At 68.4% G+C, this 56,737-nt stretch carries 50 protein-coding genes (2 of these 50 cut by a window edge); 31 read left to right on the top strand and 19 right to left on the bottom strand.

Annotated elements, in window-relative coordinates; translation table 11 throughout:
• Positions 1-1,861, bottom strand: the 5' portion of a protein-coding gene (locus CFB89_RS28250) for a phosphocholine-specific phospholipase C (protein ID WP_089470815.1). Its footprint begins 467 nt before the window's first position; only the first 1,861 of its 2,328 coding nucleotides appear in the window; its start codon is at positions 1,859-1,861; its stop codon lies beyond the left edge, outside the window.
• A gap of 583 nt (positions 1,862-2,444) precedes the next feature.
• On the opposite strand from CFB89_RS28250, the gene CFB89_RS28240 reads away from it, so the two are divergent.
• Together CFB89_RS28240 and CFB89_RS28235 are read left to right on the top strand one after the other, a co-directional pair.
• The gene (locus tag CFB89_RS28240) at positions 2,445-2,945 is read left to right on the top strand and encodes a GNAT family N-acetyltransferase (RefSeq protein ID WP_089470813.1); all 501 of its coding nucleotides are present in this window, start codon (positions 2,445-2,447) and stop codon (positions 2,943-2,945) included.
• A 250-nt stretch (positions 2,946-3,195) separates the two neighbouring features.
• The gene (locus tag CFB89_RS28235; protein ID WP_089470812.1) at positions 3,196-4,791 is read left to right on the top strand and encodes a thioredoxin family protein; all 1,596 of its coding nucleotides are present in this window, start codon (positions 3,196-3,198) and stop codon (positions 4,789-4,791) included.
• A gap of 39 nt (positions 4,792-4,830) precedes the next feature.
• On the opposite strand, the gene CFB89_RS28230 is transcribed toward CFB89_RS28235, so the two are convergent.
• Both CFB89_RS28230 and CFB89_RS28225 read right to left on the bottom strand, forming a co-directional pair.
• Positions 4,831-5,082 (bottom strand): DUF4148 domain-containing protein, encoded by a 252-nt coding sequence (locus tag CFB89_RS28230; RefSeq protein ID WP_089470933.1) that lies wholly within the window; start codon positions 5,080-5,082, stop codon positions 4,831-4,833.
• A 315-nt stretch (positions 5,083-5,397) separates the two neighbouring features.
• Positions 5,398-6,801, bottom strand: a complete 1,404-nt coding sequence (locus tag CFB89_RS28225) for a GntP family permease (RefSeq protein ID WP_089470811.1) — start codon at positions 6,799-6,801, stop codon at positions 5,398-5,400.
• A 325-nt stretch (positions 6,802-7,126) separates the two neighbouring features.
• On the opposite strand from CFB89_RS28225, the gene CFB89_RS28220 reads away from it, so the two are divergent.
• From CFB89_RS28220 to CFB89_RS28200, 5 genes are all read left to right on the top strand, one after another.
• The gene (locus tag CFB89_RS28220; RefSeq protein ID WP_089470810.1) at positions 7,127-8,614 is read left to right on the top strand and encodes a sigma-54-dependent Fis family transcriptional regulator; all 1,488 of its coding nucleotides are present in this window, start codon (positions 7,127-7,129) and stop codon (positions 8,612-8,614) included.
• A 54-nt stretch (positions 8,615-8,668) separates the two neighbouring features.
• The gene (locus CFB89_RS28215) at positions 8,669-9,205 is read left to right on the top strand and encodes a BON domain-containing protein (RefSeq protein ID WP_089470809.1); all 537 of its coding nucleotides are present in this window, start codon (positions 8,669-8,671) and stop codon (positions 9,203-9,205) included.
• Between the two features lie 61 nt (positions 9,206-9,266).
• Positions 9,267-9,539: a hypothetical protein gene (locus CFB89_RS28210; protein ID WP_082741903.1), complete on the top strand. Its 273-nt coding sequence runs from the start codon at positions 9,267-9,269 to the stop codon at positions 9,537-9,539.
• 103 nt (positions 9,540-9,642) lie between these two features.
• Positions 9,643-9,948, top strand: coding sequence for an H-NS family nucleoid-associated regulatory protein (locus tag CFB89_RS28205; protein WP_089470808.1), 306 nt, complete (start codon positions 9,643-9,645; stop codon positions 9,946-9,948).
• Positions 9,949-10,529: 581 nt separating this feature from the next.
• A complete protein-coding gene (locus CFB89_RS28200; RefSeq protein ID WP_089470807.1) occupies positions 10,530-12,887 on the top strand; it encodes a GNAT family N-acetyltransferase in 2,358 nt (785 codons plus the stop codon).
• Between the two features lie 653 nt (positions 12,888-13,540).
• On the opposite strand, the gene CFB89_RS28195 is transcribed toward CFB89_RS28200, so the two are convergent.
• Positions 13,541-14,092, bottom strand: coding sequence for a hypothetical protein (locus tag CFB89_RS28195; RefSeq protein ID WP_006480314.1), 552 nt, complete (start codon positions 14,090-14,092; stop codon positions 13,541-13,543).
• A 177-nt stretch (positions 14,093-14,269) separates the two neighbouring features.
• Complete coding sequence (locus CFB89_RS28190; RefSeq protein WP_089470806.1) at positions 14,270-15,091, bottom strand: IclR family transcriptional regulator; 822 nt, start codon at positions 15,089-15,091, stop codon at positions 14,270-14,272.
• Positions 15,092-15,737: 646 nt separating this feature from the next.
• Here CFB89_RS28190 and CFB89_RS28180 point away from each other — a divergent pair.
• On the top strand, positions 15,738-16,586 hold the full coding sequence (locus CFB89_RS28180; RefSeq protein ID WP_089470805.1) for an ureidoglycolate lyase: 849 nt from the start codon (positions 15,738-15,740) through the stop codon (positions 16,584-16,586).
• A 189-nt stretch (positions 16,587-16,775) separates the two neighbouring features.
• On the opposite strand, the gene CFB89_RS28175 is transcribed toward CFB89_RS28180, so the two are convergent.
• On the bottom strand, positions 16,776-17,159 hold the full coding sequence (locus tag CFB89_RS28175; protein WP_089470804.1) for a VOC family protein: 384 nt from the start codon (positions 17,157-17,159) through the stop codon (positions 16,776-16,778).
• Positions 17,160-17,186: 27 nt separating this feature from the next.
• A complete protein-coding gene (locus tag CFB89_RS35535) occupies positions 17,187-17,312 on the bottom strand; it encodes a hypothetical protein (RefSeq protein ID WP_256979781.1) in 126 nt (41 codons plus the stop codon).
• 101 nt (positions 17,313-17,413) lie between these two features.
• Here CFB89_RS35535 and CFB89_RS28170 point away from each other — a divergent pair, with 101 nt between their 5' ends.
• Entirely contained in the window at positions 17,414-18,073 is a 660-nt protein-coding gene (locus CFB89_RS28170; RefSeq protein ID WP_089470803.1) for an ABATE domain-containing protein, read from the top strand.
• A gap of 15 nt (positions 18,074-18,088) precedes the next feature.
• Here CFB89_RS28170 and prpR read toward each other — a convergent pair whose 3' ends face one another.
• Entirely contained in the window at positions 18,089-20,077 is a 1,989-nt protein-coding gene (gene prpR, locus CFB89_RS28165) for a propionate catabolism operon regulatory protein PrpR (RefSeq protein ID WP_089470802.1), read from the bottom strand.
• 169 nt (positions 20,078-20,246) lie between these two features.
• Between prpR and prpB the strand changes: the two genes are divergently transcribed.
• From prpB to CFB89_RS28140, 5 genes are all read left to right on the top strand, one after another.
• On the top strand, positions 20,247-21,140 hold the full coding sequence (gene prpB / locus CFB89_RS28160; RefSeq protein ID WP_006480320.1) for a methylisocitrate lyase: 894 nt from the start codon (positions 20,247-20,249) through the stop codon (positions 21,138-21,140).
• 39 nt (positions 21,141-21,179) lie between these two features.
• Entirely contained in the window at positions 21,180-22,352 is a 1,173-nt protein-coding gene (gene prpC / locus CFB89_RS28155; protein ID WP_089470801.1) for a 2-methylcitrate synthase, read from the top strand.
• 82 nt (positions 22,353-22,434) lie between these two features.
• Complete coding sequence (acnD, locus tag CFB89_RS28150; RefSeq protein WP_089470800.1) at positions 22,435-25,029, top strand: Fe/S-dependent 2-methylisocitrate dehydratase AcnD; 2,595 nt, start codon at positions 22,435-22,437, stop codon at positions 25,027-25,029.
• A 26-nt stretch (positions 25,030-25,055) separates the two neighbouring features.
• On the top strand, positions 25,056-26,246 hold the full coding sequence (prpF, locus tag CFB89_RS28145; RefSeq protein WP_089470799.1) for a 2-methylaconitate cis-trans isomerase PrpF: 1,191 nt from the start codon (positions 25,056-25,058) through the stop codon (positions 26,244-26,246).
• A gap of 277 nt (positions 26,247-26,523) precedes the next feature.
• On the top strand, positions 26,524-27,576 hold the full coding sequence (locus tag CFB89_RS28140) for a CaiB/BaiF CoA-transferase family protein (protein ID WP_089470798.1): 1,053 nt from the start codon (positions 26,524-26,526) through the stop codon (positions 27,574-27,576).
• 58 nt (positions 27,577-27,634) lie between these two features.
• Here CFB89_RS28140 and CFB89_RS28135 read toward each other — a convergent pair whose 3' ends face one another.
• A complete protein-coding gene (locus CFB89_RS28135) occupies positions 27,635-28,078 on the bottom strand; it encodes a PaaI family thioesterase (protein WP_089470797.1) in 444 nt (147 codons plus the stop codon).
• 281 nt (positions 28,079-28,359) lie between these two features.
• Here CFB89_RS28135 and CFB89_RS28130 point away from each other — a divergent pair, with 281 nt between their 5' ends.
• The gene (locus tag CFB89_RS28130) at positions 28,360-29,979 is read left to right on the top strand and encodes a methyl-accepting chemotaxis protein (protein ID WP_089470796.1); all 1,620 of its coding nucleotides are present in this window, start codon (positions 28,360-28,362) and stop codon (positions 29,977-29,979) included.
• On the opposite strand, the gene CFB89_RS28125 is transcribed toward CFB89_RS28130, so the two are convergent.
• The gene (locus CFB89_RS28125) at positions 29,952-31,061 is read right to left on the bottom strand and encodes an AGE family epimerase/isomerase (protein ID WP_089470795.1); all 1,110 of its coding nucleotides are present in this window, start codon (positions 31,059-31,061) and stop codon (positions 29,952-29,954) included. The genes CFB89_RS28130 and CFB89_RS28125 overlap by 28 nt on opposite strands.
• 115 nt (positions 31,062-31,176) lie before the next feature.
• Here CFB89_RS28125 and CFB89_RS28120 point away from each other — a divergent pair, with 115 nt between their 5' ends.
• Complete coding sequence (locus CFB89_RS28120; protein ID WP_089470794.1) at positions 31,177-31,875, top strand: MgtC/SapB family protein; 699 nt, start codon at positions 31,177-31,179, stop codon at positions 31,873-31,875.
• 92 nt (positions 31,876-31,967) lie between these two features.
• On the opposite strand, the gene CFB89_RS35530 is transcribed toward CFB89_RS28120, so the two are convergent.
• A complete protein-coding gene (locus tag CFB89_RS35530) occupies positions 31,968-32,216 on the bottom strand; it encodes a hypothetical protein (protein WP_256979780.1) in 249 nt (82 codons plus the stop codon).
• Here CFB89_RS35530 and CFB89_RS28115 point away from each other — a divergent pair.
• The 3 genes from CFB89_RS28115 to CFB89_RS28110 all read left to right on the top strand — a co-directional run bounded on the left by CFB89_RS28115 (position 32,215) and on the right by CFB89_RS28110 (position 34,305).
• A complete protein-coding gene (locus CFB89_RS28115) occupies positions 32,215-33,351 on the top strand; it encodes a flagellar hook-length control protein FliK (RefSeq protein ID WP_256979779.1) in 1,137 nt (378 codons plus the stop codon). The two genes, CFB89_RS35530 and CFB89_RS28115, sit on opposite strands and share 2 nt — an antisense overlap.
• A 175-nt stretch (positions 33,352-33,526) precedes the next feature.
• Positions 33,527-33,682: a hypothetical protein gene (locus CFB89_RS35110; RefSeq protein WP_164725512.1), complete on the top strand. Its 156-nt coding sequence runs from the start codon at positions 33,527-33,529 to the stop codon at positions 33,680-33,682.
• A gap of 143 nt (positions 33,683-33,825) precedes the next feature.
• The gene (locus tag CFB89_RS28110; protein ID WP_089470792.1) at positions 33,826-34,305 is read left to right on the top strand and encodes a GNAT family N-acetyltransferase; all 480 of its coding nucleotides are present in this window, start codon (positions 33,826-33,828) and stop codon (positions 34,303-34,305) included.
• 278 nt (positions 34,306-34,583) lie between these two features.
• Here CFB89_RS28110 and CFB89_RS28100 read toward each other — a convergent pair whose 3' ends face one another.
• The 3 genes from CFB89_RS28100 to CFB89_RS28090 form a co-directional block, all read right to left on the bottom strand.
• Positions 34,584-37,652, bottom strand: a complete 3,069-nt coding sequence (locus tag CFB89_RS28100; protein ID WP_089470791.1) for a heavy metal translocating P-type ATPase — start codon at positions 37,650-37,652, stop codon at positions 34,584-34,586.
• A gap of 191 nt (positions 37,653-37,843) precedes the next feature.
• The gene (locus tag CFB89_RS28095) at positions 37,844-38,167 is read right to left on the bottom strand and encodes a type II toxin-antitoxin system HicB family antitoxin (RefSeq protein ID WP_089470790.1); all 324 of its coding nucleotides are present in this window, start codon (positions 38,165-38,167) and stop codon (positions 37,844-37,846) included.
• The gene (locus tag CFB89_RS28090; RefSeq protein WP_144030171.1) at positions 38,164-38,415 is read right to left on the bottom strand and encodes a toxin HicA; all 252 of its coding nucleotides are present in this window, start codon (positions 38,413-38,415) and stop codon (positions 38,164-38,166) included. The genes CFB89_RS28095 and CFB89_RS28090 overlap by 4 nt, the downstream gene beginning before the upstream one ends.
• Before the next feature lie 325 nt (positions 38,416-38,740).
• On the opposite strand from CFB89_RS28090, the gene CFB89_RS28085 reads away from it, so the two are divergent.
• Both CFB89_RS28085 and CFB89_RS28080 read left to right on the top strand, forming a co-directional pair.
• A complete protein-coding gene (locus tag CFB89_RS28085; protein ID WP_089470789.1) occupies positions 38,741-40,177 on the top strand; it encodes a DUF1254 domain-containing protein in 1,437 nt (478 codons plus the stop codon).
• A 151-nt stretch (positions 40,178-40,328) separates the two neighbouring features.
• Positions 40,329-44,162: a DUF748 domain-containing protein gene (locus CFB89_RS28080; RefSeq protein ID WP_089470788.1), complete on the top strand. Its 3,834-nt coding sequence runs from the start codon at positions 40,329-40,331 to the stop codon at positions 44,160-44,162.
• A 60-nt stretch (positions 44,163-44,222) separates the two neighbouring features.
• Here CFB89_RS28080 and CFB89_RS28075 read toward each other — a convergent pair whose 3' ends face one another.
• The gene (locus tag CFB89_RS28075) at positions 44,223-44,444 is read right to left on the bottom strand and encodes a hypothetical protein (RefSeq protein WP_089470787.1); all 222 of its coding nucleotides are present in this window, start codon (positions 44,442-44,444) and stop codon (positions 44,223-44,225) included.
• 251 nt (positions 44,445-44,695) lie between these two features.
• On the opposite strand from CFB89_RS28075, the gene CFB89_RS28070 reads away from it, so the two are divergent.
• Positions 44,696-46,354: an alkaline phosphatase family protein gene (locus tag CFB89_RS28070; protein ID WP_089470786.1), complete on the top strand. Its 1,659-nt coding sequence runs from the start codon at positions 44,696-44,698 to the stop codon at positions 46,352-46,354.
• A 100-nt stretch (positions 46,355-46,454) separates the two neighbouring features.
• Here CFB89_RS28070 and CFB89_RS28065 read toward each other — a convergent pair whose 3' ends face one another.
• Positions 46,455-47,351: a LysR substrate-binding domain-containing protein gene (locus CFB89_RS28065; RefSeq protein ID WP_089470785.1), complete on the bottom strand. Its 897-nt coding sequence runs from the start codon at positions 47,349-47,351 to the stop codon at positions 46,455-46,457.
• Positions 47,352-47,512: 161 nt separating this feature from the next.
• On the opposite strand from CFB89_RS28065, the gene CFB89_RS28060 reads away from it, so the two are divergent.
• From CFB89_RS28060 to CFB89_RS28035, 6 genes are all read left to right on the top strand, one after another.
• Entirely contained in the window at positions 47,513-48,364 is an 852-nt protein-coding gene (locus tag CFB89_RS28060; RefSeq protein WP_089470784.1) for an ABC transporter permease, read from the top strand.
• 7 nt (positions 48,365-48,371) lie between these two features.
• On the top strand, positions 48,372-49,415 hold the full coding sequence (locus CFB89_RS28055; protein WP_089470783.1) for an ABC transporter ATP-binding protein: 1,044 nt from the start codon (positions 48,372-48,374) through the stop codon (positions 49,413-49,415).
• Positions 49,416-49,441: 26 nt separating this feature from the next.
• A complete protein-coding gene (locus CFB89_RS28050; protein ID WP_089470782.1) occupies positions 49,442-50,530 on the top strand; it encodes an extracellular solute-binding protein in 1,089 nt (362 codons plus the stop codon).
• 10 nt (positions 50,531-50,540) lie between these two features.
• Positions 50,541-51,371: an ABC transporter permease gene (locus CFB89_RS28045; protein WP_089470781.1), complete on the top strand. Its 831-nt coding sequence runs from the start codon at positions 50,541-50,543 to the stop codon at positions 51,369-51,371.
• Between the two features lie 76 nt (positions 51,372-51,447).
• Positions 51,448-51,903, top strand: a complete 456-nt coding sequence (locus CFB89_RS28040) for a TIGR00725 family protein (RefSeq protein WP_089470932.1) — start codon at positions 51,448-51,450, stop codon at positions 51,901-51,903.
• A gap of 117 nt (positions 51,904-52,020) precedes the next feature.
• Positions 52,021-52,215 (top strand): YqaE/Pmp3 family membrane protein, encoded by a 195-nt coding sequence (locus tag CFB89_RS28035; RefSeq protein WP_058902411.1) that lies wholly within the window; start codon positions 52,021-52,023, stop codon positions 52,213-52,215.
• A 208-nt stretch (positions 52,216-52,423) separates the two neighbouring features.
• On the opposite strand, the gene CFB89_RS28030 is transcribed toward CFB89_RS28035, so the two are convergent.
• The 3 genes from CFB89_RS28030 to CFB89_RS28020 are packed head-to-tail and all read right to left on the bottom strand — an operon-like array spanning position 52,424 to position 55,024.
• On the bottom strand, positions 52,424-52,603 hold the full coding sequence (locus CFB89_RS28030; RefSeq protein WP_050012191.1) for a hypothetical protein: 180 nt from the start codon (positions 52,601-52,603) through the stop codon (positions 52,424-52,426).
• Positions 52,575-53,582 carry a cytochrome d ubiquinol oxidase subunit II gene (gene cydB, locus CFB89_RS28025; protein WP_089470780.1) on the bottom strand — a complete coding sequence of 336 codons (1,008 nt, stop codon included), beginning with the start codon at positions 53,580-53,582 and terminating at the stop codon, positions 52,575-52,577. Before cydB ends, CFB89_RS28030 begins: the two co-directional genes overlap by 29 nt.
• A 29-nt stretch (positions 53,583-53,611) precedes the next feature.
• Complete coding sequence (locus CFB89_RS28020) at positions 53,612-55,024, bottom strand: cytochrome ubiquinol oxidase subunit I (RefSeq protein WP_089470779.1); 1,413 nt, start codon at positions 55,022-55,024, stop codon at positions 53,612-53,614.
• Between the two features lie 469 nt (positions 55,025-55,493).
• On the opposite strand from CFB89_RS28020, the gene CFB89_RS28015 reads away from it, so the two are divergent.
• From CFB89_RS28015 to ltaE, 3 genes are all read left to right on the top strand, one after another.
• A complete protein-coding gene (locus CFB89_RS28015) occupies positions 55,494-55,820 on the top strand; it encodes a hypothetical protein (protein WP_027810181.1) in 327 nt (108 codons plus the stop codon).
• A gap of 13 nt (positions 55,821-55,833) precedes the next feature.
• A complete protein-coding gene (locus CFB89_RS28010; protein ID WP_089470931.1) occupies positions 55,834-56,370 on the top strand; it encodes a hypothetical protein in 537 nt (178 codons plus the stop codon).
• A 118-nt stretch (positions 56,371-56,488) separates the two neighbouring features.
• A protein-coding gene (gene ltaE, locus CFB89_RS28005) for a low-specificity L-threonine aldolase (protein ID WP_089470778.1) crosses the window boundary here: on the top strand, positions 56,489-56,737 show its start. Its footprint extends 765 nt past the window's final position; 249 of the gene's 1,014 nt are visible here — the first part of the coding sequence; its start codon is at positions 56,489-56,491; the stop codon falls past the right edge of the window.

Raw genomic sequence — 56,737 nt, 5'->3', positions numbered from 1 at the left:
TACCGCCATCGTCGGCGCGCGCGGCCCAGTCGCCGTGCAGCTTCTTGCTCGGCTCGACGACGTAGCGCCGCGGCAGCCGGTCGAGGTGCAGCTTGTCATAGACGTGGAACACGGCGGCGGCGCGGCCGGTGTTCGCGAACTTGAGCGTGACCGTGCCGGCGCCGGCATCGGTGCGCGCGCTCGCGTGCAGCTCGTACGGCAGCGCGCGCGACGGACGCACGCCGGTGGCCTGCGCGGGCGGCGCGGGTGTGGCGGGCGGCACGATCTTCGGCGCGGTTTGCTGCGCGGCGCTCAGTGCGTCGACCTGGCTTTTCGTCGCTCGGCCCGCGAGCGTCGGCAGCGGCTCGTCGTTCGGCGTGCGGAAATTGAATGCGCTCGTCAGATCGCCGCACACCGCGCGGCGATACGCGCCGATCTGCGGCTCCGCGACGCCGAAGCGTGTCTCGAGGAAGCGCAGCGTCGACGTATGGTCGAACACCTGCGAATTGACCCAGCCGCCTCGGCTCCACGGCGACACGATCCACATCGGCACGCGCGGGCCCGGCCCGTACGGACGGCCGTCGGCCGCCGGCTGGCTCGACGTGGCCGGCGCGAAGTCGTGGTATTCGGCCGCGACGTCGGCGGCCGACAGCGTATGGCCGCCCGCGAGCGTGCCGTCGGCGTTGCGCGACGGCACGGCCGGCGACGGCATGTGATCGAAGAAGCCGTCGTTCTCGTCGTAGTTGACCAGCAGCACGGTCTTGCTCCAGACCTCCGGGTTCGCCGTCAGCGCGTCGAGCACGGCCTGCACGTACCAGCCGCCTTGCGCGGGACTCGACGGCCCCGGGTGTTCGCTGTACGCGGAAGGCGGAATGATCCACGACACTTCCGGCAGCTTGCCGTTGCGGATGTCGTCGCGAAACGTTTCGAGAAAGCCGTACGGCATCGTGTTGCCGAAGCCCTTCGCGAGCGGGCTCAGCGGATCGTCGATCGCCGGGTCGTAGAACGCGCCGGCCGCCGTCACCGGCTGCGTGATGTCGGTCGCCGCGACGTACGCGGGCCGGCGCGCGGCCGGCATCTGCTCGATCGCCGCGCGCCAGTGGCGGAAGCTCATCATTTCGTTGCAGCCGAAGTTGTCGATCAGGCTCTGGTAGACCTTCCAGTTCACGCCGGCCTGTTGCAGCCGGTCGGCATAGGTCGTCCAGGTCCAGCCCTGGCTCGACGGGCCGATGTCGTTGCCGCCGTTGAACTGGTTGTTCAGCGCGGCGATCTTCACGCGGCTGCCGTCGGCCGGGCTGATGCCGTTCGGGCCGTTGGTGCCGCTCCAGTAGAACAGGCGGTTCGCGATCGTGCCCGTGTGCATCCCGCAGTGGTAGTGGTCGCACAGCGTGAACGCATCGGCGAGCGCGCGCTGGAACGGCACTTCGGCCGCGTCGTAATAGCCCATCGACAGCGGCGTCTTCGCGTCGGGCCAGCGGTTCATCCGGCCGTGATCCCACGCGGCCTGCGCATCGGCCCACGTGTGCGGCGTGCCGCCCGCGCGCTGCGCGTTGCCCTGCCGCGCGTCGAGGTGATACGGCGTCACGGTCGCGGCGGGCGTCCCCTTCGTGTACGCCTGATAGAACACGTCGCGGCCGTTCGGCGACGGCACCGCGAAGCGGTCGCCATAGCCGCGCACGCCCTTGAACGTGCCGAAGTAGCTGTCGAACGCCCGGTTCTCCATCATCAGCAGCACGACGTGCTTGACGTCCTGGATGGTCCCCGTTTCGTGGAAGGCGGGAATGGCGAGCGCGCGGCGGATGCTCGGCGGAAACGCGGACAGCGCGGCGGCGGCGAGGCCGGAACCGGCGGTCTGCTGAAGGAATTTGCGGCGTGACGTCATGGCGTTCGGATCCTGTGAGGGTGGAAGCGTTCGTGAGTGCGTCTGGTGGTGCCCGGGCGTTTTCCCGCCCCGGGGCGAGCGCCGATGCTTGCGCGTTCGGGGCGTCGGCCGCGTGTCGCGGCGCTGCGGGCATCGCACGCGATGCCCGACGCCCGACGTCGCGCGGATGCCGCGGCCTCGTCGTCGCGATCCCGTGCGCCGCGCGCTCGTGATGCGCGGCGCAGGTGTCGGCACACACCGGCCCGGCGCATGCCGGACTGGGGCGGCGCCCAGTCTAGGGAGGCGACATGACGTCGACGTGATGAAGAAATGACATCGCATGCCGCGCACGTGACGTTGCGTATGCAACGATGCGGCGCAGCGCGATGCGAAGTGGAAAGCGGTCGGAAATTACCGATCGCCGCAGGTGTGACCGGTCAGAATTTTCCGGATTTTCCGGGATGGCGGGAACGCGTTTCGTTGCGGATGCAACCTGACGTGCGACCGCGTGACCCCCGTGTTTCAAATGCGTGAAATCGGCTAAGCTCGATGCGCGCCTGCGCAGTCCGCGCTTTCGGCGCGACTTTTCGGAACCGGCCCACCCATGACCGATATCAGGATCCGGCACAGCGAGACGCACGACGTCGACGCGATCCGGCAAATCGCCGCGCATCCCGCGGTGTACATGAATACGTTGCAGCAGCCGTTTCCGTCGCTCGAAAAATGGCAGAAGCGGCTCGACACCATACGCGAGCACGGCGTGAGCCTCGTCGCCGAAATCGACGGTACGGTGGTTGGCCATCTCGGCCTGCATCCCGAGCCGAATCCGCGCCGGCGCCACGCGGCGGCGCTCGGCATGATGGTCGACGCGGCCCGTCACGGGCGCGGCATCGGCGGCCGGCTGCTCGCGGCCGCGATCGATCTCGCGGAGAACTGGCTGAACGTCACGCGTCTCGAGCTGACCGTGTTCACCGACAACCGCGCGGCGATCGCGCTCTACGAGAAACACGGTTTCCGCATCGAAGGCGAATCGCCGGATTACGCGTTGCGCGACGGCGTGCACGCGTCCGTGTATCACATGGCCCGGATCAAGGCGCGGCAATGAAAGGCCGGCCGTCGCGGACGTGACGGCATACGCTGGCGCGCGTCATATCCAATCGAGAATTCGTTCGTTTTCCTTCGGCTGTACCCGTCGTATCGTCGAACGATTTTCCGGTCGCCGCGGCCGGCTTCGCTTTTCCGTATCGATGCATGCGCGGCGCTGCATGTCGGCTGGCCTCATCGTCATCGCTTCACGGCCCTCGTTGCGTGCGCGGCATCGCCCTGAAACCGTCTTTTCAACGGAACCTGCTTCGATGAAAACCGTTCTCCGCAATCTCGCCGCCACCTGCCTGTTCGTTGCCGCCGGTGCGGCGCTTGCCGCCGCCACGCCCGCGGGCGCCCCGGCGACGAGCGCATCGTCCGGCGGTGCGCATCTGCCGCCCGGCATCGCGTGGCAACATGGCGACGTCGATGCCGCGTTCGCGCTCGCGAAGCGCGAGGGCAAGCCGCTGCTGCTGTACTGGGGCGCGGTATGGTGCCCGTCGTGCAACCAGGTGAAGTCGACGATCTTCAGCCAGCAGGCATTCAAGACGCGTTCGTCGTTCTTCGTGCCCGTGTATCTCGACGGCGATACCGAAAGCGCGCAGAAGCTCGGCGAGCGTTTCAAGGTGCACGGCTATCCGACGATGATCCTGTTCCGCCCCGACGGCACCGAAGTGACGCGGCTGCCCGGCGAAGCCGATCTCGACCGCTATATGCAGGCGCTGTCGCTCGGGATGACGGCCGCGCACCCGGTGCGGCAGACGCTCGCGACCGCGCTGAAGAACGGCGCGGCGCTGACGCCGGACGAATGGCGCCTGCTGGCCGACTATTCATGGGATACCGACGGCGCGTTGCCGGTGCCGGCCGATCGTGTCGCGCAGACGCTGCAGTCGCTCGCGCAATGCGCGCGAGCGGCCGGTGCGAAAGCCGAATCGGCGCGCTTCGCGCTGAAGTCGGCGGTGGTTGCCGCGTCGGACGACCCGACGCAGGCCGGCGCGCTCGACAAGGCCGCGCTCGCCGATTCGCTGCGCACGGTGCTGCATGATGCGGCGCTGTCGCGGGCCGATTCGGACGTGCTGGTTGCGGCGCCCGCGCGCGTGGTCGCGTATCTCGGCCGCGACGACGCGCAGCGCACGAAGTTGCGCGGCGCGTACGACACGGCGCTCGCGCGCCTGTCGACCGATACCACGCTGTCGTCGATCGACCGGCTGATGGCGCTGCACGGTCGCGTGCTGCTCGTGCGCGGCGACGCGCGCAACGGCGCACCGCTCGCCGCGCCGGCGCTGGCCGACACCGCGCGCAAGCAGATCGCCGCGTCGGTGCAGGGCGCGGCGAACGCGTACGAGCGGCAGGCGCTCGTGAGCGAAGGCGCGGACACGCTGACCGACGCGGGGCTGTACGACGAATCGGATGCGTTGCTGAAGGCCGAGTTGCCGCGTTCGTCCACGCCGTATTACTTCATGTCGGGACTGGCCGCGAACGCGAAGGCGCGCGGCGACAAGGCGGCCGCGCTCGACTGGTATCGCAAGGCGTACGACGCGGCGAGCGGGCCGGCGACGAAGCTGCGCTGGGGCGCGACTTATTTCGCGAACGCGGTCGAGCTGGCGCCGGACGATTCGGCGCGCATCGAAGGGATTGCGGCCAGCGTGCTCGCGCAGGCCGGCAAGACCCGGGACGCGTTCTACGGCGCGAACCTGCGCGCGCTGACCAAGGTCGTCACGCAGCTGAACCGCTGGCGCGGCAGCGGCGCGCACGATGCGTCGGTTCGGTCGGTCGTCAGGCAGTTCGACGGCATGTGCGGCAAGCTGCCTGCCGGCGATCCGCAGGCAGCCGCGTGCGCGAAGCTGATTCAGCCCGTGAAGGCGTAACGGGGCGGGGAAGGAACGTCGGGCGGGCTGGACGACGGATTACCGGCCCGACTCCGACGATGCGCCGCGATCGCTGCCGTATCCGGCGTCGTGCTCGCGGGCGATCTTCGCTTCGGCGGATACGATGCTGGCCGGGTAGAACCAGTCGCTCGACTGGAAGCCGGCCTGCTTGAGCGCCTTGACCTCGGCGTGAACCTGCGCGCGCGTGAGCGGTGGGTTCGACTGGGCCTGTGCGGCGAACGGGGCCGAGACGGCCAGGGCCAGGGCAACGGCTTGGATCAGGCGCTTCATGATCGGGACCTCCACGATTCCGGTGAATCGCAGCGCTTCGTTCGTCGAAGCGCCGTGCGACGTTGAAACCAGTGTAGGCCGCGGCGGGCGCGCGAAAAATGCGATCGCGGCCAACGCAGTGTTTTGCTGCGGGTAACAATGGGTTTGGGGGCGCGGTCGAGTGACGGCCCGGATGCCCGCCGACGTATTGAATCGGCGGGCACGGAAATGAAATCGGACCCGATGCGCATCCCGGAATTCTTTCCGGTGCGCATGCGGTCCGATCTTGAAAGGCGACGGCGTGCGGCGTATGAAGTGCCGCCTGAATGCCGAGGCTTACACGAGCCCGGTCGCGTAGTACACGGCGATCACGAAGAACACCGCGAGCGTCTTGATGACGGTGACCGCGAAGATGTCGCGATACGACTCGCGGTGCGTGAGGCCCGTGACCGCGAGCAGCGTGATGACCGCGCCGTTGTGCGGCAGCGTGTCCATGCCGCCGCTCGCCATCGCGACGACCCGGTGCAGCACCTCCATCGGGATGTTGGCGGCCTGCGCGCCCTTGATGAACAGGTCCGACATCGCGGCGAGCGCGATGCTCATGCCGCCGGACGCCGACCCCGTGATGCCCGCGAGCGAGCTGACCGATACGGCCGCGTTGACGAGCGGGTTCGGGATGCTCTTCAGCGCATCGCTGACGACGAGAAAGCCCGGCAGCGCGGCGATCACGCCGCCGAAGCCGTATTCCGACGCGGTATTCATCGCGGCGAGCAGCGCGCCGGCGACGGCGGCTTTCGAGCCGGCCGCGAAGCGGCCGCTGACGCGCTTGAACGCGGTCAGCACGACCAGCACGATACCGAGCAGCAGCGCGGCTTCGACCGACCAGATCGCGACGACCGTCTTGATCGACGTGGTGATCGGCGCGTGCACGCCCGGCAGCACTTCCGGCGCGACCGTGTACGACGCGGCGCCGTACCACTGCGGGATCAGCTTCGTGAACGCGAAGTTCGACACGCCGACGAGGATCAGCGGCAGGATCGCCAGCGCGGGATGCGGCAGCGCCTTCGCCTCGACGCGCTCCGGCTCGTTGACGAGCGACGTGCCGTAGCCTTCGCCCTTCGCCATCGCGGAACGGCGGCGCCATTCGAGATAGGTGAGGCCGACGACGATGATGAACAGCGAGCCGATCGTGCCGAGCGCGGGCGCGGCCCACGCGGTCGTCTTGAAGAACGTGGTCGGGATGATGTTCTGGATCTGCGGCGTGCCGGGCAGCGAATCCATCGTGAACGAGAACGCGCCGAGCGCGATCGCGCCGGGCATCAGCCGTTTCGGGATGTTGCTCTGGCGATAGAGTTCGGCCGCGAACGGATAGACCGCGAACACCACGACGAACAGCGAGACGCCGCCATAGGTGAGCAGCGCGCACACCGCGACGATCACCGCATTCGCGCGCGAGCGGCCGATGTAGCGGATCGCCGCATGGACGATGGACTCGGAGAACCCGGACAGCTCGATCACCTTGCCGAATACGGCGCCGAGCATGAAGACCGGGAAATATAGTTTGACGAAGCCGACCATCTTCTCCATGAAGATGCCGGAAAAGACGGGTGCGACGGCGGCGGGTTCGGTCAGGAGCACCGCGCCGAGCGCGGCGATCGGTGCGAACAGGATCACGCTGTAGCCGCGATACGCGGCGAACATCAGGAACGCCAGCGCGGCGAGGACGATCACGAAAGACAAGGGAGTCTCCTAAAAGCTTGGAATGGCTTTGGTTGTTGTTCGATCGCGCGATGCGCCGCGGACCAGCTCGGTTCGTGCAGGTTTCGTGCCATCGGCCGGATTGCGCCGCCGGACATGGGTCCGCCGGCGGCCGGCGGGCCCGCGCCGGTCCAAGTCTGACGATTCTACATAAAACGTCTCCATCCGGAGACGTTTCGGCCATCCGGCCAACCCACGAAATCGTGCAGGGCTTTCCCGGATAACGCATTGCGGCGTGTCTCCGGAGTGAGATAATCCGTCTCGCTCCGGAGATATCCGGTCGACAATATAGGGAGACGACGACACGATGATGAACGACTGGGCCCGCCTGCCCGTCAACTACGGCGACGTGCTGCGGCGCGCTGCCGAGTCGCTGTTCCGGACCTTCGAGGATTCGAGCGCGGGCACGGTGGTCGTCGATCGCGACGCGCGCGTCGTGTGGATGAACGAGCGTTACGCGGCGCGCTTCGGATTCGCCGATCCGCAGCAGGCCGTCGGCCTCGACTGCGAGGCCGTGATCCCGAACAGCCTGATGCGCGAGGTCGTATCGACCGGCCAGCCGATCCTGCTCGACATCATGGAGACGGGCCGCGAGCCGCTCGTCGTCACGCGCCTGCCGTTGAAGAACGAGGCCGGCGAGACGGTCGGCGCGATCGGCTTCGCGCTGTTCGATCAGTTGAAGACGCTCACGCCGATTTTTTCCCGCTATGCGCAGCTTCAGCAGCAACTGATCGCGACGCAGCGCTCGCTCGCGCAGGCGCGCCGCGCGAAATACACGTTCGCGAGCTTCGTCGGCACGAGCGCCGCGAGCCTCGAGACCAAGCGCCAGGCGCGCCGCGCGGCGCAGGTCGATTCGCCGGTACTGCTGCTCGGCGAGACGGGCACCGGCAAGGAGCTGCTGGCTCACGCGATTCACGCGGCGTCGGCGCGTGCGCTCCAGCCGCTCGTGACCGTCAACGTCGCCGCGATTCCCGACACGCTGCTCGAAACCGAATTCTTCGGCGCGGCGCCCGGCGCGTACACCGGCGCTGATCGCAAGGGCCGCGTCGGCAAGTTCGAGCTGGCCGATCGCGGCACGCTGTTTCTCGACGAGATCGGCGACATGCCGCTGCCGCTGCAGGGCAAGCTGCTGCGCGTGCTGCAGGACAAGGAGTTCGAGCCCGTCGGCTCGAACCGGATCGTGCGCGCGGACGTGCGCATCATCGCCGCCACGTCGGCCGACCTGCCGGCGCTGGTGGCGGCCGGGCGTTTCCGCGCGGATCTCTATTACCGGCTGAACGTGCTGACGATCCATGCGCCGCCGTTGCGCGAACGCGCATCCGACATCGCGGCGCTCGTCTACGCGGCGCTCGAGGAACTGGCCGCGCAGCACGGGCGCGCCGCGCACTGCGAGCTGACCGACGATGCGCTGCGGATGCTGTGCGCGTATCCGTGGCCCGGCAACGTGCGCGAGTTGCGCAATACGCTCGAACGCGCGCTGATGCTGTCGGACCGTTCGGTGATCGATGCGCGCGCGCTCGCGCCGTTTCTCGGGCCGGTGCGCATCTCGCCGGACAGCGCGGTGCCGGCGCAGCGGGTTGCGGCGGCGCCGGCCGAGCAGCGCGCCGGCGATGCGTCGGCGGCCTCCGGTGCGCCGGTCGCTTCGTATGCCGATGCGCTGGCGGCGTGGGAGCGCCAGTTCCTGACCGATGCGCTGGCGGCCTGTGACGGCAAGGTCATTGAAGCGGCCGCGCGCATCGGCATCGGCCGCGCGACGCTGTACAAGAAACTGGCGGCGCTCGGTATCGACCGGTAGGCCGATCGGCGACGCCGATGCGGCCCGATGTAACCCATCGAACAGGAGGTCACGATGAAGCGGATGGGCTTCGCAGGGTGGTTGACCATGTTGCTGACGAGCGCCGCGCTCGCGCAGGGCGGCAACACCGACGCGCCCGACGCACCTGATGCGCGGCGCAACTGGTACAACGATCCGTTCGTCGCGCTGTCGCAGGACGTGGCCGAATGCCCGTTGCCGCTCGGCCCGTGGATGACGCGCGCTGAGATGACCGACGATGCGCACTACCGCGCCGAACGCGGCACGACCTGCTGGCTCGCCCATCGCTGCACGAAGCCGAACTCGTATATGTATGACGCGTCGATCGCCGATGCGGCGAAGGCCCACTTCGCCGGCTCCGATCGTCTGCGCGGCACGAGCCTGTGGATCACCGTGCAGCGACGTTTCATCTACGTCGAAGGATGCGCGGACACGACGCTCGATCGCCATGCGCTGCAACGCGAATTCGAGGCGCTTCCGGACGTCGAGCAGGTTTTCGTTCGCATCACGGACGATCCGCGCAAGCGCTTGCCGTACAAGGCGCGCGGGCAACCCGAGCGCGCGCCGGACTGACGGCCGAAGGGCAGCCCATGGCATACTCGCGACATTCAAAAAAAGGTTGACGGGAAGAACAATGAAACACATGCTTGCGTCGGTCTGTCGGTGGCCTCGGGCGGCCGTGATGTTGGCTCTGGTTGCAGGGCTCGGCGGGTGCGGTGGCAGTGCCCCGCTGTTCACGTCGGACGGGCGCCCAACCACTCAGGTGCAATGCACCGGCAGCGACTGGAGCAATTGCACGGACAATGCCCGGGCCATGTGCAACGGAGATTTCGACGTGATCCAGCAATCGACGGATGACGCCGTGCGAAATCTTCTCTTCGCATGCAAGAAGAAAAGCGGTTATTGATCCCGAAATGACCGGCTGAGGAGACCACGATCGGGCGAAGCGCTTTTCTGCTTGCTTTGAGTCACTTGTTTTTCACGAATAACACTCATGGAGTCCCATCCATATGGCGACCTACAGGCAACTGAGCGCGCAGCTCGAACGGCTTCAGCAAAAGATCGACAAGGAACGTGAAAAGGCGATTGCCGACGCGATCGCGCATATCCGCGCGAAAATCGACGAATACGACATTACGCCCGAAGAGCTCGGTTTTCGCCCCGCAGGATCGGCCGCCGCCACTGCGGCAGCGAAGCCCAAGCGCACGTTGCCGCCGAAGTACCTGAACCCGAAGACGGGCGAAACGTGGAGTGGCCGCGGGCGCGCGCCGGCATGGCTCGGCAAGAATCGCGGACGTTTCCTGATCAAGGACTGACTCCCGAAAGTACTCACCTTTCGTGCGCCGACCGACGGTGCGAACGGCCATGCGGCCTTCGCACCGTTTTGTTTTCGCGTAATCGTCACGCGATTTTCCCCGACGAATTGAAGTGCAATGCCGCGCAATTAACGGATCCCGTTTCGCGAATTCGCCTCGATCCGGTTGCATGTTGCGGGTAATTCCCGGAAACAACCGCGTAATGGCGCAATGCATGCGCAGTGGCATGCGCGATTTCCGCGGTGCATGCATGAGGCGGATTTTCATCACCTTTCTCATGCTGATGCGGTGTGTCGCGCGATTCCCGAAGATACTCACCATGGCTCCTGTAAATCCTCACCTTTGAGAAAGCGGCTGCAGCGTCGTGCCGCATTGCGTGCCTCGTGCATGCGGCGCTGCGATGCCGGGCCGCATGTATTGCAGGTCCATGGTGCGGGCGTTGACGCCCATCGCATAGTCGGCCGTTCGGCATATAGGCAGTCGCAAGCGCTTCGCCTATGCTTGGGGTTCGCGTCGATCGGCGCACGGCCCGCCCGGCCGCATGCCGATCGTGTCGTCTTTCGTCACCGCAGGGAGCCGATGTGACCGTTCGCCATCTCGATGCGTTGTTCCAGCCCAAGTCCGTTGCGGTCGTCGGCGCGTCGTCGCGCGCCGGCAGTATCGGCGCGATGGTGTGGTCGCGTGTGCTCGACGGCGCGTTCCAGGGGCCCGTGTGGCCGGTCAATCCGAAATATCGCGAGCTGGACGGGCATGCGGTCGTGTCCGATGTCGACCGGCTGCCCGCGCCGCCGTCGGTTGCCGTGATCTGCACGCCGCCCGCGACCTGGGCCGGCATCGTGCGCAAGCTCGGCGAGCTCGGCACGCGCGTCGCGGTGATCGTCGGCGAGGCGCGCACCGATGCCGATCGCGCCGCGGTCGATCGCACGCTGAAGGCGGCGAAGCCGTTCGTGCTCCGTATCGTCGGGCCCGGCAGCCTCGGCGTGTTGTCGCCCGCGCGGCATGCGCATTTCGGCGCGCCTGCCTATACGGCGCGATCGGGCGGCGTCGCGTGGGTGTCGCAATCGAATGCGCTGACGAACGCGGTGCTCGGCTGGGCCGATGCGCGGGGCCTCGGCTTTTCGCATGTCGTCGCGCTCGGCGGCGAATCCGATGTCGATGCGGGCGACGTCCTCGACTATCTGGCCAGCGATCCCGGCACGCGTGCGATCCTGCTCGAGCTCGATACCGTGCGCGCGGCGCGCAAGTTCATGTCGGCGGCGCGCGCGGCCGCGCGCAACAAGCCGGTGCTCGCGTTGCGCACCGGCCGTGCCGATCCCGGCGACGCGCTCTACACGGCGGCGTTCCAGCGCGCGGGCATGGTGCGTGTCGATGCGCTCGACGATCTGCTCGACGAAATCGAGACGCTCGGCGTCGGCCGCGTCACCGCGCGGGGCGCGGCGACGCTCGTGACGAGCGATGCGGGCGTGGCGAAACTGGCGGTCGATGCGGTGGCCGACGTGCGCGACGTGCTGACCGACTGGTCACCCGCGGCAACGTCGGCCGTCGCGGCCGCGCTGCCGCATCTCGGGGCACCCGGCAATCCGCTCACGCTGGGCGACGATGCGCGTCCCGAGCACTTCGCCGCGGCGATCAAGGCGCTCGCCCCGTTTCCGCAGACGGGCACGCTGTTCGTCGTTCATTCCACTTCGCACAGTGCGCCGGCCGAGTCGGTCGCGCGCACGCTGATCGATTCGCGGCAGTACGCGCATCGCGGCATCCTCGCGTGTTTCTTCGGCGCGGTCGACGCGGCGACGCGCGATGCGCTGCACGCGAACGGCATTCCGGTACACACGACGCCGCAGCGGCTTGCACGCGCGTATGCGCGTCTCGTCGACTACAACCTCGGGCGCCAGTTGCTGATGCAGACGCCGGAGGGCACGCCGCTGCAGCCGGCCGAGTGCGTCGCGTCCGCCCAGGCCGATGCACGCCGCCTGGTCGAAGCCGGTCAGCATGAACTGGCCGGCGAAGACGCGCTGCGCTGGCTGTCCCGTTTCGGTCTGGAGGGCGAGCAGTCCAACGAGCCCGCCGGCAAGAAGGTCGTCGATATCACGGTCGACATGTACGACGATTCGAACTTCGGTCCGGTGTTTCGCTATGCCGTGCCGCCGGCCGATGGCGTATCGGCGCCGTTCGTCGTCTACGGCCTGCCGCCGCTGAACACGGTGCTCGCCCGCGCGGTGATGGAGCGCTCGCCGTATGCGCGCAGCACGCGCGTCGAGCCGACGCTCGACGCGCTGACGGCACTGTCGCAGGTCGTCTGCGACGTACGCGAAGTGGTTGCGATGTCGGTCACGCTGCGCGTACTGTCCGACCGCGCATCGGTGATCGCGCCGCGCATCACGCTGGCTTCGGGGCGCAGCCGGCTCGCGATCATGCCGTATCCTCGGCATCTCGAGCAGACGCTCGAGTGGCGTGGCGAGACGGTGACGATCCGTCCGATTCGTCCGGAGGACGAGGCCGCCCACAACGAACTGCTCGGTGCGATGACGCCGGAAGATCTGCGAATGCGTTTCTTCGGCGCGGTGCGCAGCTTCGATCATTCGCAGGTGGCGCGCATGACGCAGATCGACTATGACCGCGAAATGGCTTTCATCGTGTCGTTCACCGATGTGTCCGGGCGCGACCACACGCTCGCGGTGGTGCGTGCGGTCGCCGATCCCGACAACGATACGGCGGAGTTCGCGATCGCGGTACGGCCCGATCAAAAGGGCAAGGGGCTCGGCCGGCTGATGATGACCCGCATCATCGACTACGCACGCGCGCGCGGCACCGCATGGATGGTCGGCGAGGCGCTGCGCGAGAACTCGGCGATGATCTCGCTCGCAAAAGCGTGCGGGTTTGCGGTGTCGACGACGGAGGAGCCCGGCGTCGTGGGTTTCAGGATGAAGCTGCAGCCGTAGGTGTCGGTCCGTGGTTCGACGCTTGAGGGCAGCGCATGGCGTCGATGTTGCGATGTGCCGCCATGCCGCGATTTCAGTGAGGAATGCAAATAACGCCACAGAGGTCTTCGCACTGAAGCCACGGCCAACATGTCGGATCTGTCGATTGCGGCGATATCGCGACGCACGCACGGTGCCCGGAGACGCATGCAGCGTGCTGCGATGGTCACCTTCCGCAGCCGTTTCAATCGATGTGCGTGTACAGGTTCGTGGCCGCATTCCGGGCTTGCCAATTCAAGGCCGTCCCCAAGGTGAGACTTTTCGGGAACGGCGGGTGAGCTTTTACAGGGCAGTGTGGTGAGCCGATACGGGAGTGTTCGGTGAGCCTTCCCGGGAAGGGTCGGTGAGCCCCTGCGGGAGAGGCCGGTGAGCCTTTCCGGGACGCCTCGGTGAGCGCTTGCGGGAGCAATCGGTGAGGACGTTCGGGAGACATCAGTGAGCGTCTCCAGGAGTCTGCGGTGAGACTTTTCGGGAGGCTGCGGTGAGTGCTTGCGGGACGCCGAGGTGAGCTTTTTCGGGAGCATGCGAACGCACGGCTCCCGCGGGCGCGGCGCCGGTCAATGCCGGCGTGACGCCTGGGTGCGGGCACGCAGGAACCGTGCCCGCGATCACATTCACGCAGCGAGTTTCGATGCCGCGTCGTTCACCTGATCGCGCGAAATCGCGAGTTCCTCGAGGTGCGGATCGGCATAGACCGCGCCGGTTTCGCGCTCGAGGCGGGCGATCGTCAACGCACAGCGCGCGGTGTCTTTCGGCATCGCGATGAAGCGCTTGACCGACTCGCCGGACGTGAACGCATCGAACAGTGCGCCGCGCACGTCGTCCGGAAGCGTCTTGGTCCACTGGTACGGCTTGCCGTTGAACGTGATCGACGGCGGCAGCGTGCGTTCCTTCTTGGTCGCCGTGATGAGCCCGTAGGTGCGCGCCGCGTCGCCGATCTGCTCGGGCGAGAAGAGTTCGTCAGGCGTGATGTCGAACTGCTCGATGTAGTTCTCGATCGCCTGCATCGCGGCGGCACGATCGTCGCGCTTCTTCTGCGCGCGCGCGACGATGTCGCGCAGCTCGTCCGCTTCCTCGGGCGTGATCGTGAAGCTTGCCTGCTTCTGCTGAAGTTCGGAGAAACGCTGGAATTCTTGATCGTTCAGAAGTTTGGCCATGACATCCATCGGACACGACGGCCGCGACAACCGGCCGCCGTAGTTTTTGAGAGGGCCGCTATTCTAGCGTAGCGCCGCGGGCGCCCGATGCGGCATCGCGCATCGGGCGTCGCACGGGCGTCGCGCACGACCGGAGCCGGCGCCGCCGCGCCGTGGCCCGTGCGCGTTGCCGGGAACCCGCGTGTGTCAGCAGGTTTCGGTGCGGCACATCGACAGACGGGCGGCCGTGTCGCGCAGGGCGTCGACGACCACGTCGACGGACGGCGCCAGGTGCGCATCGATCCGGCGCATGTACGGGCACGTCAGCACCGCGATCGCATGCCCGGCCGGACCAAGGAGCGGCGCGGTCAGGTCGGTCACGCCGTACGCCTGGCGGCTGTCCTGGCGCAGGTAGCCGGACTGCCGGATCGACTGGCACGCATTCGCGAGCTCCTGCTCGTTCAGCGGCGCCTCGCCCTTGACCTTGCGATGCTCGGCCAGCATGTGCGCGCGTTGCTCGGCGCTCTGGAATGCCAGCATCATCCGTCCCGACGCCGTGTCGGCGAGGCCGACGCGCGAGCCGAGCCGGACCGACACGCCCCACGGGCCGGGCCCGTCCACTTGGGCGATCACGAGCAGGTTGCCGCGATCGTAGACGGACAGGTGGCACGACTGCTCGGCGGCATCGGCGAAGCGCTGCATCGGCGGCAGCGCCTCGGCGATCAGCCGGTTCATCGGCGGATGCCGGTGTGCAAGGGCGAACAGCTTGAGGCTGAGCGTGTAGCGGTCGCCGCCGGTCGAACGCATCACATAGCGGCGTGCGACGAGGCGTTCGAGCATCCGGTAGATTTCGCTCGCATTGCGGCCGAGTTCCTTCGTGATTTCGGTGCGGGTGAGTCCTTCCTTCTGCTCGGACAGGAGTTCGAGAATGTCGAGGCCCTTGTCGAGCGCGGGTGCGCGATAGCGATCAAGAGCGGCCATCGATTCCCGTGCGTCGCAGCCGGGAAGCGGGTCGTTGGTTGTCTGCATTGTCGGTGTGAAGTTGGGGGATTACCGTCGATCGGTGGCGACGCACGCTGGCCGGTTCTGCTCAGCGTATGGCAATGAAAGCCATCCGTACGAGCTTAGCAATAAACATATAGTGTGCAATGCAGCGTCTTTTTACCGATCATTACGTGACAAGAACGGATGGGCAAACGTTTTCGATGACAGGGGCACCCCGAATAGCCAGTATTCATGCCCCGATGGCAGGCGCTCCTGCGAATGACGGCCGGTGGATCGACGTGGATGCGGCGCGTGTTGCGCCGCAGCTTCGGCAGTCGCACCAATAGTCGGTATCCGTCGCGTGTCATTTCACGGCGCGCGGCCGATGGTACAAAGGCTGGCGGGCCAGCGACGGCGCGGCCGCGCGTGCAGCCGGCCGGCATGGGCCGGCACGTGGCGCGGATGCCGGGCCGCCGTCGCCGATGCGCAGACCGGCGGCCGCCCGTTCGATGCGCGCCGTACTGCCGTGCGGCGCCACGATCGCTGCGCCCGTGCGACGCTTGCGCGTCGGCGGCATGCCGCACGCGGCGCCGACGCGTGTAATCGGCGATCGACGATCAGTCCGGCGCGTGGCTGTGAAAGGCCGCGTCGGCCGGTATCCTGTCTCATTCGACAACAGAGGTTAAGCACGATGAAACTGCTTCGCTATGGCCCGTCCGGCCAGGAAAAGCCCGGCATCCTCGACGCGGCCGGCCGGATTCGCGACCTGTCCGCGCATGTGCCCGACCTTGCCGGCGATGTGCTGTCCGACGCGGGTCTCGCGCGGCTGCGCGCGATCGATCCGGCCACGCTGCCGCTCGTGTCCGGCGAGCCTCGCATCGGTGCATGCGTCGGCCAAGTCGGCAAGTTCATCGGCATCGGCCTGAACTATGCCGACCATGCAGCCGAAGCCGGCATGCCGGTGCCGAAGGAGCCGGTCGTGTTCGGCAAGTGGACGAGTTCGATCTGCGGCCCGAACGACGGCATCGACATCCCGAAGGGTTCGGTCAAGACCGACTGGGAAGTCGAGTTGGGCGTCGTGATCGGCGCGAAATGCAAGGACGTCGACGAAGCGCGCGCGCTCGATTACGTCGCGGGCTATTGCGTCGTCAACGACGTATCCGAGCGCGAATGGCAGATCGAGCGCGGCGGCCAGTGGGACAAGGGCAAGGGCTTCGACACGTTCGGCCCGATCGGCCCGTGGCTCGTCACGCGCGACGAAGTGCCCGATCCGCAGCGTCTCGACCTGTGGCTCGAGATCGACGGCCATCGTTATCAGAACGGCAACACGCGCACGATGGTGTTTACCGCCGCGCAGCTGATCGCGTATCTGTCGACCTGCATGACGCTGCAACCGGGCGACGTGATCACGACCGGTACGCCGCCGGGCGTCGGCATGGGTATCAAGCCATCGCCGGTATACCTGAAGGCCGGTCAGATGGTGCGTCTCGGGATTGAAGGACTCGGCGAGCAGTTGCAGTGCACGCGCAACGCGCAATAGGCGCTTGAGCGGCGCGGGCTGGCCGGAGGATGCGGCCACCTGCACGCTGGCCATGTTGCCCGACTCGTCGGCATGACCGCCGACGGTGATCAACGCGAAAAAGCCGCGATATAGCCAACCACCAAGAACCCGATTCCCCGCGAGGCGGAATCGGGTTCTTGTCGTTCGTGCCCGTCCGTGCGAAGCGAATCACACGACGTTGTCGAGTTCGCAATGCGCTTCGAGCCGATACCCGTCGGGATCGACGACGAACGCCGCGTAATAGCCGGGGCCGTAGTGCTCGCGCTTGCCGGGTCCGCCGTTGTCCTTGCCGCCGTGCTCAAGCGCGGCGCGGTAGAACGCGTCGACCTCGAGCGGCGACGCGGCCTTGAACGACAGGTGCAAGCCGGAATCCGGATCGGCGACGACAGGCCGGGCCGCGTGCTGCAACCACAACTCGGGCTCGGTCGTGCCGTAGCCGAGGGCGCCGTCGTCGCTATACAGACGCTTGTAGCCAAGTGCGCCGAGCGCGCTGTCGTAGAAGGTGCGGCTGCGGTCGATGTGGGCAACGCCGAACGAAAGATGGTCGATCATCTGTGGCTCCTTGAACTGAGGGGGACGTCAGTGCGGCAAACCGGCCGACAGGCACCATGCCAGCCGCCTGTAGCGAAGCGCGGCGGGCGTGCCCTCGTCGTACCTGCGGCCAGTGGCGGTGTGGATAACGCTGAACGAAAAGCGGTCGATCATCTGTGTCTCCTTGGGTTGAAGGGGGCTTCGGTGCAGCCAATGTGTTTTTTTAACCACCATGCCGGTTATCTTAGAAATCGCTCAGGTGCTTGTCAACCGGCATGGTGGTTAGATACGATCGCGTCATGAACAAAACGCAACCTTCCGTCACGACGGACTGTCTGGTCCCGGCGCCGCCCGAAACGTTGAGCCTCGATTTCGCGAACACGCTGTATTGGCGCGGCAGCGAACCGCCGACGGAAACCTTCGGCACGCTGGGCGACCTGTTCGCGTGGTGCCGCGAGCAGGCGGGCGTACCGGCCGGCCTCGTCGACGCATGTCGCGTGCCCGACAAGAAGAAAGGGAAAGAGACCAGGGACGAGCCGGCGATGCTGGCGCGCGCACTCGCGTTGCGCGAGGCGCTATACCGGCTCTTTCACGCACAGGCCGAGCAGCGCGAGCCGCAACCCGACGACCTCGCGCTGCTCGGCGGCTTCCTCGCGCAAGCGTCGCCACGCGTTGCGCTGGCGCGCGTCGACGGCCGCTATGCGTGGCGGATCGACGCGTCGGGCGCGACGCTCGCAGGGCTGTTGAGCCCGGTGCTGTGGTCGGCGATCGATCTGCTCGGCGGCGCGCGGCTCGCGAAGGTCAAGCGCTGTGCGAACGACGCATGCCAGTGGCTCTTCATCGACGACAGCAAGAACGGCAGCCGCCGCTGGTGCTCGATGTCGTCGTGCGGCAATCGCGCGAAGGCGTATCGCCACTATCACAAGGCCGAATGACGGTGCGGCTCTAACCTATTTCGCCGACAACTTCCGCCACAGCGTCGTCTTGCTGATGCCGAGCATCGCGCAGGCGCGGTCGCGGTCGCCGCCGCACGCGTCGAGCACCGCGCGGATCTCGTCGGCTTCCGCGCGACGGCGGCGCGCCTGAAGGGTACGTGCATCGTCGTCGGCGGCGCCGGCCGCATCGGGCGGCGCGGCGAACAGCTCGGGCGCGATCACTTGCAGCGCGTCGGGGGCGAGCGCCGCGCACGCGGCGGCCGGATCGTTTTCGTCGACTTCCTCGGCCAGCTCCACCGCGATCCGCTCGACCACGTTCTGCAGTTCGCGCACGTTGCCGGGCCAGCGGTAGCGCGCGAGCGTCGCGAGCGTCGCGGCGAGCACGCGCAGCGCGTCGTCGGCATCGCGCATGCGGTCGGCGAGACGCGGCTCGCGGCGCGCGGCCTGCACGAGCAGCGTCGCCGCGAGCGCGGGGATGTCGGCCGCGCGCTCGCGCAGCGGCGGCAGGCCGATATTCAGGATGTTGAGCCGGTAATAGAGATCCGCGCGGAACGTGCCGGCTTCGACGGCCGCGAGCAGCGGCCGGTGCGTCGCGGCGATCACGCGCACGTCGATGCGGATCGGCTCGGTCGAGCCGAGGCGGATCACCTCGCGCTCCTGCAGCACGCGCAGCAGCCGGCTCTGCAGCGACGGCGGCATCTCGCCGATCTCGTCGAGAAACAGCGTGCCGCGGTGCGCGGCCTCGAACAGGCCGGTCTTGCCGCCGCGCCGCGCGCCGGTGAACGCGCCTTCCTCATAGCCGAACAGCTCGCTCTCGAGCAGCGCTTCCGGAAACGCGCCGCAGTTGACCGCGACGAACGGATAGCTGCGCCGCGCCGACAACGCGTGCAGGCTCTGCGCGATCATTTCCTTGCCGGTGCCGCTTTCGCCGAGCACGAGCACGGTCGCGTCGGATTTCGCGTAGCGGCGCACGAGCTCGCGCACGCGCGTCATCGGCGCGGATGCGCCGACCACGTCGTCGAGCGCGTAGCGCGCGGCGAACTGCTGCGTGGTCGGCTGCGAGCGCAACGCGCGATCGAGCCGTTCGACCGCGCGCGATTCCTGGAACGTCAGCACGCTGCCCGACGTGACGCCGCGATCGACCAGCGGCCCGCGATGCACGACGTAGCGCACGCCGCGCACGGTCGCGAGCGCGTCGCCGTCCTCGCCGCGCAGCGTGCGGAGTTCGGGCCGCAGGTCGACGAGCGCGCGGCCGACGGCCGCCGCGGGTTCGACCCCGAGCGCGGACGCGAGCCGCTCGTTGATCGCCTCGACGCGGCCGTGCGCATCGAGCGCGACCACGCCGTCGCGCAGATGCTGCAGCAGCGTGTCGAGCCGCTGGCGGCGGAAGGCCTCGGCGTGCGTCGCATACGCGACTTCGAGCGCGGTTTCGACGGCCTTGCGCACCGACGCATGCGAATACAGGAACACGGCGCCCATGCCGACGCTGGCCGCGAGATCGGTGACGAGGCCCGGGCCGACGATCGTTTCGATGCCGCGATCGCGCAGGTCGTGCACGCAGGCTTCCGCTTCCTGGGCGGACTGATATGACGCAAACTGCACGTCGAGGCCGTACGCGGCGACGAAGCGGCGCACTTCGGGCGGCGTCTCGCCGGCGCTCACGAGTGCGATTCGCGTGGCATCGCGCCGCGCGCGAGCGAGCGCCTGCATCACGTCGAAGCCGGTCGGCGACACGACCACCACCGGCACGGGCGCGCGCGTTTTCAGGAAGCCGCCGTTCGAGCCGGCCGCGACGATCACGTCGGGCCGCGCGGTGCCGGCCTCCGCGATCGCGCTCAGCGCATCTTCATAGGCGCGCGTGACGATGCGCACGTCCGCGCGTTCGTCGAATTCGCCGGCGATCTCGCGAAACAGCTCGCGCAGCCGGCTGATGCCCATCGCCCAGATGCGCGGGCGCACCGTGCGGTCGGCCGGGCCGACGGGTTTGGTCGAGGAGAGGTCCATGACGGCCGATTATGCGCGCGTGATTTCATTTTTGAAACATGTAGTGCGGAATTGAAATGAGCGGGCGATGTCGCGCCCACGGCGGTGGCTTAAGAATCAGTGGGTTAGCGACGTTCCGCAAGCTGGCCCGGTCCTTGCTGTTATCAGGCATTCCATCAGGAGGCCGTTCATGAGCAATACGCATCTTCAGAGCGCCGGCGCGAAGTTCCGCGCGGCAGTCGCGGCCGAGCAGCCGCTGCAGGTGGTCGGCGCGATCACCGCGTACGCGGCCAAGATGGCGCAGGCCGTCGGCTTCAAGGCCGTGTACCTGTCGGGCGGCGGCGTCGCCGCGAACTCGCTCGGCATCCCCGACCTCGGCATCAGCACGATGGAAGACGTGCTGATCGACGCGACCCGGATCACCAACGCGACCGACCTTCCGCTGCTGGTCGACATCGACACGGGCTGGGGCGGCGCGTTCAACATCGCGCGCACGGTTCGCTCGTTCATCAACGCCGGCGTCGCGGCCGTGCACCTCGAGGACCAGGTCGGCCAGAAGCGCTGCGGCCATCGTCCGGGCAAGGAAGTCGTGCCGATCGACGAAATGGTCGATCGCGTGAAGGCCGCGGTCGATGCGCGTACCGACGACCAGTTCGTGATCATGGCGCGCACCGATGCGGCCGCCGCGGAAGGGATCGACTCGGCGATCGAGCGCGCGGTCGCGTACGTCGAGGCCGGCGCGGACATGATCTTCCCGGAAGCGATGAAGACGCTCGACGACTACCGCCGCTTCAAGGCCGCCGTGAAGGTGCCGATCCTCGCGAACCTGACCGAGTTCGGCTCGACTCCGTTGTTCACCGTCGACGAGCTACGCGAGGCGAACGTCGACATCGCGCTGTACTGCTGCGGCGCGTATCGCGCGATGAACAAGGCCGCGCTGAATTTCTACGAGACGCTGCGCCGCGACGGCACGCAGAAGGCGGCCGTGCCGACGATGCAGACGCGCGCCGAGCTGTACGACTTCCTCGGCTATCACGAATACGAGCGCAAGCTCGACGAACTGTTCGCGCAGGGCAAGAAGTAACGCGGCCCGCACCCCCGATACCCATTGGAGAAAGAAAACATGAGCGAGACGAAAGACGCAGCAGCACCGGCCGCCGCAGGCGCATTCAAGCCGAAGAAGTCGGTGGCGCTGTCGGGCGTGACGGCCGGCAACACGGCGCTGTGCACGGTCGGCAAGACCGGCAACGACCTGCACTATCGCGGCTACGACATTCTCGACGTCGCCGAATCGTGCGAATTCGAGGAAATCGCGCATCTGCTCGTGCACGGCACGCTGCCGAACCTGACCGAACTGGCTGCCTACAAGACCAAGCTGCGCGCGCTGCGCGGCCTGCCGAGCGCGCTGAAGGCCGCGCTCGAACAGATCCCGGCGTCGGCCCACCCGATGGACGTGATGCGCACCGGCGTGTCGGTGCTCGGCACCGTGCTGCCGGAGAAGGACGACCACAACCTGCCGGGCGCGCGCGACATCGCCGACCGCCTGATGGCGTCGCTCGGCTCGATGCTGCTGTACTGGTATCACTTCTCGCACAACGGCAAGCGCATCGAGACGGAAACCGACGACGACTCGATCGGCGGCCACTTCCTGCACCTGCTGCACGGCAAAACGCCGTCGAAGTCGTGGGTCGAGGCGATGCACACGTCGCTGATCCTGTACGCGGAGCACGAATTCAACGCATCGACGTTCACCGGCCGCGTGATCGCGGGCACGGGCTCGGACATCTACTCGGCGATCACCGGCGCGATCGGCGCGCTGCGCGGGCCGAAGCACGGCGGCGCGAACGAAGTCGCGTACGAGATCCAGAGCCGCTACAGCTCGCCGGACGACGCCGAAGCCGACATCCGCCGCCGCGTCGAGAACAAGGAAGTCGTGATCGGCTTCGGCCACCCGGTCTACACGATCTCCGATCCGCGCAACAAGGTGATCAAGGGCGTCGCGCACAAGCTGTCGAAGGAAGCGGGCGACACCAAGCTGTACGACATCGCCGAGCGCCTGGAATCGGTGATGTGGGACGCGAAGAAGATGTTCCCGAACCTCGACTGGTTCAGCGCGGTGTCGTATCACATGATGGGCGTGCCGACCGCGATGTTCACGCCGCTGTTCGTGATCTCGCGCACGTCGGGCTGGAGCGCGCACATCATCGAGCAGCGCATCGACAACAAGATCATCCGCCCGAGCGCGAACTACACCGGTCCGGAGGATCTGCAATTCGTGCCGATCGAGAAGCGCTGATCGCCCGCCGCGCACGCCGGCGCCCCGCGATGCGGGCGGCCGGCACGCGCGGCACGTCTTACCCCGAATTCCGCCCCACATCATGAATACCGCCAACCGCAAACCCCTGCCCGGCACGTCGCTGGACTATTTCGACGCGCGCGCCGCGGTCGACGCGATCGCGCCCGGCGCGTACGACACGCTGCCGTACACGTCGCGCGTGCTCGCCGAAAACCTCGTGCGCCGTTGCGATCCGGCGATCCTCGCCGATTCGCTGAAGCAGATCATCGAGCGCAAGCGCGAACGCGATTTCCCGTGGTTCCCGGCGCGCGTGGTGTGCCACGACATCCTCGGGCAGACGGCGCTCGTCGATCTCGCCGGCCTGCGCGACGCGATCGCCGACGGCGGCGGCGACCCGGCGAAGGTGAACCCGGTCGTGCCCGTGCAGCTGATCGTCGACCACTCGCTCGCCGTCGAATGCGGCGGCTTCGACCCGGACGCGTTCGCGAAGAACCGCGCGATCGAGGATCGCCGCAACGAGGATCGCTTCCACTTCATCGAGTGGACGAAGAAGGCGTTCGAGAACGTCGACGTGATCCCGCCGGGCAACGGCATCATGCACCAGATCAACCTTGAGAAGATGTCGCCGGTGATCCAGGTGCAGGACGGCGTCGCCTATCCGGACACCTGCGTCGGCACCGACAGCCACACGCCGCACGTCGATGCGCTCGGCGTGATCGCGATCGGCGTGGGCGGGCTGGAGGCCGAGAACGTGATGCTCGGCCGCGCGTCGTGGATGCGCCTGCCCGACATCGTCGGCGTCGAACTGACCGGCAAGCGTCAACCGGGCATCACCGCGACCGACGTCGTGCTCGCGCTGACCGAGTTCCTGCGCAAAGAGAAGGTGGTCGGCGCGTATCTGGAGTTCCGTGGCGAAGGCGCGGCGAGCCTCACGCTCGGCGATCGCGCGACGATCTCGAACATGGCGCCCGAGTATGGCGCGACGGCCGCGATGTTCTTCATCGACGGCCAGACGACCGACTATCTGCGCCTCACCGGCCGCAGCGACGAGCAGGTGAAGCTCGTCGAGACCTACGCGAAGGCGGCGGGCCTGTGGGCCGATACGCTCGCGAACGCGCAATACGAGCGCACGCTGACGTTCGACCTGTCGAGCGTCGTGCGCAACATGGCCGGCCCGTCGAATCCGCACAAGCGGCTGCCGACGTCCGATCTCGCCGCGCGCGGAATCGCCGGTCACTGGGAAGAGAAGCCGGGCGAGATGCCCGACGGCGCGGTGATCATCGCCGCGATCACGAGCTGCACGAACACCAGCAACCCGCGCAACGTGATCGCCGCGGCCTTGCTCGCGCGCAACGCGAACGCGAAGGGCCTCACGCGCAAGCCGTGGGTGAAGAGTTCGCTCGCGCCCGGCTCGAAGGCGGTCGAGTTGTATCTCGAAGAAGCGAACCTGCTGCCGGAACTCGAGAAGCTCGGCTTTGGCATCGTCGCGTTCGCATGCACGACCTGCAACGGGATGTCGGGCGCGCTCGACCCGAAGATCCAGCAGGAGATCGTCGAGCGCGACCTGTACGCGACGGCCGTGCTGTCCGGCAACCGCAACTTCGACGGTCGCATCCACCCGTATGCGAAGCAGGCGTTCCTCGCATCGCCGCCGCTCGTCGTCGCGTACGCGATCGCCGGCACGATCCGCTTCGACATCGAGAAGGACGTGCTGGGCCACGATCAGGGCGGCCAGCCCGTCACGCTGAAGGACATCTGGCCGACCGACGAGGAGATCGACGCGATCGTCGCGTCGAGCGTGAAGCCCGAGCAGTTCCGCAAGGTCTACGAGCCGATGTTCGCGCGCAGCGCCGACGCCGGCGAGCGCGCGGCGCCGCTGTACGACTGGCGCGCGCAGAGCACGTACATCCGCCGCCCGCCGTACTGGGAAGGCGCGCTGGCCGGCGAACGCACGTTGAAGGGCATGCGGGCGCTCGCGGTGCTCGGCGACAACATCACGACCGACCACCTGTCGCCGTCGAACGCGATCCTGCCGAACAGCGCGGCCGGCGAATATCTCGCGAAGATGGGCCTGCCGGAAGAGGACTTCAACTCGTACGCGACGCACCGCGGCGACCACCTGACCGCGCAGCGCGCGACCTTCGCGAACCCGACGCTCGTCAACGAGATGGTGGTCGTCGACGGCGCGGTGAAGAAGGGCTCGCTCGCGCGTGTCGAGCCGGAAGGCAAGGTCATGCGGATGTGGGAAGCGATCGAGACGTACATGAATCGCAAGCAGCCGCTGATCGTCGTGGCCGGCGCCGACTACGGCCAGGGCTCGTCGCGCGACTGGGCCGCGAAGGGCGTGCGGCTCGCGGGCGTCGAGGCGATCGCCGCCGAAGGCTTCGAGCGGATCCACCGCACGAACCTGATCGGGATGGGCGTGCTGCCGCTCGAGTTCAAGCCGGGCACCAACCGGACGACGCTCGGCATCGACGGCACCGAAACCTTCGACGTGATCGGCGAGCGCACGCCGCGCGCCGACCTGACGCTCGTGATTCATCGCAGGAACGGCGAGCGCGTCGAGGTGCCGATGACGTGCCGGCTCGATACGGCCGAGGAAGTGTCGATCTACGAAGCGGGCGGCGTGCTGCAGCGTTTCGCGCAGGACTTCCTCGAATCGTCGCAGGCAGCCTGACCGGCGCACACAGGGATAACGCAAACATGGCTCACATTCCGCAAATCAGGATTCCCGCGACCTACATGCGCGGCGGCACCAGCAAGGGCGTGTTCTTCCGGCTTCAGGACCTGCCGGATGCCGCGCAGGCGCCGGGCGCCGCGCGCGACGCGCTGCTACTGCGCGTGATCGGCAGCCCCGATCCGTACGGCAAGCAGATCGACGGGATGGGCGGCGCGACGTCGTCCACCAGCAAGACGGTGATCGTGTCGAAAAGCACGCGGCCGGGGCATGACGTCGACTACCTGTTCGGGCAGGTCGCGATCGACCGCGCATTCGTCGACTGGACGGGCAACTGCGGCAACCTGTCGGCGGCGGTCGGCCCGTTCGCGATCGGAGGCGGGCTCGTCGATCCGGCGCGCGTGCCGCGCGACGGTGTCGCGACCGTGCGGATCTGGCAGGCGAACATCGGCAAGACGATCATTGCCCATGTGCCGATGACAAACGGCGCGGTGCAGGAGACGGGCGACTTCGAACTGGACGGCGTCACGTTCCCGGCCGCCGAAGTGCAGCTCGAATTCATGGACCCGGCCGCCGAGGAAGAAGGCGCGGGCGGCTCGATGTTCCCGACCGGCAACCTCGTCGACGATCTGGCCGTGCCGGGCATCGGCACGCTGAAGGCGACGATGATCAACGCGGGCATCCCGACGATCTTCGTCGACGCGGAAGCGATCGGCTACACGGGCACCGAGCTGCAGGACGCGATCAACGGCGACCCGAAGGCGCTCGAGAAGTTCGAGACGATCCGTGCGCACGGCGCGCTGCGCATGGGCCTGATCGACACGCTCGACGAAATCGCGACGCGCCAGCACACACCGAAGATCGCGTTCGTCGCGAAGCCGGCCGACTACGTCGCGTCGAGCGGCAAGCGCGTGAACGCGGGCGACGTCGACCTGCTGGTGCGCGCGATGTCGATGGGCAAGCTGCACCACGCGATGATGGGCACGGCGGCGGTCGCGATCGGCACGGCCGCGGCGATCCCCGGCACGCTCGTCAATCTGGCCGCAGGCGGTGGCGAACGCAACGCGGTGCGCTTCGGCCATCCGTCGGGCACGCTGCGGGTCGGCGCGCAAGCGCGGCACGAGAACGGCGAGTGGACCGTCACGAAGGCGATCATGAGCCGCAGCGCGCGCGTGCTGATGGAAGGCTGGGTGCGGGTGCCGGGGGATGCGTTCTGATGCATGGCGGTGAGCGCGTGCAAACCGGCGCCACTGACGCTTGAGCGATCCCTGCGCAGTGGACCCGCCGCGCAGGGATTTTTTTCGTTTGGCGTACGCGTGACGGAGGCATGCCGGTACGCCAGACGCCGGGCCGGCTTGCGTCACGCAGCACGGACGGCGGCCGATCGCGCGGCATGGAATCGGCGTGAGCGCCAAAGCGCCGCCGCCGGCCGACCGCGAAGCATGGGGTCGGCGTAAGCGCTAAAGCGCCAACGCTGATCGACAGGAGAATCGCATGTCACTCGATGCGCCGCTTTCCGGCATTCACATCGTCGAATTCGAAGGTCTCGGCCCCGGCCCGCTCGCGGGCTGGATGCTCGCCGGCATGGGCGCGCGCATCACGCTGATCGCGCGTCCGTCCGGCCGCACCAGTGCCCCGGACGCGCTGCGGGCCCGCGACGGCGATTTGCTGCGCGAAGGCAAGACGATCGTCGAACTCGACCTGAAGGCGCCGGCCGGGCGGGACGCCGCGCTCGATTTGATCGCGCAGGCCGATGCGCTGATCGAGGGGCTGCGGCCCGGGGTGATGGAGCGGCTCGGCCTCGGGCCCGGCGCTTGCGCCCGCCGCAATCCGAAGCTCGTCTACGGGCGCATGACGGGCTGGGGCCAGCACGGTCCGCTCGCGGCGGCGGCCGGGCACGACCTGAACTACGTCGCGCTGACCGGGTTGCTGTCGTTGTCCGCGCCGCGCGACGGCCGGCCGGGCGTGCCGCCGACCGTCGTCGGCGATGCGGGCGGCGCGCTCGGGCTCGCGTTCGGCATCGTCTGCGCGTTGCTCGACGTGCGCGGCGGCGGGCCGGGGCGGGTGGTCGACGGCGCGATCGTCGACATCGTGTCGACGCTCGGTTCGCTCGCGTTGTGGGCACGCGCGAACGGGCAGCTCGACGGTGCGCAGCCGAGCCTGTTCCACGACGCGCCGTTCTACGACGTATATCGCTGCGCGGACGGCGAATGCGTGACGATCGGTGCGCTCGAACCGCCGTTCTATGCGCTGCTGGTCGAACGGCTCGGGCTGACCGACGTCGATCCCGCGTCGCAGTATGACCGGGCGCGCTGGCCCGCGCTGAAGGCGCGTTTCGCGGCGGTGTTCGCGCAGCAGCCGTCCGCGCACTGGCGCGCGCTGCTCGAAGGCACCGACGCGTGCTTCGCGCCGGTGCTGAGCGTGGCCGACGCGGTTTCGCATCCGCATAACGCCGCGCGCGGCATCTATCGGATGGATGAGCACGGGAACGTGCGGGCGCGGGTGGCGCCGCGGTTCTTGCCGTTGGCGGGGGATGACGCAGCCTAGCGGCGCGATTCAGGCGCCAGGCGGCCGCGATATTGGGCGCCGGCCGTTCAGGCCGTTCTCACGCCGTTTCCGCCGGCGCATCCGGCATCTTGCCGTCGCCGACGCGGTTGATCGTGCCTTGCGCGATCGCGACGAGCCGCTCGTGGTCGCCGTCGATGACGAACACGTGGCACTGGCAGGTCGCCTGGTGCCGGCCCGCGTAGACGAGCTTCGCGCGGGCGACGAGCGTGCCGTTCACGGCCGGCCGCAGGTAGTTGATCTTGTATTCGGCGGTGATCACGCGCGGGCCGAGCACGAGCGCGCCGGCGAACGTCAGCGCGTTGTCCGCGAGATAGCTGACGACGCCGCCGTGCACGAAACCGTGCTGCTGCCGCAATTCCTCGCGCACGGGCAGACACAGCGACACTTCGTTGTCGCCGATATGCATCAGTTGCGTGCCCAGCAGCATGCTGAACGGCTGCGCGCGCAATGCGCCGCGCGCGTGGTCCGTGATGTCGGTCATCGAACTTCCCTCGAAATGAGTCCCCGCTTGCGCTGAACTCTAGGAAGGGGGCTCCGGATAAGCAAGGAAATTCGTCCGCGTTTCGTGCAAATCCCGGCGCACTGCGTCGCGATTATTGCGCCGAATGCGCAAGATCCCCGCGTTTGCGGGCGATTCGACGCGAATGCGCGAGCGAAGCGCGCGATCGATCTGCGTGGGGGGCGATTTCGCCTAAAGTCCGACGAAGAAATGCCGCTAATGCCGGGGCATCGCTTCATCGTCCGCTTTCCAGGAATTCCCCCATGTTCGGAAAAATCAAGCTCGCGTCGGGTCTGCTCGGCGTGTTGACCGTGTTCTGCCTCTTCCTGTTCGCGATCGAAGCGCTCGGCTTCTGGGCGCTCGCGTCGACGCGCAGCGGCGTCGACGATCTGTCGAACGTTGCGATCACGCAGGTCGAGGCGGCCAGCCGGGCGACCGAGCAACTGCTCGACGCGCGCATCAACCTGTCGCGGGCCGGCACGCGAATGGTGCGCGGCGGCCCCAAGCCCGAAGACATCATCCGTCATGCGGGCGCGTCGCTCGCGGAAGCGGACAAGGCGTTCGCGGTGCTGACGGCGGCGCAGGCGGTCGACGACACCAACCGTACACGCGTCGCGGCGCTCACCGAGCGCTATCGCGCGCTGCGCGGCGCGCTGGGCGAGCTCGTGCAGTTCCTCGACGCCGACAACATCCAGGCGTTCCTCGACCAGCCGACCCAGGGCTTCCAGGACGCGTACATCGCCGAGCTGCATCGCTTCACCGACTATGGCGGCACCTCGAGCCGCGCGGCGCTCGACACCATCGACGGCGGCATGCTCTGGTTCAAGTCGGTCGGCATCGTGCTGCTGGTGGCGATGCTCGCGGCGAGCGCCGCGATCTACGCGGCCGCGCGGCGCGCGGTCGTCGCGCCGCTGGAGCAGGCCGGCCGCCATTTCGAGCGGATCGCGCAGGGCCGTCTCGATGAAGCCGTGCGGGCGGGCGGCGTGTTCGAGATCGACCGGATGCTGCGCGGCCTCGCCACGATGCAGACGAGCATCGCGGGCACCGTGCGCACGGTGCGCCAGGCGTCCGACGCGATCCATCTCGGCGCGGGCGAGATCGCGGGCGGCAACGCCGACCTGTCGGCGCGCACGGGCACGCAGGCCGCGTCGCTCGAGGAAACCGCCGCGAGCATGGAGGAGCTGACCGCGACCGTCCGGCAGAACACCGACAGCGCCCGCGCGGCGAGCGCGCTGGCCGACGCGGCGCTCGAAGCGACGAGCAACGGCGGCGGCGTGGTCGACAGCGTGATCGACCGGATGCGCGGCATCGCGCAGAGCTCGGGGCGCATCGCGGAGATCATCTCGGTGATCGACGGCATCGCGTTCCAGACCAACATCCTCGCGCTGAACGCCGCGGTCGAGGCCGCGCGGGCCGGCGAACAGGGGCGCGGCTTCGCGGTGGTCGCGGGCGAAGTGCGCTCGCTCGCGCAGCGCAGCGCGCAGTCGGCGAAGGAGATCAAGGCGTTGATCGAGGATTCGGTCGCGCAGATCAACGGCGGCGCGGAGCTCGTCGAACGTGCCGGCGACGCGATGCGCGCGGTGTCGGCGTCGATCACGCGCGTCGTGCAGACGATGTCGGAGATCACGGCCGCGTCGGTCGAGCAGAGCGTCGGGATCGAGCAGGTGAACCAGGCCGTCACGCAGATGGATCAGCTCACGCAGCAGAACGCGGCGCTGGTCGAGGAAGTCGCGGCGGCGGCCGCGTCGCTGAACGACCAGACCGCGCACCTGATGCAGGCGGTGTCGGTGTTCGAGCTGGGCGACGGACGCGCCGCCCGCGGCGATCGCGCGGCGCCGTCGTTCGCCGCGACGGGTTACGAACCGGCCGGCAGCGCCGCGTAGGCGGTCGCGAGGTGGTAGGGCGTCGTCGACGGCATGTCGGCACGCGACACCTGGCCGTCGGCCGTCTTGCACTCGAACCAGCCGCGCGGATGCAGGAAGCGCGCGGCGAACCGCTCGATCTGCCGCGCGAGCGGCGCGGAGGCCGGCGTGCCGCCGTGCGTCGCGAGCGCGCGCAGGTATTCGGTCTGCGCCCAGATCCGCTGCGTGCCGTCGATGCACGCGCCTTGCGCGTCGAGCGCCGCGCACACGCCGCCCGTCCGCGGATCGACGCCGTATTGCTCGGCGAACGCGAACGCGCGCGACAGCGCGGCGGGGAGCCCCGTCTGCGCGAGCCGCGCGCCGGCCGCATCGACCAGATAGAACCATTCGAACTGGTGACCGGGCTCGAAACGGTTGTCGGCCGCGCCGAGCGGCAGCTCGGCCACGCAGCCGGTCGCCGCGTCGACGAAGGTGCGCTCGACGGCCTGCGCGGTGCGCGCGAGCGCATCGTCGAACGCCGGGTCGCCGAACGCATCGGCGGCCGCGAGCCACGCTTCGGTCAGATGCATCAGCGGATTCTGCAGCGCGCCGCTGCCGGACGACGAGAAATCGGCGTGGCGCGCGGCATCGAGCAACGCGTCGCCGGGGCGCGGCGCGAAGCGATCCTCGATCAGCGCGGCGGTGGCTTCGGCCACCGTGCGCGCGGCGGCGTCGCCCGACGCCGCATGCCATGCGGCGCACGCGAACACGATGAACGCGTGCGTATAGAGATCCTTGTTCGTATCGAGCGGCGCGCCCTGCGCGTCGACGCTGTAGATCCAGCCGCCGTGGCGCGGATCGCGAAAGTGCCGGCACAGCGCATCGAACAGCGTGGCCGCGTGCGCGGTGTCGCCGGCCTGCGCGAACACGAACAGTTGCCTCGCGCACGCCATCGCGCGATAACGGGTCGCGGGCAACGGCGCGTGGGTGGCCGGATCGACGGCTTCGAACGGCAGGTGCAATGCTGGGTCGAACCCTGAACCCCGCCAGATCGGCAAGACGACGTGCGCGAAATGGTGGCGCAACTGGGCGGCCTGGGCGGAAGCGGAGTCGGAAACGGACATGGCGGGGTTGAGCGCTTGGATCGAAACGTGTCGGCGCGGCCCGGAGAATCGGCGCGGCCGGGGCCAAGGATAAAACATTCCGCGCGGGCGGCACCAAAAAAAGGAGATAAATACGATGCTCAGCAACCTGGAACTCGTGATGCGGCTCGTTCTCGCGGCGGCGCTCGGCAGCGTCATCGGCTTCGAGCGCGAGCGCCTGTCGTGGGCGGCCGGCCTGCGCACGCACATGCTGGTGTGCGTCGGCTCGACGCTGATCATGATCGTATCGGCGTTCGGTTTCGCCGACGTGCTCGGCTCCAGCGACCACGTCGTGCTCGATCCGTCGCGGATCGCCGCGCAGGTCGTGTCGGGCATCGGCTTTCTCGGCGCGGGCTCGATTCTGCTGCGTGGTGAAATCGTGCGCGGGCTGACGACGGCCGCGAGCCTGTGGTCGGTCGCCGCGATCGGCCTCGCGGTGGGCGGCGGGCTCTATGTCGCGGCGATTTCGGCGACGATCATCATTCTGATCATCCTGGCCGGCATCAAGCCGCTGGAGCGGCGCTATTTCACGGTGCGCCAGCGGCGCCAGCTTGCGTTGACGGTGGCGAGCGGCACGCTGACGTTCGATTCGCTGCACGCGGCGCTCGGCCCCGACAGTGCGCGCGTGAAGCAGTTCATCGTGCAGCGTGCCGACGACACGGGCGAGCAGGACGAGGTGCGCATCGCGCTGGCGCGGGTGTCGGAACTCGAATACAAGGCGATCTGCGCCAAGCTGCGCGCACTGCCGGGCGTCACGCGTTTCGACGGCGGGAACGGGCTGGGGGGCGACGAATAGCGTGATTCGATTGCGTGACTCGGTTGCGGGGCGTGCGACAATGGCCGACCACCGATTCCGTTCGACATCCGGGTTCGCGCCTGCGGGCCCCGCTATCCGATTTCCATGACCGAATCCGTTTCCCCGCCTCGCTCCCGCTCCCGTTCCACCCGTTCGTCGGCCCGTTCGCGGCCGCGCTCGGCCGCTGCGGCCGGCAGCACGTCCGCCAGGGCGACGGCACGATCCGGCGGCGCACCGGCCGGCGACGCGCCGCGCGACGAACGGACGCTCGACTTGTTCGGCGATCCGGTGCTGGAGCCGGGCGAGCGCATGCCGGTTGCGGCGCGCGATGAAGCGGTCATGGAAGCCGATGTTGCGGTCGGTGTCGACGATGGCCGACAGGCCACGCTGGACGGGTTCACCCCGCCTGCGGATATGGATGCGGCTGGGGCGACGCATGCGGACGCCGAAGGTGCGGCGACGACGGATGAGGCGGCCAAGGTCGTTTCGACGCCGGAACGCGACGTGGCCGCGAACGTCGGCGGCGCATCGGCAGAGGGTCTTGCAACGAAGGCCGCCGATTTGCCTGCAGGCGATGGCGGTGTAACGCAGATCGACGTGCCCGTGGTCGACGGCGCAGCGAACGCGGCGGCGAAGCTGCAAGCCGCCGATGGCGCTGCGGTGCAGGCGGCGGAATCGCAGGCGGCGGAGAGCGAAGTCGCGAAGCCTGTCGTCGAGGCGGCGCGCGTCAAATCGCGCGAGGGGAAATCTTCGGGCGATGCCGTGAAGGAGCGTCGCGCGTCGTCGGGCGGCAAGCGCCGGGTGGCTGCCGGCGCAAGCGAAGCGACGGCGACGCAAGCCGCACCGGTTCCGACAGGCATCGATTCGAAGCCGGAGGCGGTTGACTCGAACGCGTCGCCGGTCGTTGCCGCACCGGTCGAGCCGCAGACCTCGACACAACCGGCACAACCGCCCGAACCGGCAATCGCCTCGCATTCCGCGACGCCGCGCGACACGGCCCGGCAGCCCGACGCTTCGCCGTCGCCGGTCGCGCAGCCGGTGGCTTCCGCCGCATCGTTCGTGACCAAGCCATCGTCGGAGCGTACGCAACCGGCCGCGCCGGCCTTCGATCCGGACACGCACCTGCGCCCGCTGACCGACCGGATCGCCGCGTTGCAGTCGGACGTGGACGGCCTGACGCGCTCGGCCGATCGCGAGATGCGTCGCGTCAACCGCCTGCTGCTTGCGCTGGCGGTCGTCGTGCTGGCTGGGCTCGTCGCGCTGGTGCTGCAAACGCGCCAGATCGCGCACCTGAAGCAGGACGTCGCCACCAAGCAGCAACGGATCGATCGCCTCGCGGCCGATCTGTCGACGCAGCAGGCCACACTGATGACGCTCGAGGAGCACCACGAAGCGCTGCTGTCGCAAGTCGACCGGCTTCAGCGCAACGCGAACCGCGAGGCGGCCGTCGGGAAGCGGGCTCATCGCGCGCGGTAATCGTTTCGACCCCATCCTGACAGCCCGACGCAGCAAGGATCGCCGTTCCGAACCGGCGACCGGGTGTCGCGCACGTGCGGCAAACCGATGCAGTGCACTGGCAGAGTTCAGGGAAAACCCTTAGAATAGAGGCCATCTAAGGGAAAACCCTAGCCACGTCTGTCAGGAGTCTCACATGAGCTTCATCTTCGCCCTGCTGCAAAAAATCGACGACCTCTTCGTGTCCCCGCATCTGCCGCTCGACGCCGAATACTCGTACGCCGCGCGTCATGCGGAAGCCGAGCGCGTGCGCCGTGCGCAACTCGTGCCGATCGTCCTGTACCGTCGCTGATTCGCTGATTCGCTGATTCGCTGATTCGCTGATTCGGCGCGGCGTCCGCCGCACCTGCCTGCCTGTTTTCCGCCGCCGCCTCGCGCGCCGGTGCGACTGTCCCGCTACACTGGAAGTCCGATTCCGTTCACGGCGACCGGGCCATGCTGCAGATGCGGCCGATGACGGCCGGCGAATTCCACGCGTACCGCACGCGAGCCATCGACGGCTACGCGCGCGACCTCGTTTCCTCCGGGCAAAATGCTGTCGACGACGCGGCCGATCGTGCGCGCGCCTGTTTCGACACGCTGCTGCCGGACGGCCTGCTGACCGCCGGCCAGACCCTCGTCACGCTCATCGACGGCGCCAGCGGCGACGCGGTGGGTGACCTTTGGTACGCGATCGTCCCCGAAGGGCCGAACCGCACATTGTTCATCTACGACCTCGACATCGTCCCGTCCCGGCGCCGCCAGGGCTGGGCCACGCGTGCGCTCGACGCGCTCGACGCCGAGGCGCGCCGCTACGGTGTCACCGAGATCGGGCTGTCGGTGTTCAATCACAACGCGGCGGCGCGTGCGCTGTATCGCGCGTGCGGCTTCGCGCCGATCACCACGACGTTGATCAAACCCGTCGTGTCGAACTGAATCGGCGGGCCGACGATGCGTTGTCACATGCTGCCGGTTTGGCGCGCTGCGTCGCCGGCCAACGCCGGCACGCTTCCTGATCGATCCTTCTTGTTGGCCAAACGCCAAACGCCAAACGCCAAACGCCAAACGCCAAACGCCAAACGCCAAACGCCAAACGCCAAACGCCAAACGCCAAACGCCAAACGCCAAACGCCAAACGCCAAACGCCAAACGCCAAACGCCAAACGCCAAACGCCAAACGACCCGTCCGGCCCCCGTATTCACCGCCCGCCTCGTCAACGCGCGCGGCCTTTCCATCTCCGCAGCAGCAATGCGTTGGTCACGACGCTGACGCTGGAAAACGCCATCGCCGCGCCCGCGATCACCGGGTTCAGCAAGCCGAGCGCCGCGAGCGGCACGCCGACCAGGTTGTAGACGAACGCCCAGAACAGGTTCTGCTGGATCTTGCGGTACGTACGTTTGGAGATGTCGATCGCGTCGGCGACGAGTGCCGGGTCGCCGCGCATCAGCGTGATACCGGCCGTGTGCATCGCGACGTCGGTGCCGGTCGCCATCGCGATGCCGACGTCCGCGGCGGCGAGCGCGGGCGCATCGTTGATCCCGTCCCCGACCATCGCGACGATCCCGCCGTGCGTGCGCTTCAGTTCGGCGACGACGCGTGCCTTGTCGTCGGGCAGCACCTGCGCGTGCACTTCGCCGATGCCGAGCGCCGCCGCGACGGCCGCCGCGCTGCCGCGGTTGTCGCCCGTCACGAGTGCGCTCGCGACGCCGCGCGCCGACAGCGCCGCGATCGCGTCGCGGGCACCCGGCTTCACGGTATCGCCGAATGCGATCAGCGCGAGCACCGCGCGCGGCGCATCGGCACGCATCAGCCACGAGATCGTGTTGCCGGCGTGCTCGAGCTCCGCCGCGCGGGCGTCGAGCGCCGGCGGCACCGCGATGCCGAGTTCGTCGCGCCAGCGCGTGCTGCCGAGCGCGAGCCGCTGCGCGCCGACGTGCGCTTCGACGCCGCGTCCGGCCACCGCGCGCGCATCGGTCGCGACGACCGGCTCCGCCGCGCCGCCCTGCGCGGCCACGTCCGCGTCATGCGCGGCGACCACCGCACGCGCGAGCGGATGGTCGCTCTGCCGCTGCACGGCCGCCGCGAGCGCGAGCGCTTCGGCACGCGGCACGCCGACGGCGTCGAACGCCGTCACGGACGGTTTGCCTTCGGTCAGCGTGCCCGTCTTGTCGAATGCGATCACGGTCGTGCGCTGCGCGAGTTCGAGCGCCTGCGCGTCCTTGATCAGCACGCCGTGCCGGGCCGCGACGCCCGTGCCGGCCATGATCGCGGCGGGCGTCGCGAGACCGAGCGCGCACGGGCACGCGATCACGAGCACCGCGACCGCGTTGAGGATCGCGGTCTCCATCCCGGCGCCGGCGATCAGCCAGCCGACCAGCGTCAGCACGGCGATGCCGAGGATCGCCGGCACGAACACCTCGCTGACGCGATCGACGAGCCGCTGGATCGGCGCCTTCTCGGCCTGCGCGGATTCGACGAGGCGGATGATGCGCGCGAGCGTCGTTTCCGCGCCGATCGCGGTGGTTTCGACGACGAGCGCGCCTTCGCCGTTGATCGAGCCAGCCGTGACGGTGTCGCCGTCGTCCTTCGGCACGGGCAGGCTTTCGCCGGTGATCAGCGATTCGTCGATGTGCGAGCGGCCCGACACGATCCGTCCGTCGACGGGCACGCGCTCGCCGGGCCGGATGCCGACGTGCGTGCCGACGCGCACCTGCGACAGCGGCACGTCGCGTTCGACGCCGTGCTCGACGACGCGCGCGCGGTCGGGACGCAGCGCGTTCAGCGCGCGGATCGCCTCGGTGGTCTGGCGCTTCGCGCGCGATTCGAGCCACTTGCCGAAGCGTACGAGCGTGACGATCACGGCCGACGCCTCGAAATACAGATGGCCGGGATGCGCGGGATCGCGCAGCAGCATCCACAGGCTCAGCCCGTACGCGGCCGACGTGCCGAGCGCGACGAGCAGGTCCATGTTGCCGGTGCGCGCCTTCACCGCATGCCAGGCCGCGCGGTAGAAGCGCGCGCCGAAGCCGAACTGCACGATCGACGCGAGCACGAGCTGGAGCCAGCCGGGCAGCATCAGGTCGATGCCGAACGGGGCGGCGAGCATCGGCGCGACGAGCGGCGCGCTCAGCACGGCGGCCCCGATCACGAGGTTGCGTTCGCGGATCGCGTCGCGGCGCTTGCGGGCATCGGGGTCCTGCGCGGGGCCGGCCGGCTGCAAGTCGGCGCCGGCCGTTGCGCCGGCGGGTGACGCGGCCGGAAGCGACGCATGGTAGCCGGCTGTGGTGACCGCCGCGATCAGCGTGGCGGCGTCGAGTGCGCCGGCGCCGTGCACCGATGCGCGCTCGGTCGCGAGGTTGACCGTCGCGCGTGCGACGCCCGGCACGGCGGCCAGCGCTTTCTCGACGCGCCCGGCGCAGGACGCGCAGGTCATGCCGCCGATGTCGAGTTCGACGTCGGTGGCAGCGGCGGTAGCGGGCGGCGCGGCGGCGGCCGAAGTCGCGCCGTAGCCGGCCTGTTTCACCGCTTCGACAAGCTGCGCGGCGGAGACGTCGTTCGACGCATCGACCGTCGCGCGTTCGGTCGCGAGGTTGACCGACGCCCGCGTGACGCCCGGCACCTTCGCGAGCGTTTTTTCGACGCGTGACACGCAGGACGCGCAGGTCATCCCGTCGATGTCGAGTTCGATGCTTGCGGGCGCGGGCGCGGTGGGCAATGCAGTGGCGGTGGCCGGGACGACGGTGTCCGACGCAGTCGGCGTCGCACCATAGCCGGCCTGCTTCACGGCGTCCGCCAACTGCGTGGCCGAAACGCCAGCCGACGCGTCGATCGTCGCGCGCTCCGTCGCGAGGTTGACCGATGCGCGCGTGACGCCCGGCACCTTCGCGAGCGCCTTTTCGACGCGTGACACGCATGACGCGCAAGTCATCCCGTCGATATCGAGTTCGATCGTCGCGGCGGCGGGAGGAAACGCGGAGGCTGCGGACGGCGTTTCGCCGCGCAACGCGTGCGCCGAAGGCGTGGCCGCGCCGGCTTTGCCCGGCGCCTCGCGCACCGCTGCGCGATAGCCGGCCTCCCGGACGGCGTCGACGAGCCGGCCCGGCTCGACGATTTCCTGCGCCGTGACCGTCGCCGCATGCGCATCGAGATCGACCGCCGCATCGACGACGCCCGGCACGGCGGCCAGCGCGCGCTGCACGCGGCCCGTGCAGCCGCCGCAATGCATGCCGTCAACGCTCAGTTCGATCGTTTGCAGCGCCGCGGAGGCGAGTGGTTCAGTCATGTCGGATTCCCCAAAAGCGCGGTTCGTGCCGCGAATGGTTCCAGTATCAACATTCCCATGATGGTAAGGTCAAGCGTCGGCGACGATGCGACGCAGGTTATGCGCACAGGGTGGCACAACGCGGAAAAAGCGATCGCCCGGCTTCCGTACGGACGCGCCGGGCGATCGTGTCGTGGTGTGCGCGTACGCGCTCAGGCGCAGAGCTTGGCGCTCGCCAGGCGATTGAGGCTGACGCCCTGTTCGGCGGCCTGGATGACCAGCGCGCGGTGCGCCTGTGGCGGGATGCGGACCTTGAACTCGCCGCTGTAGGTTCGGTCGGCGATCGGTTCGGGCACCTTTTCGCCGTTCACGATCAGGTCGCTCACGACGTCGGCAACGAGCCGGCGAATGCCGACCAGCGCGCCTTCCGGGGTTGCATCGAGCCACGAAAGAGAGGGGAATTCCGCGCAGAGGCCGACGTGCTCACCGTCCTCCGGGGACCACGTTACGCGGTACGTAAAGTGGTCTTGGGTCATGATTTCTGTTCCTTCAGTCGATCGATCGCGTCGAGAACCTGCCGCACCTGATAAGCCTTGGCTTTCCCGCGATCATTCTGGATATTCACTCGAGGATCGCCTTGCCACGGTGTCTTGAAATAGCATGGCTGGAACCGGATTGGCGGGCCGCTCCGAAGGGGGGCTTCGCAGATCTCGAACAGATCGTTGAAGCGCACATTCGCGGGCTCGCGCCTCATTGGGTCGAGGATCTTCCATTCGCTTGCCATAGCAAAAATGGTGTCAATAGTGGCACCATTTGTCAATCCGGGCCGACGGTTCTCACCCGACCATCGTTCCAGCGCGACCGAACCGTTCCGGATTTTTGCGGAATCCCGTGAACTCTTTCAGATTTTTTGACGATCCGGCTAGCGTTTTACCCGTTATTCGGCATATTGGGGGATGCCCTTAGGCGCTATGATACCGGCCTGACATCAGCGCCCACCGTTACGAAACGTCATGAACGGTCGTCCGGGCACGCTGGGGTGCCTTGCTTCGCCGTTCGCGAGACGAACAAGGCGTTGACTGAAAAGAACGATATTCGGCCCGTAATCCATGATTGAAAACCAGCGAGAATCAGTTTCTCTGCGACGCGCGTGCGCGTCGCTGGCCATTGCGGCGTTGCTTGCGGGATGCGCGTCGCAACCGGACGCGATCCAGCGGAAAACCGGCTGGATGCGCGCGGAAGTCGCCGACTCCTATATCTATGCGTATCCGCTCGTGCTGATGGACGTCGCGAAGGAAGCGGCGACGGGCGGCGACGGCGCGCAACCGGGGCAGGCGCCGCTCAACACGCTGCGCCACGCGCAGGCGCTGCCGCCCGTCGGCGCGGTCAATCCGCCGCTGCCGGGCGTCGACACGCTCGACTCGAGCGGCTGGCTCGACGTCGCCGCCGAACCCGTGATCGTCACGCTGCCCGACACGCGCGGCCGCTATTGGGACGCGCGCGCACTCGACATGTGGACGAACGTGTTGTGGTCGTCGTCGAGCGTCGCCGCCCGCGGTGCGCGTGGCGCCGGGCGATCGCAAACGATTGCCTTCGCCGCGAAGGCATGGCAGGGCACGCTGCCGAAGGGCGTGGTGCGCGTCGACGTGCCGTCCGCCAATGCGTGGCTCGAGGTGCGGCTGCAGACGAGCGGCGGCCGCGACCTGACAAACGTGAAGAAACTGCAGCGCGCGATCCGCGTGGTGCCGCTGTCGGTCTACACGGGTGCCGAGCGCGGCGCGTCGGTCGCGGTCCACGCGGGCAGCGCGCCGTCCGAAGCGGTGGGCGGCGGCACGCCGGCCGAGCAGGTCGCCGCGCTCGACCCGAAGGCGTTCTTCACGCGCTTCGCGCGGGCGCTGCAGGACAATCCGCCGCCGGGCGACGACGCGCACGCACAGGAATCGCTCGGCGACATCGGCGTGACGGCCGGCTATCCGGTGCTGTGGACGGGCGACCGTCTCACGGCCGCGACGGCCGGCGTGGCCGAGGCGCGCGCGCGGCTCGCGACGCCGCCGTCGAACCTGCTGAACGCGAACGGCTGGACGTGGATCGGCGATACGGCCGGCAAGTACGGCCAGGATTACGCGCTCCGCGCGTACGCGGCCTACACGCAGTTCGGCACCGCGACGCGCGACGACGAGACGCTCGCGGTCACCCGCGTCGACAGCGACGGTCACGCACTGAACGGCGCGAACCGCTACGTGCTGCATTTCGCGCCGGGCGCGCTGCCGCCGGTGCGCGCATTCTGGACGCTCACCCCATACACGACCAACGGCGCGCTGCCCGACGTCGGGTCGGCGCGGCGCTCGCTCGGCGATCGCGACCGGCTGCGCCGCAACCGCGACGGCTCGATCGACATCGTCGTATCGGCGTCGCCGGGCGGCACGCATGCGGCCAACTGGCTGCCCGCGCCACGTACCGATTTCGCGCTCGCGTTACGGCTGTACGCACCGAAGCCGCAGGCGAGCGACGGGGCATGGATGCCGCCCGTCGTCGTCCGGAAATGAACGGTTGACCGCCGCCGTTGTCCGACGGCGGGCGCGGCGGCGGCGCCCGCCCGCCGTACCGTCCCCTCCTGAGCCTATACTTTCGGGATAGCGTGCGCGGCCGCCCGGTTTGTGCGGTGCGGCCCGGCATCCATTCCCGAGACATTCAAGCATGGCAAGCGCAGACAAAGAAACCCTACCCTCGACCCTCCATGCCCTCGGTGGCGTTGCACGCTCGCGCCGGACCCGGCGTATCGGCATCGGCCTGTTGATCCTCGTCGTTTTGTTCGGACTGCTCGGCTTCTTCGCGGCGCCGCCGCTGATCCGCCATGTCGCCGAACAGCAGTTGAGCAAGCAGCTCGACCGGCCGGCCACGATCCGGCGCATCGCACTGAACCCGTACACGCTGAACCTCGAAGCCGACGGCATCCACCTCGGCGAGCGCGGCGGCCAGGGCGACTTCATCGACATCGGCAAGCTCGTCGTGCGGCCGTCGTGGTCGTCGCTGTTTCGCGGCGCGCCGATCGTCAACGAAATCCGGCTCGATTCGCCGCGTTTTCACGTCGTCCGCTACGACGCGCAGCGCTTCAACTTCACCGACCTGATCGAGAAGTTCTCGTCGCCGTCGCCGACACCCGACAGCAAGCCGACGCAGTTCTCGGTGTCGAACATCCAGGTCAACGACGGCCGGATCGATTTCGACGATCGCCTGCTGAACGAAAAGCACGTGGTCGACAACTGGACGCTCGGCATTCCGTACATCGCGACGCTGGCCTCGAAAACCGACATCTTCGTCGAACCGAAGCTGCGCGCGCGCTTCGACGGCAGCCCGATCTCGATCGACGGCAAGACCAAGCCGTTCGCGCAGTCGCGCGAATCGGAGATCGCGCTGAAGTTCGACCGCCTCGACGTGCCGAAGCTGATCTCGTACGTGCCGGCGAAGCTGCCGGTGGCCGTGACGAGCGGCTTGCTCAGCAGCAACCTCACGGTCAATTTCGTGATGAGCGGCGAGACGCCCGCGCTGCGCGTGTCGGGCACCGTCGACCTGAACGACGCGAAGGTGACCGACCGCGCGTCGGCGCCGCTGTTCGCCGCGCGCGGCGTGCACGTCGCGGCGGCCGGGCTGGAACCGCTGCGCAATGCGATGCACTTCGACGAGATCCGGCTCGACCAGCCGGTGGTCGACCTGTCGCGCGACAAGCAGGGCGTGCTGAACGTCGAGAAGCTCGTCGCGCAACCGGCCGCCGCACCGAAGGCCGAAGCCGGCAAGACGGCCGCGCCGGCCGTCGCCGTTTCCGGTGCGTCCGCGGCTTCCGGCGCGACCGTCGCCGCGGCCAGCGGCGCCAGCGGCGCGAAGGCCGAAGGCGCCGCCTCGAAGGAAACGCCGCCGCTCGATCTGACGATCCGTCACGTCGCGATCGACGGCGGCACGATCAACGTCGACGACCGCGTGCCGGCGACGCCGACCGCACTGTCGCTGACGAAGCTCGCCGCGACGCTCGACGGCTTCACGCTGCAGGGCAAGACGCCGGCGAAATACACGCTGTCGACGTCGCTGTCGCGCGGCGGCGACTTGAAGGCCGAAGGCGCATTCAATCTCGCCGCGAAGCAGGCCGACACGAAGCTGACGGTCGCCGCGCTCGCGCTGCCGGCGCTGCAGCCGTACCTCGGCGAGGCGACGCGTGCGCGCGTGCTCGACGGCACGCTCGGCGCGACCGTCAACGCGAAGACCGACTGGGGCAAGACGCCGCTCGCCGCGGAAGTCGCGGACAGCACGGTCAGCCTGAAATCGCTGAAGATCGCCGCGCCGGACAACAAGGCGCCGGCGATCGTGCTGCCCGACGCGAACGCGAAGATCGCGAAGGTCGACGTCGCCGCGCGCACGGCGGAAATCTCGAGCGTCGACGCGAGCGGCCTTGCGCTCGACGTGAAGCGCCTGAAGGACGGCAAGATCGACCTCGCGGCGCTGGCCGAACCCGCGCAGGCGGCGGTGCCGCCGCGCACGGTCGCGCGCAAGGCGCAGGCCGCCGCGCCGTCGTGGCACTACCGGATCGACGCGCTGAACGTGAAGGATGCGTCCGCGAACTTCACCGACCTGTCGACGCCGCGCCCGGTGAAGCTGGCGATCAAGCCGCTGGAGCTGTCGGTGCAGAAGGTGAGCGACGACCTGACGAAGCCGCTGCCCGTGCAACTGAAGGCGACGCTGAATCGCAAGGGTTCGCTGAACGTGACGGGCGACGTGACCGCGCAGCCGCTGAAGCTCGGCCTGAAGATCAACGGCAACCGCGTCGACGCGGCCGCGTTCGAACCGTATTTCGGCAGCGCGCTGAACGCGACGATCGCGAGCGCGCTGCTCAACGCGCAGGGCAACCTGACGTTCGCGCAAGTGAAGGACAAGCCGCGCGCGACCTATCGCGGCGACGTCGCGCTGGTCGACGTGCGGATGCTCGACAAGGCGACGTCCGACCCGTTCGCCGGCTGGCGCTCGCTCGCGCTGTCGAACCTGAAGGCGAACTACGACGAGAAGGGCACCGACGTCGACGCCGCGCGCGTGACGTTCTCGAACTTCTACGGCCGCGTGCTGCTCGACGCGCAGGGTCGGCTGAACCTGAAGGACGTGGTCGCGAAGGAGACGGGCCCCGCGCAGTCGCTCACCCGCGACGCGAGCAAGGGCGAGCCGGTGCCGCTGTCGCCGGGCGTGACGCCGCCGGCCGCCGCGCGGGCCGCATCGGCCGCGGCCGCGCAGCAGGCGTCCGTGCCGGCCGCCGCGTCGGCGACGGTGGTCGTGAAGGCCGCGCCGCAGCCGCAGAACCCGGTGCGGATGCATTTCGGCGAACTGCTGCTGCAGAACGGCCGCGTCACGTACACGGACAACTTCATCAAGCCGAACTACACGGCGAACCTCGTCGCGATCAAGGGCACGGTCGGTGCGTTCGGCACGGATTCGACGATGTCCGCGCCGGTCGACGTCGCGGCGAACCTCGCGGGCAACGGGCCGATCTCGATCAAGGGCACGGTGAACCCGCTGATCGAGAAGCCGGCGCTCGACCTGACGGCCACCGCGCACGACATCGAGCTGACCAACCTGACGCCGTATTCCGCGAAGTACGCGGGCTATCCGATCACGAAGGGCAAGCTCAACGTCGACCTGCACTACCAGCTCGCGAACGACCAGCTGTCGGCGAACAACCACATCTTCATCGATCAGTTGACGTTCGGCGATCACGTCGAGAACGACACGGCGACGAAGCTGCCGGTGAAGCTCGCGATCTCGCTGCTGAAGAACACGCGCGGCCAGATCGACGTGAACCTGCCGGTGTCGGGGTCGCTGTCGAATCCGGAATTCAGCATCGGCGGGCTGATCTGGCACGCGGTGCTGAACCTGATCGCGAAGGCCGTCACGTCGCCGTTCACGCTGCTCGCGAATGCGTTCGGCGGCAGCGGCGGCGAGGATCTCGGCTACGTCGAGTTCGCGCCGGGCTCGTACCAGTTGACCGACGCGCAGCAGAAGAAGCTCGATACCGTCGTGAAGATGCTGACCGAGAAGCCGTCGATCCGCCTCGACCTGATCGGCCGTGTCGATCCGGCGCAGGACACGCCGGGGCTGCGCGACGCGTACGTCGAGCGGCTGGTGCGCCAGCAGAAGCTGAAGGACGTGATCGGCCAAGGCGAGAGCGTCGATCCGATGTCGGTGAAGGTCGACAAGGCCGAATACTCGAAATACCTGACGCGTGCGTACAAGGCCGCCGATTTCAAGAAGCCGCGCAACCTGGTCGGCCTGCAGAAGACGCTGCCCGATGCGGACATGAAGCAGGCGCTCGCCGATCACGCACCGGCCGACGACAACGCGCTGCGGGCGCTCGCGCAGCAGCGCGCGCAGGCCGTGCGCCAGTATCTCGACGGCAAGATCGACTCGAGCCGCATGTTCGTCGTCGCGCCGAAGCTCGACGCGAAGGGCATCTCGGACAAGGGCGCGACGACCCGCGTCGACTTCGGGCTGCAGTAAGCGTTACCGCTATCCGTCATTCGCCGCCGCGCCCGCACCCGCCGGGCGCGGCGGCTTTTTTCAGCGGCCGGCGATCGCCGGTTCGCGCTTGTCCAGCTCCTTCCTCGCGGCCAGCGGCAGACGCGCGTCGTCCCACTGCGCCAGCCATTCGACTTCCTTCGTGGTGAACACCGGTCCGTGGTTGCGCAACGCGTACTGCAGCGCGTCGACGACGTGATGGCGAATGATTTCGGGGGTACGTGCATCGTCCAGCACGAACCGGAGGGCTTCCAGGGTCGACATACTCGTGCTCCGGGTCAGGGAAAACCCTTTATGCCACGCCAATAGTCGCGGGCCAACCCGAAAAAAAATCCGGCCGCACGGGCTGGCGCACGCGACGGCCGCGCATCGCGACCGCTTCGCGTCATTTGCGATTGGTTACGTTTGACAGAGAACAGAAAGCCCCGCTTCATCCGGCCGCCGCACGACCCGGCGATATTTTGCGCGCCTGACGGCAAGTCACGAAGTTCAACATCAATCGGTGAGGTGGGGTGATGATTTCCAGGTTCATCAAGCAACGGAAAACGGCGGCGATGGTCGCGGCTGCGCTGGCGCTCGCCGGCGCGGGCGTGCACGCGGCGCAACCGGACGACAGCGGCCGCGCGAGCCGGGTCGTGAAGCACGTGCTGCTGCTCAGCATCGACGGCCTGCACGAACAGGATCTCGCGCGCTGCATCGGCGCGAATACGTGCCCGAACCTCGCGGTGCTCGCGAAGAGCGGCGTGACGTACGCGAATGCGTATACGCCGGGGCTGTCGGATTCGTTCCCGGGCCTTGCGGCACTGGTGACGGGCGGCTCGCCGAAGACGGCCGGCCTGTTCTACGACGTGTCGTACGACCGCAACCTGTACGCGCCGAGCGACACGACGTGTTCGGGCAAGCAGGGCTGGAACGTCGTGTTCGACGAGACGACCGGCATCGATGCGTTCAACGGCGGCAAGCTCGTGCACCTCGACGGCGGCGGCGCGTTCAATCCGCAGGCGATACCGCATGCGAAGGTCAACGGGCAGTGCGTGCCGGTCTACCCGCACAACTACGTGAAGACCAACACGGTGTTCGAGGCCGTGAAGGCCGGCGTGCCGAATGCGCACACCGCGTGGGCCGACAAGCACGCGTGGGGCTACGACTGGCTGAACGGCCCGTCGGGCACCGGCGTCGACGACCTGATGCGCACCGAGATCAACTCGATCGACCCGGCGACCAACACCGACTATACGGACGTCTACTCGCACACCGCGCGCTTCGACAACCTGCACGTGCAGGCGCTGATCAACCAGATTGGCGGCCGCGATTCGACCGGCACGAAGGCCGCGCCGGTGCCGACGCTGTTCGGCGCGAACTTCCAGACGCTGAGCGTCGCGCAGAAGGCGCCGGTCGCGAAGGGCGGCGGCTACCTCGATGCCGACTTCACGCCGAACGGGCAGGTCGCGAACGCGATCACGTACGTCGACGACGCGATCGGCCATGTCGTCGCGGCGCTGAAGCAGGCGAACCTGTATACGTCGACGGCGGTGATCGTCACGTCGAAGCACGGCCAGTCGCCGAGCGATCACACGAAGCTCGTGAAGAACGGCGACACGCTGACGAAGCTGCTCGAAGCGAACGACTTCCTCGACCCGAACGGCAACTTCGGCCAGAACAACACGACGACGGGCAACCTGAACGACGGTTCGGGCCTGGTCGGCACGGGCTTCGTGCAGACCGACGACGTCGGCCTGGTCTGGCTGCGCGACCGCGGCCAGCGCACGGCCGTCGTGCAGGCGCTGAAGGCGAATCTCGGCTGCAACGCGCCGGGGATCTGCGCGGACGGCCCGCAGGCATACGTGCTGTACGGCGCGGCGCTGGCCGACCGTTTCGGCGATCCGGCCAACGGCCGCACGCCGGACATCGTCGTCCAGCCGAATCCGGGCGTGATCTACACGTCGAGCACGAAGAAGGACGAGGAGCACGGCGGCAACGCGCCGGACGACAGCCATCTCGGCCTGCTGGTGTCGTATCCGGGCATTCATCGTGCGCGCACGGTGAGCGATCTCGTCGGCACGAAGCAGGTCGCGCCGACGATCCTGGCGCTGCTCGGCGCGGATCCGCGCCTGCTGCATGCGGTCGTGGCCGAGAACACGCGCGTGCTGCCGGGGCTCGGTATCGGGCGTTGACGTTGCAGGCCGGAGGCCGCCGTCGGGCGGCGTCCGGCAACGGGCGCGCGCTGTCGTGCGGCGGTGCGCGTCGGCGCGGCCCGTACGACGCTGCGCCGCCCTACGGACGCCCGGCTTCGTCCAGCATCCATTCCTTGAAACGCCGCAACGCCTCGCTCGTGTCGAGGCGCTCCGGCGCGTAGCACAGATAGTGCCCCTGCGCGTCGACGTCGACGGGCGCGTCGAACGGCTCGATCAGCGTGCCCGCCGCCAGATTGTCGAGAATCAGGAAGCGCGGCACGAGCGCGATCCCGAGCCCGGCCTGGGCCGCCTGGATCAGCACCGAATACTGCTCGAAGCGCGGCCCGGCCAGCGCGTTCATCTGCGACGCGCGATGACGTTCCGCCCATGCGGACCACGCGATCTCCGCCTGCTCGTGCACGAGGCGCGGCGCCGCCGCCGCGTCGGCGGGCACGCGCAGCGCATGCCGGTCGACGAATTCGCGCGAGCAGACCGGCACGAAGGTCCGCCCGCCCAGATAGTCGCTTCGCACGCCCTCCCATCCACCGTCGCCGTAGCGGATCGCCGCGTCCAGCCCGAACGGAAACACGTCGCCGGGCGCGAGGTGGCGGCGAAAGCTCAGCGTGACCCCCGGCGCGGCGGCGAGAAAGTGCGTGAGCCGCGGCAACAGCCACTTCGTCGTGAACGTCGGCACGCTCGCGATCGTCAGCAGGTCGCCGTTCTCGCGGGCGCTCAGCAGTTCGATCGACGCGTTGCCGATTTCGCGCAGCGGCCCGACGACGCGCGCGTGATAGACCTGACCGGCACGGGTGAGCGCGAGGCCGCGCCCCTCGCGCACGAACAGCTTCACGCCGAACAGCGCCTCGAGGTTCGCGATCTGCCGGCTGACCGCGCTCGGCGTCAGGCCCAGTTCGCGGGCCGCGTAGGAGAAGTTCAGGTACTTCGCGGACGTGGCGAACGCATGCAGTTCCGCCACGTTCGGATACAGGTGCTTCATCGCGAGCTGTTCCGTCCTTGCATAGATCGATGCGCGCTTTTTACGTTTTTTTCATGACGATGCCATGTCGAAACCGCACACTGCGCCGGCTTCGACAACGCATGCGGGCCCGTCCGGCGGGCGTTGCGCGAGGTTTTTCCCGATCGTCAGCGAGTGTCTTCATGTCTGAGTCAACCGCCCCGGCCATGGCCGACGGTATTCCGATTCGTCGTAACAAACCGGCCCGGCCGCCCGTCGGGCGCCTGCTGCTGCAGGCGCTGCTCGCGGTGTTCGGCCTCTACCTGCTGTTGCCGATCGTATTGCTGCTGATCGGCGCGGTGGGCGAATCGTGGACGAACACGTTGCTGCCCGCCGGCGTCACCGGGCACTGGTTCGCCGATCTGGCCGCGAACCGGAGCTTCACGCGCGCGTTCGGCGTGAGCTTCATGGTGGCGCTGGCGTGCTGCGCGCTCAACGCGGTGATCGGCCTGCCGCTCGCGTATGCGCTGCATCATCGCGCGCAGGCAGGCGGCGGGTTCGCGACGCGCATCGTGATGCTGATGCCGGTCGCCGTGCCGGCGCTGACGCTCGGCTTCGGCTACATCGCGATCTTCAGCGGCGACACGTTGCCGTGGCTCGGCACGTTGCCGCTGATGATCGCGGCGCACGCGGTGCTGACGCTGCCGTATCTGTTGCAGACGCTGCTCGGCGACCTGCGCCACCTCGGCCTCGCGCGGCTCGAGGCCTGCGCGGCGACGCTCGGTGCGACGCCGCTGCGCCAGTTCGTCACGATCGTGCTGCCGAACCTGCGCCACAGCCTGTTTTCCGGCCTCGTGATGGTGGCCGCGCTGTCGATCGGCGAATTCCAGATTTCGAACCTGATCGCCGGCTTTCGCTACCGGAACTATCCGATCGTGTTGCTGCAGGCGTTCTACGGCGCGACGGGGATGGCGTGCGCGGCCACGGTCGTGCTGCTCGTGCTCGCCGTGCTCGCGACGCTCGTGTCCGTCGGCACCGTGCAACGTCTGAAATGAGTCATCCATGAGCCTCGAATTCGAACACGTCAGTTTTCAGTATCCGGGCGCCCGTCATGGCGTCGACGACGTCACGCTGTCGGCCGCGCAGGGCGAACTGCTCGCCGTGATGGGCCGCAGCGGGTCCGGCAAATCCACGCTGCTGCGGCTCGCGGCCGGGCTGCTCGACGGTTGGCGCGGCCGCATCGCGATCGGCGGCGACGACGTGGCCGGCGTGCCCGTGTGGCGGCGCGAAGTGGGGATGGTGTTCCAGCACTACGCGCTGTTCCCGAACCTGTCGGTCGTCGACAACGTCGCGTACGGGCTGCGGATGCGCGGCGTCGCGGCCGACGTGCGGCGCCGGCGCGCGCTGGACATGCTCGAGCGGGTCGGATTGTCGGCGCATGCGACGCGCGGCATCGCGATGCTGTCCGGCGGACAGCAGCAGCGCGTCGCGCTCGCGCGGGCGCTCGTGATCGAACCGAAGCTGCTGCTGCTCGACGAGCCGCTGGCGGCGCTCGATGCCGGCATCCGTCATCAGTTGCGCGACGAGATCCGCGCACTGCAGCGCGCCTGCGGCGCGACGACGCTGTTCGTCACGCACGACCAGGACGAAGCGCTGAGCATGGCCGACCGCGTCGCGATCGTCGACGGCGGCCGCGTGCTCCAGGCCGGCACGCCGCGCGACCTGTACGAGCGCCCCGCGACCGCCGAGATCGCGCGCTTCGTCGGGCATTCGACATTGCTGCGCGGCCGCGTGCTCGCGCAGGGCACCGTCGACGTGCGTTTCGCGACGCTGCGCGCGGAAACGGGCGGGCACCGGCCGGGTGCGGAAATCGAGGTGCTGGTGCGCCCCGAACACGTGCAGGCCGATCCGCCCGAACACAGCGCCAACCGCATCGACGGCCGTCGCGGGGACGTGCGCTATTTCGGCGCGACGCAGCGCTACGACTTCATTCCGGACGGTTCGGCCGACGTGCTGCTGTGCGAAGGGCGCGAGCCCGCCGCGCGCAGCATCGCGATCGACCCTTGCCATCTGCTCGTGCTGCCGGCGTCGCCGGCTGCGCAATGACCTCTTTCGTTCAACGGAGATTCACGATGCTTGCAGGCTCCCTTTTTGTGAAGGCCATGCGCGCCCGCGTGCTGGCGCTGTGCGCGCTCGCGGCGCTTTCCAGCGCGGCGGCGCAGGCCGCGCCGCTGTATCCGGGCGAAGACGCGCTGTACGCGAAGGCGGCCGACGAAGGGCTCGTCGTGTCGTTCGATACCGGCCCCGAATGGGCGAACTGGAAGGCGCTGTTCGCCGAATTCCGCAAGCGCTACCCGAAGGTCGAGATCACGTACAACGACATCGGCTCGGCCGCGACCGTCGTCGCGCTCGACAAGTCGCGTCGCCGTCCGCAGGCCGATACCGCGTACTACTTCGCGGCATCGGCGCTCGACGCCGCGGGCAAGGACGTCGTCGCGCCGTTCCGGCCGGTCAACTTCGACAAGCTGCCGGGCGTGTTCCGCGCGACCGACGCTCGCTGGTTCGCCGTGCATTCGCTGAACATCGCGTTCCTCGTCAACCGGAAGCTCGTCAAGAACGTACCGCAGCGCTGGTCGGACCTGCTGAAGCCCGAGTACCGCAACGCGGTGGTCTATCTCGACCCGCGCTCGACCGGGCAGGGCCAGGTCGCGGTGTTCGCGGCCGCGTATGCGAACGGCGGCAGCGTCGAGAACCCGAAGCCGGGCGCCGACTTCTTCGGCAAGCTGAAGCAGGCCGGCAACGTGCTGCGCGTAGAGGGCACGACGCCGTACGCGAAGTTCGTAAAGGGCGAGATTCCGATCCTGATCGGCTACGAGAACGACGGCCTCAAGGCGAAGTACGCGGACGGCATGGGCGACGCGGCCGACGTCGTGATTCCGCAGGACGGCAGCGTGTCGGCGCCGTATGCGATGAGTCTCGTGAAGAACGGCCCGAATCCGTCCGCCGGGCAGCTCTGGCTCAACCTCGTGATGAGCGACGTCGGGCAGGCGCTGTTCGCGCAAGGCTACGTGCGCCCGGCGGTGCCGGGCACGCCGGTCGCGGCGGACGTCGCGGCGAAGCTGCCGAACGCGCCGCAGGTGCGCCCGCTCGATGTCGCGAAGGCGGCGGCGCGCAAGGCCGAGGTCGACCAGCTGTGGTCGCAGGCCACGCTCGGCCAGTAAGGGGCGCGGGATGCACGCTTCCTTACCCGAGCGCGGCGTGCTGCGCCGTTTCGGCGCGCTGCCCGCGGCCGCGTTGCTCGCGGTGTGCTTCGTGCTGCCGCTGGCCGCGCTGGTCGATGCGGCAGGCGCGGGCGGCGGCCGCGCGTTCGCGGCGGTGTGGCGCGATCCGCTCGTCGCCGATGCGATCGCGCGCTCGCTGGCGCTGGCGGTGGGCGCCGGCACGCTGTCGGTCGCCGTCGGCGTGCCGGTCGCGTTCGCGCTCGCCGGGCAGTCGCCGGCCCGTCGCCACTGGTCGCTCGCGCTGCTCGGCGTGCCGCTGGCGTTTTCCGGGCTGGTGATCGCGTACGGCTTCATCCTCGCATTCGGCCGCGCGGGCTTCGTGACCACGCTGCTGGCCGCGCTCGGCGCCGATCCGACCGTGGTCGGCGGCGCGATCTACACGATGCCGGGGCTCGCGGTCGCCTATGCGTACTACCTGATCCCGCGCGTCGCGCTGATGATCTACCCGACGCTCGCGAATCTCGACCGGCGGCCGCTCGAGGCGGCGCTGACGCTCGGCGCGCGGCCGTGGCGCGCGTGGCTCGACGTCGCGTGGCGCGAGCTGTGGCCGTCGGTCGCGTCCGCATGGTGCCTCGTGACGGCGATCGCGCTCGGTACTTACGGCACGGCGATTGCGCTGGCCGGCACGCAGATCAACATCCTGCCGCTGCTGATGTATCTGAAGCTGTCGGACGGGCAAACCGATTTTTCGCAGGCGGCCGCGCTGTCGATCGTGCTGACGGCCATCTGTACCTGCGTTCTTGCACTGGGGGAAGGCCTTGTTCGCCAACGACGTCATTGAATGTGCGTGGTCCGAACCGGCGCGCGACGCGCTCGCGCGACTCGCGCAACGGCAACGCGGCACGCACCGGCACCGGATGCCGGTCGGCGTGATCGGCCCGCGCGACGCGACGGATGAACAGATGCGGGTCGCGGAACGGATCGCGCACGCGGTGGCGGCGACGGGCGTCGCGCTCGTCGGCGGCGGCAAGCAGGGCGTGATGGAGGCCGCCGCGCGCGGTGCGCACGCGGCCGGCGGCTGCGCGATCGGGCTGTTGCCCGAGGAGGATGTCGCGCTGGCGAATCCGTATCTGAGCGTCGCGCTGCCGACCGGGCTCGGCATCACGCGCAATGCCTTGGTCGCACGCGCGTCGGTGTGCCTGATCGCGGTCGGCGGCGGGCTCGGCACGCTGTCGGAAATCGCGCTCGGGCTGCAGTGGGGCAAGCCGGTGTTCACGATTTGCGGTGCGCCGCAGGTGGCGGGGGTCGAGTGCTTCGACGAAGCGGACGCGCTCGTCCTGCGCGTCGCGCAGTGGCTGGCCGATTCGGCGTAGCGCAGGGTATCGGGAGGGGGCGCCCGGCGAACGTCGCGCCCGGGCTTGAAACGGGGCGCGCAACCCGCCATATTGGCCGGGTGTCACCCGTTCAACGACGTACCGAGAGGATCGTTCATGCGCCTGCTGCTCGCCCTGCTGCTCCCGTGGTTCCAGTTCTTCACGATCGGCCGCCCGATCGCGGGGATCATCTGTCTGCTCCTGCAACTCACGATCATCGGCTGGCTGCCGGCCGCGATCTGGTCGGTGTATGCGCTGAGCCAGTACAAGACCGATCGGAAGATCGAGGCGGCGCTGCGCGGGCGGCCGTAGACGCGCGATGCGCGGTTGGGTGATTCAGCCGCGTGGTTCGTATTTCGGTAGAAATATATATTTCCTTCACGTCGGCGACGTGATTTGTATGGATTTCTGCCTAAATGGCGGATTCGTGCGTTGTTCTGCTTGATGCATCCGGCCGAAGCCGCGGCCCAACGACAAAACGGCCGCCCGGGCCATCGCTCGACCCGGGCGGCCGCTTCGCCTACTTCACCGCAAACAGCGTCAGGTTCATGAAGATCTTGAACGCATAGCCGAGCGTCACGGCGCCGATCACGCCGCCCGCCCACAGAACGACGAACCACATCCAGCCGCGCATCCGCGGGCGCGGCGCGCCGGGCTGGCCGGCGGTGGAATCAGTGGTGGTAGTAATGCTGGTCTTCATGGCGCACCTTGCCTCGGAATACCCAATAACCCATCGTCGTATAGGCGATGATGATCGGGAGGATAACCGCTGCGCCGACCAGCGTGAAGGTCTGGCTCGAACGCGGCGCCGCCGCTTCCCAGATCGTCATCGTCTGCGGAATCGCATAGGGAAACAGCGTGACGAGCAGGCCGACGTAGCCGAGCAGCACCAGCGCCAGCGCCAGCACGAACGGCGTCATGTCATGCCGGTCGCGCACCGCGCGGCGCATCCACACCGCGCATGCGGCCACGAGGAACGGCACCGGCAGCAGGCGCCAGAACAGCCCCGAGTCGAACCAGCGCTGCGCGATGGCCCGATCCTGCAGCGGCGTCCACAGGCTGATCACCGCGATGAAGCCGAGCAGCACGACGGTCAGCGGCCACACGACGCGATGCAGGCGGCGTTGCAGGTCGCCTTCGGTCTTCGCGACGAGCCAGCAGCAACCGAGCAGCGCGTAGGTCACGATCAGGCCGAGGCCCGTCAGCAGGCTGAACGGCGTGAGCCAGTCGAACGCGCCGCCGGCGTACACGCCGTCCTTCACGTCGATGCCCTGCAGGAACGCGCCGAGCGCGATCCCCTGGAACAGCGTGGCGCCGGCCGAGCCGCCGATGAACGCGAGATCCCACAGCTGCTTCGTGCGCCGTGCCTTCGCGCGGATCTCGAACGACACGCCGCGGAAGATCAGGCACACCAGCATGAAGATCAGCGGCAGGTACAGCGCCGACAGCACGGTCGAATAGACGATCGGGAACACCGCGAACAGCCCGGCGCCGCCGAGCACGAGCCACGTCTCGTTGCCGTCCCACACGGGCGCGACCGTGTTCATCATCAGGTCGCGTTCCTTCTCGTCCGGGAAGAACGGGAAGACGATGCCGATGCCGAGGTCGAAGCCGTCGAGCACGACGTACATGAAGAGCCCCAATGCGATGATCGCGGCCCAGATTACGGTGACGTCCATAGGTTTTCTCGTTTGCGAATGGGGTGGGCTCAGACGGTCTCGATCAGCTCGTCGACGACCGACATCGGGCGGCGCGCGGTGTGATCGGGGCGCGTGTCCGGTTTATCGTCGTGCTTGACGTCGGGCAGCGCAGGGCCGGCCTTCATCAGCTTCAGCATGTAGTACACGCCGGTGCCGAACACGAGGAAGTACACGATCACGAACGTCATCATCGACAGGCTGACCTGCTGCACCGACAGCGGCGACACGGCCTGCGCGGTGCGCATCACGCCATATACGACCCACGGCTGGCGTCCCGCTTCGGTCGTCACCCAGCCGGCGAGCAGCGACACGAAACCGGTCGGGCCCATCACGAGCGCGAAGCGCTGGAACCACTTCGATTCATACAGGCGGCCGCGGCGGCGCAGGAACCACGCGAGCGCGGCGAGGCCGATCATCGCGAAGCCGAGGCCGACCATGATCCGGAAGCTCCAGAACACGACCGTCGAATTCGGGCGGTCTTGCGGCGGGAAGTCCTTCAGCCCGCGGATCTCGCCGTCCCAGCTGTGCGTCAGGATCAGGCTGCCGAGGTGCGGCACCTTCACCGCGTAGCGGGTCGTTTCGGCTTTCATGTCGGGAATGCCGAACAGGTTGAGCGCGGTGCCGCCCTTTTCGGTTTCCCACAGCCCTTCGATCGCGGCGATCTTCGCGGGCTGGTACTTCAGCGTGTTGATGCCGTGCTGGTCGCCGATCACGGCCTGCAGCGGCGCGAGCACGAGCAGCAGCCACAGCGCCATCGAGAACATCTTCTTCACGCCCTTGTCGCGGCGGCCCTTCAGCAGGTGCCACGCGCCCGTCGCGGCCACCACCAGCGCGGCGACGATGAACGCGGCGATCGCCATGTGGAACAGGCGGTACGGGAACGACGGGTTGAAGATGATCGCGAACCAGTCGGTGGGCACGACCCGGCCGTCGACGATCTCGAATCCCTGCGGCGTCTGCATCCAGCTGTTCGACGCGAGGATCCAGAACGTCGAGATCAGCGTGCCGATCGCGACCATCAGCGTCGCGCCGAAGTGCGCGCGCGGGCTCACGCGGTTCCAGCCGAACAGCATGATGCCGAGGAAGCCGGCTTCGAGGAAGAACGCGGTCATGACCTCGTACATCAGCAGCGGGCCGGTGACGGCGCCGGCGAAGCTCGAGAAGCCCGACCAGTTGGTGCCGAACTGATAGCTCATCACGACGCCGGACACGACGCCCATCCCGAACGCGACCGCGAAGATCTTCGACCAGAACAGGCAGAGCGTTTTGTAGTACTGCTTGCCGGTCTTGAGCCAGCGATATTCGAGCACGGCGATGAAGCTGGCGAGGCCGATGCTCAGCGCCGGAAAGACGATGTGAAAGGAGACGGTGAACGCGAATTGCAGGCGGGCCAGATCGAGGGCCGAAAGTGCGGTGTCCATACCAGATGACCGAGGCTGACGATACCCGCCGGCGGGTGCCGGCGGCCCCCGGCGGACGGGCGTCGGGGTTGGCTGGAGTATGGGCCGCGATGTTGCACCGCGAAATGCGCCAACTCGTCGCAGATGTCCAGCCCGTCGCGGGCGATTTCCGGATAAATCGTTGATTCGTATCAAGAAGGCCGTTCGCGGCGCGTGCGGCCGCGGCGTGGCGGTCTGCCGCACGTGCGTCAATATGGCGCGTCGCATCATCGGAACGGTTTTGCGTGCGCGAAAACCGTGTGTAGGGACGGGGATCGGTTTCGATCCGTTAGCGTGTAACGCGCCGGTCCGGACGGGCGGGGCCGTTCGTCACACGGGTAACGGCGCGCAACATTCGCGTGGGCGTTGGTAATGGATGCCGGATCGCATGCGGCGTAGCGTTCGGGATGCAGGGTTCGCATCGACGAACCGGCCAGCCGGAGAACGTGACGTGAATGGATTGAAACTCGCGCTGGGTGCGGCCGCCGCGGTGGCGGTCGCGACGGGCGGCGTGGCGCATGCCGCCCGGGTCGGAGTCTATATCGGCCCCGGCTACCCGTATTACGCCCCGGTTGTCCCTGCGCCTTACTACTACCCGCCGCCCGTCGTCGCGGTGCCGGTCGCTCCGCCGCCGCCGACCGAGTATGTCGAGCAGGGGCAGCCGCAGGACAACGGCGACGCGAACCTCTGGTACTACTGCGACGCGTCGAAGCATTACTACCCGTACGTGAAGACCTGCAAGTCGGGCTGGCGCTCGGTGCCGGCGCGGCCGCAGTGACGGAGGCGCAATGATGAGAACCGTATTTCGACTGCTGCGCGTGCCGGCGGTAATGTCGCTCGCCGCGCTGCTCGGTGCGTGCGCCTACATGCCGACCGGGCCGAGCGTGATGGCGCTGCCGGGCACCGGCAAGTCGTTCGACCAGTTCCGCGCCGACGACGGCAGTTGCCGGCAGTACGCGTTCGAGCAATCGGGCGGCGTGAGCGCCGGGCAGGCGTCGACCGCGAGCGCGGTCGGCAGCGCGGCCGTCGGCACCGCGCTCGGTGCGGCGGCCGGCGCCGCATTCAACGGCGGCGCCGGCGCGGCGGTCGGCGCGGGCGCGGGGCTGCTCGCGGGCAGCGTCGTCGGCGCGGGCGCCGCGCAGGGCTCGGCCTATGACGTCCAGCGCCGCTACGACTACGCGTATCTGCAATGCATGTATGCGACAGGCAACCGCGTGCCGGTGCCGGGCGGGATGAGCGGTGGATATGGGGGCTATGGCGGGACTGCGCCGCGCGCCGCGCCGCCGATGCCGCCGGCGGGCGTCCAGCCGCCGCCGCCGCGATACTGACGCACGCGATCGCCGCGCATCCGTCGGCACATGCCGCGTGAATTGCGTACACTCTGAGTCTCGTTTTCGGCAGGGCCGGACGCAGGGATGCCGGCTCGCGTTTACTCAGGGCACAGCGATGATCGATTTACGCAGCGATACCGTGACACGTCCGAGCCAGGCGATGCTGGCCGCCATGACCGCCGCCGAAACCGGCGACGACGTGTGGGGCGACGACCCGACCGTCCTGCGCCTGCAGGCGGTGACGGCCGAGCGGGCCGGCAAGGAAGCCGGCCTGTTCTTCCCGAGCGGCACGCAGAGCAACCTGGCCGCGCTGATGTCGCATTGCGAGCGCGGCGACGAATACATCGTCGGCCAGCTCGCTCAT

The sequence above is a fragment of the Burkholderia sp. AU16741 genome (assembly GCF_002223345.1).
Taxonomy (GTDB): domain Bacteria; phylum Pseudomonadota; class Gammaproteobacteria; order Burkholderiales; family Burkholderiaceae; genus Burkholderia; species Burkholderia sola.
The sequence above is the reverse complement of the archived record's forward strand: the minus strand, read 5'-3'. Positions and strand labels throughout refer to the sequence as shown.

Bases quoted from the DNA above. Each gene is read 5' to 3' on its own strand.
- CFB89_RS28085 (WP_089470789.1), top strand. From the start codon at position 38,741: ATGATTGAAAACCAGCGAGAATCAGTTTCTCTGCGACGCGCGTGCGCG.
- CFB89_RS28130 (WP_089470796.1), top strand. From the start codon at position 28,360: ATGTTCGGAAAAATCAAGCTCGCGTCGGGTCTGCTCGGCGTGTTGACC.
- CFB89_RS28090 (WP_144030171.1), bottom strand. From the start codon at position 38,415: ATGGCAAGCGAATGGAAGATCCTCGACCCAATGAGGCGCGAGCCCGCG.
- CFB89_RS28050 (WP_089470782.1), top strand. From the start codon at position 49,442: ATGCTTGCAGGCTCCCTTTTTGTGAAGGCCATGCGCGCCCGCGTGCTG.
- CFB89_RS28170 (WP_089470803.1), top strand. From the start codon at position 17,414: ATGGTGGTTAGATACGATCGCGTCATGAACAAAACGCAACCTTCCGTC.
- acnD (WP_089470800.1), top strand. From the start codon at position 22,435: ATGAATACCGCCAACCGCAAACCCCTGCCCGGCACGTCGCTGGACTAT.
- CFB89_RS28175 (WP_089470804.1), bottom strand. From the start codon at position 17,159: ATGATCGACCATCTTTCGTTCGGCGTTGCCCACATCGACCGCAGCCGC.
- CFB89_RS28060 (WP_089470784.1), top strand. From the start codon at position 47,513: ATGTCTGAGTCAACCGCCCCGGCCATGGCCGACGGTATTCCGATTCGT.
- prpB (WP_006480320.1), top strand. From the start codon at position 20,247: ATGAGCAATACGCATCTTCAGAGCGCCGGCGCGAAGTTCCGCGCGGCA.
- CFB89_RS28135 (WP_089470797.1), bottom strand. From the start codon at position 28,078: ATGACCGACATCACGGACCACGCGCGCGGCGCATTGCGCGCGCAGCCG.
- CFB89_RS28240 (WP_089470813.1), top strand. From the start codon at position 2,445: ATGACCGATATCAGGATCCGGCACAGCGAGACGCACGACGTCGACGCG.
- prpC (WP_089470801.1), top strand. From the start codon at position 21,180: ATGAGCGAGACGAAAGACGCAGCAGCACCGGCCGCCGCAGGCGCATTC.
- CFB89_RS28210 (WP_082741903.1), top strand. From the start codon at position 9,267: ATGAAACACATGCTTGCGTCGGTCTGTCGGTGGCCTCGGGCGGCCGTG.
- CFB89_RS28110 (WP_089470792.1), top strand. From the start codon at position 33,826: ATGCTGCAGATGCGGCCGATGACGGCCGGCGAATTCCACGCGTACCGC.
- CFB89_RS28205 (WP_089470808.1), top strand. From the start codon at position 9,643: ATGGCGACCTACAGGCAACTGAGCGCGCAGCTCGAACGGCTTCAGCAA.
- CFB89_RS28040 (WP_089470932.1), top strand. From the start codon at position 51,448: ATGCCGGTCGGCGTGATCGGCCCGCGCGACGCGACGGATGAACAGATG.
- CFB89_RS28180 (WP_089470805.1), top strand. From the start codon at position 15,738: ATGAAACTGCTTCGCTATGGCCCGTCCGGCCAGGAAAAGCCCGGCATC.
- CFB89_RS28045 (WP_089470781.1), top strand. From the start codon at position 50,541: ATGCACGCTTCCTTACCCGAGCGCGGCGTGCTGCGCCGTTTCGGCGCG.
- CFB89_RS28125 (WP_089470795.1), bottom strand. From the start codon at position 31,061: ATGTCCGTTTCCGACTCCGCTTCCGCCCAGGCCGCCCAGTTGCGCCAC.
- CFB89_RS28195 (WP_006480314.1), bottom strand. From the start codon at position 14,092: ATGGATGTCATGGCCAAACTTCTGAACGATCAAGAATTCCAGCGTTTC.
- prpR (WP_089470802.1), bottom strand. From the start codon at position 20,077: ATGGACCTCTCCTCGACCAAACCCGTCGGCCCGGCCGACCGCACGGTG.
- CFB89_RS28010 (WP_089470931.1), top strand. From the start codon at position 55,834: ATGAGAACCGTATTTCGACTGCTGCGCGTGCCGGCGGTAATGTCGCTC.
- CFB89_RS28075 (WP_089470787.1), bottom strand. From the start codon at position 44,444: ATGTCGACCCTGGAAGCCCTCCGGTTCGTGCTGGACGATGCACGTACC.
- cydB (WP_089470780.1), bottom strand. From the start codon at position 53,582: ATGGACGTCACCGTAATCTGGGCCGCGATCATCGCATTGGGGCTCTTC.
- CFB89_RS28065 (WP_089470785.1), bottom strand. From the start codon at position 47,351: ATGAAGCACCTGTATCCGAACGTGGCGGAACTGCATGCGTTCGCCACG.
- CFB89_RS28020 (WP_089470779.1), bottom strand. From the start codon at position 55,024: ATGGACACCGCACTTTCGGCCCTCGATCTGGCCCGCCTGCAATTCGCG.
- CFB89_RS28140 (WP_089470798.1), top strand. From the start codon at position 26,524: ATGTCACTCGATGCGCCGCTTTCCGGCATTCACATCGTCGAATTCGAA.
- CFB89_RS28120 (WP_089470794.1), top strand. From the start codon at position 31,177: ATGCTCAGCAACCTGGAACTCGTGATGCGGCTCGTTCTCGCGGCGGCG.
- CFB89_RS28095 (WP_089470790.1), bottom strand. From the start codon at position 38,167: ATGACCCAAGACCACTTTACGTACCGCGTAACGTGGTCCCCGGAGGAC.
- CFB89_RS28030 (WP_050012191.1), bottom strand. From the start codon at position 52,603: ATGAAGACCAGCATTACTACCACCACTGATTCCACCGCCGGCCAGCCC.
- CFB89_RS28080 (WP_089470788.1), top strand. From the start codon at position 40,329: ATGGCAAGCGCAGACAAAGAAACCCTACCCTCGACCCTCCATGCCCTC.
- CFB89_RS35535 (WP_256979781.1), bottom strand. From the start codon at position 17,312: ATGATCGACCGCTTTTCGTTCAGCGTTATCCACACCGCCACTGGCCGC.
- CFB89_RS28220 (WP_089470810.1), top strand. From the start codon at position 7,127: ATGATGAACGACTGGGCCCGCCTGCCCGTCAACTACGGCGACGTGCTG.
- CFB89_RS28115 (WP_256979779.1), top strand. From the start codon at position 32,215: ATGGAAGCCGATGTTGCGGTCGGTGTCGACGATGGCCGACAGGCCACG.
- CFB89_RS35530 (WP_256979780.1), bottom strand. From the start codon at position 32,216: ATGACCGCTTCATCGCGCGCCGCAACCGGCATGCGCTCGCCCGGCTCC.
- CFB89_RS28215 (WP_089470809.1), top strand. From the start codon at position 8,669: ATGAAGCGGATGGGCTTCGCAGGGTGGTTGACCATGTTGCTGACGAGC.
- CFB89_RS28235 (WP_089470812.1), top strand. From the start codon at position 3,196: ATGAAAACCGTTCTCCGCAATCTCGCCGCCACCTGCCTGTTCGTTGCC.
- prpF (WP_089470799.1), top strand. From the start codon at position 25,056: ATGGCTCACATTCCGCAAATCAGGATTCCCGCGACCTACATGCGCGGC.
- CFB89_RS28230 (WP_089470933.1), bottom strand. From the start codon at position 5,082: ATGAAGCGCCTGATCCAAGCCGTTGCCCTGGCCCTGGCCGTCTCGGCC.
- CFB89_RS28100 (WP_089470791.1), bottom strand. From the start codon at position 37,652: ATGACTGAACCACTCGCCTCCGCGGCGCTGCAAACGATCGAACTGAGC.
- CFB89_RS28070 (WP_089470786.1), top strand. From the start codon at position 44,696: ATGATTTCCAGGTTCATCAAGCAACGGAAAACGGCGGCGATGGTCGCG.
- CFB89_RS28055 (WP_089470783.1), top strand. From the start codon at position 48,372: ATGAGCCTCGAATTCGAACACGTCAGTTTTCAGTATCCGGGCGCCCGT.
- CFB89_RS28190 (WP_089470806.1), bottom strand. From the start codon at position 15,091: ATGCAGACAACCAACGACCCGCTTCCCGGCTGCGACGCACGGGAATCG.
- CFB89_RS28035 (WP_058902411.1), top strand. From the start codon at position 52,021: ATGCGCCTGCTGCTCGCCCTGCTGCTCCCGTGGTTCCAGTTCTTCACG.
- CFB89_RS35110 (WP_164725512.1), top strand. From the start codon at position 33,527: ATGAGCTTCATCTTCGCCCTGCTGCAAAAAATCGACGACCTCTTCGTG.